The organism is Ornithinicoccus halotolerans (assembly GCF_009602535.1).
GTDB lineage: Bacteria > Actinomycetota > Actinomycetes > Actinomycetales > Dermatophilaceae > Ornithinicoccus > Ornithinicoccus halotolerans.
Window position 1 is genome coordinate 1 of record NZ_WIQI01000001.1, and the last position, 56,768, is coordinate 56,768.

General features: G+C 71.3%; 54 protein-coding genes (1 of these 54 running past the window's edge). 44 read left to right on the top strand and 10 right to left on the bottom strand.

The window, feature by feature from the left end; genetic code table 11:
• The 26 genes from GFJ45_RS00005 to GFJ45_RS00130 form a co-directional block, all read left to right on the top strand.
• A partial coding sequence (locus GFJ45_RS00005; protein ID WP_323368700.1) for a glutamate ligase domain-containing protein occupies positions 1–552 on the top strand: 552 nt, incomplete at its 5' end.
• Complete coding sequence (gene ftsW / locus GFJ45_RS00010; RefSeq protein WP_153392475.1) at positions 549–1,829, top strand: putative lipid II flippase FtsW; 1,281 nt, start codon at positions 549–551, stop codon at positions 1,827–1,829. The genes GFJ45_RS00005 and ftsW, both read left to right, overlap by 4 nt.
• Positions 1,826–2,968, top strand: a complete 1,143-nt coding sequence (locus GFJ45_RS00015; RefSeq protein WP_153392478.1) for a UDP-N-acetylglucosamine--N-acetylmuramyl-(pentapeptide) pyrophosphoryl-undecaprenol N-acetylglucosamine transferase — start codon at positions 1,826–1,828, stop codon at positions 2,966–2,968. Before ftsW ends, GFJ45_RS00015 begins: the two co-directional genes overlap by 4 nt.
• 23 nt (positions 2,969–2,991) lie before the next feature.
• A complete protein-coding gene (murC, locus tag GFJ45_RS00020; RefSeq protein WP_228386238.1) occupies positions 2,992–4,542 on the top strand; it encodes a UDP-N-acetylmuramate--L-alanine ligase in 1,551 nt (516 codons plus the stop codon).
• Positions 4,542–5,393, top strand: a complete 852-nt coding sequence (locus tag GFJ45_RS00025; RefSeq protein ID WP_153392481.1) for a cell division protein FtsQ/DivIB — start codon at positions 4,542–4,544, stop codon at positions 5,391–5,393. The genes murC and GFJ45_RS00025 overlap by 1 nt, the downstream gene beginning before the upstream one ends.
• Positions 5,394–5,563: 170 nt before the next feature.
• A complete protein-coding gene (gene ftsZ, locus GFJ45_RS00030) occupies positions 5,564–6,814 on the top strand; it encodes a cell division protein FtsZ (protein ID WP_153392484.1) in 1,251 nt (416 codons plus the stop codon).
• Between the two features lie 442 nt (positions 6,815–7,256).
• Entirely contained in the window at positions 7,257–7,472 is a 216-nt protein-coding gene (locus GFJ45_RS00035; protein ID WP_153392487.1) for a Flp family type IVb pilin, read from the top strand.
• A gap of 98 nt (positions 7,473–7,570) precedes the next feature.
• Positions 7,571–7,948, top strand: a complete 378-nt coding sequence (locus GFJ45_RS00040) for a TadE/TadG family type IV pilus assembly protein (protein WP_153392491.1) — start codon at positions 7,571–7,573, stop codon at positions 7,946–7,948.
• A complete protein-coding gene (locus GFJ45_RS00045; RefSeq protein ID WP_153392494.1) occupies positions 7,936–8,937 on the top strand; it encodes a pilus assembly protein TadG-related protein in 1,002 nt (333 codons plus the stop codon). Before GFJ45_RS00040 ends, GFJ45_RS00045 begins: the two co-directional genes overlap by 13 nt.
• Before the next feature lie 19 nt (positions 8,938–8,956).
• Positions 8,957–9,781 (top strand): Flp pilus assembly protein CpaB, encoded by an 825-nt coding sequence (cpaB, locus tag GFJ45_RS00050; protein ID WP_153392497.1) that lies wholly within the window; start codon positions 8,957–8,959, stop codon positions 9,779–9,781.
• Positions 9,778–10,974, top strand: a complete 1,197-nt coding sequence (locus GFJ45_RS00055) for an AAA family ATPase (protein ID WP_153392500.1) — start codon at positions 9,778–9,780, stop codon at positions 10,972–10,974. The genes cpaB and GFJ45_RS00055 overlap by 4 nt, the downstream gene beginning before the upstream one ends.
• A 2-nt stretch (positions 10,975–10,976) precedes the next feature.
• Positions 10,977–12,506 carry a CpaF family protein gene (locus GFJ45_RS00060; protein ID WP_153392503.1) on the top strand — a complete coding sequence of 510 codons (1,530 nt, stop codon included), beginning with the start codon at positions 10,977–10,979 and terminating at the stop codon, positions 12,504–12,506.
• Positions 12,503–13,456 (top strand): type II secretion system F family protein, encoded by a 954-nt coding sequence (locus tag GFJ45_RS00065; protein WP_228386239.1) that lies wholly within the window; start codon positions 12,503–12,505, stop codon positions 13,454–13,456. The genes GFJ45_RS00060 and GFJ45_RS00065 overlap by 4 nt, the downstream gene beginning before the upstream one ends.
• A gap of 9 nt (positions 13,457–13,465) precedes the next feature.
• Positions 13,466–14,365: a type II secretion system F family protein gene (locus GFJ45_RS00070; protein WP_228386240.1), complete on the top strand. Its 900-nt coding sequence runs from the start codon at positions 13,466–13,468 to the stop codon at positions 14,363–14,365.
• Between the two features lie 101 nt (positions 14,366–14,466).
• The gene (locus GFJ45_RS00075; RefSeq protein WP_407670365.1) at positions 14,467–15,129 is read left to right on the top strand and encodes a polyphenol oxidase family protein; all 663 of its coding nucleotides are present in this window, start codon (positions 14,467–14,469) and stop codon (positions 15,127–15,129) included.
• Entirely contained in the window at positions 15,126–15,860 is a 735-nt protein-coding gene (locus GFJ45_RS00080) for a YggS family pyridoxal phosphate-dependent enzyme (RefSeq protein WP_153392512.1), read from the top strand. The genes GFJ45_RS00075 and GFJ45_RS00080 overlap by 4 nt, the downstream gene beginning before the upstream one ends.
• A gap of 65 nt (positions 15,861–15,925) precedes the next feature.
• Entirely contained in the window at positions 15,926–16,402 is a 477-nt protein-coding gene (locus GFJ45_RS00085) for a cell division protein SepF (RefSeq protein WP_153392514.1), read from the top strand.
• An 81-nt stretch (positions 16,403–16,483) separates the two neighbouring features.
• Entirely contained in the window at positions 16,484–16,771 is a 288-nt protein-coding gene (locus GFJ45_RS00090; RefSeq protein ID WP_153392516.1) for a YggT family protein, read from the top strand.
• A 182-nt stretch (positions 16,772–16,953) separates the two neighbouring features.
• Complete coding sequence (locus tag GFJ45_RS00095) at positions 16,954–18,138, top strand: DivIVA domain-containing protein (protein WP_153392518.1); 1,185 nt, start codon at positions 16,954–16,956, stop codon at positions 18,136–18,138.
• A 157-nt stretch (positions 18,139–18,295) separates the two neighbouring features.
• Positions 18,296–18,916 (top strand): hypothetical protein, encoded by a 621-nt coding sequence (locus GFJ45_RS00100; RefSeq protein ID WP_153392521.1) that lies wholly within the window; start codon positions 18,296–18,298, stop codon positions 18,914–18,916.
• Positions 18,917–19,062: 146 nt separating this feature from the next.
• On the top strand, positions 19,063–19,545 hold the full coding sequence (locus GFJ45_RS00105) for a TraR/DksA family transcriptional regulator (protein WP_153392524.1): 483 nt from the start codon (positions 19,063–19,065) through the stop codon (positions 19,543–19,545).
• Entirely contained in the window at positions 19,518–20,102 is a 585-nt protein-coding gene (gene lspA / locus GFJ45_RS00110) for a signal peptidase II (RefSeq protein ID WP_153392527.1), read from the top strand. The genes GFJ45_RS00105 and lspA overlap by 28 nt, the downstream gene beginning before the upstream one ends.
• Positions 20,099–21,028: an RluA family pseudouridine synthase gene (locus GFJ45_RS00115; RefSeq protein ID WP_153392530.1), complete on the top strand. Its 930-nt coding sequence runs from the start codon at positions 20,099–20,101 to the stop codon at positions 21,026–21,028. Before lspA ends, GFJ45_RS00115 begins: the two co-directional genes overlap by 4 nt.
• A 218-nt stretch (positions 21,029–21,246) precedes the next feature.
• Positions 21,247–21,753, top strand: a complete 507-nt coding sequence (locus GFJ45_RS00120; protein WP_194288426.1) for a hypothetical protein — start codon at positions 21,247–21,249, stop codon at positions 21,751–21,753.
• Between the two features lie 28 nt (positions 21,754–21,781).
• Positions 21,782–22,099, top strand: a complete 318-nt coding sequence (locus tag GFJ45_RS00125) for a hypothetical protein (RefSeq protein WP_153392537.1) — start codon at positions 21,782–21,784, stop codon at positions 22,097–22,099.
• On the top strand, positions 22,090–22,950 hold the full coding sequence (locus GFJ45_RS00130; RefSeq protein WP_153392540.1) for an HTTM domain-containing protein: 861 nt from the start codon (positions 22,090–22,092) through the stop codon (positions 22,948–22,950). The genes GFJ45_RS00125 and GFJ45_RS00130 overlap by 10 nt, the downstream gene beginning before the upstream one ends.
• A 6-nt stretch (positions 22,951–22,956) precedes the next feature.
• Here the strand turns inward: GFJ45_RS00130 and GFJ45_RS00135 are convergent, their stop codons facing one another.
• Positions 22,957–24,198, bottom strand: a complete 1,242-nt coding sequence (locus GFJ45_RS00135) for an MFS transporter (RefSeq protein ID WP_228386242.1) — start codon at positions 24,196–24,198, stop codon at positions 22,957–22,959.
• 100 nt (positions 24,199–24,298) lie between these two features.
• Between GFJ45_RS00135 and GFJ45_RS16885 the strand changes: the two genes are divergently transcribed.
• From GFJ45_RS16885 to GFJ45_RS00145, 3 genes are read left to right on the top strand one after another with little or no spacing between them, the layout of a single operon-like run.
• Entirely contained in the window at positions 24,299–24,433 is a 135-nt protein-coding gene (locus GFJ45_RS16885; RefSeq protein WP_267128841.1) for a hypothetical protein, read from the top strand.
• The gene (locus GFJ45_RS00140) at positions 24,430–25,329 is read left to right on the top strand and encodes a dihydrodipicolinate synthase family protein (protein WP_228386243.1); all 900 of its coding nucleotides are present in this window, start codon (positions 24,430–24,432) and stop codon (positions 25,327–25,329) included. The genes GFJ45_RS16885 and GFJ45_RS00140 overlap by 4 nt, the downstream gene beginning before the upstream one ends.
• Before the next feature lie 38 nt (positions 25,330–25,367).
• On the top strand, positions 25,368–25,799 hold the full coding sequence (locus GFJ45_RS00145) for a universal stress protein (RefSeq protein WP_228386244.1): 432 nt from the start codon (positions 25,368–25,370) through the stop codon (positions 25,797–25,799).
• 25 nt (positions 25,800–25,824) lie between these two features.
• Here GFJ45_RS00145 and GFJ45_RS00150 read toward each other — a convergent pair whose 3' ends face one another.
• The 5 genes from GFJ45_RS00150 to GFJ45_RS00170 all read right to left on the bottom strand — a co-directional run bounded on the left by GFJ45_RS00150 (position 25,825) and on the right by GFJ45_RS00170 (position 30,353).
• Complete coding sequence (locus tag GFJ45_RS00150) at positions 25,825–26,193, bottom strand: nuclear transport factor 2 family protein (protein ID WP_153392554.1); 369 nt, start codon at positions 26,191–26,193, stop codon at positions 25,825–25,827.
• Between the two features lie 191 nt (positions 26,194–26,384).
• Positions 26,385–27,230, bottom strand: a complete 846-nt coding sequence (locus GFJ45_RS00155) for an ABC transporter ATP-binding protein (protein WP_228386246.1) — start codon at positions 27,228–27,230, stop codon at positions 26,385–26,387.
• A 5-nt stretch (positions 27,231–27,235) separates the two neighbouring features.
• Complete coding sequence (locus tag GFJ45_RS00160) at positions 27,236–28,276, bottom strand: FecCD family ABC transporter permease (RefSeq protein ID WP_153392560.1); 1,041 nt, start codon at positions 28,274–28,276, stop codon at positions 27,236–27,238.
• Positions 28,273–29,325: a FecCD family ABC transporter permease gene (locus GFJ45_RS00165; RefSeq protein WP_153392563.1), complete on the bottom strand. Its 1,053-nt coding sequence runs from the start codon at positions 29,323–29,325 to the stop codon at positions 28,273–28,275. The genes GFJ45_RS00160 and GFJ45_RS00165 overlap by 4 nt, the downstream gene beginning before the upstream one ends.
• Entirely contained in the window at positions 29,322–30,353 is a 1,032-nt protein-coding gene (locus GFJ45_RS00170) for an ABC transporter substrate-binding protein (RefSeq protein WP_153392566.1), read from the bottom strand. Before GFJ45_RS00170 ends, GFJ45_RS00165 begins: the two co-directional genes overlap by 4 nt.
• A gap of 280 nt (positions 30,354–30,633) precedes the next feature.
• On the opposite strand from GFJ45_RS00170, the gene dnaE reads away from it, so the two are divergent.
• From dnaE to GFJ45_RS00185, 3 genes are all read left to right on the top strand, one after another.
• A complete protein-coding gene (gene dnaE, locus GFJ45_RS00175; protein WP_153392569.1) occupies positions 30,634–34,185 on the top strand; it encodes a DNA polymerase III subunit alpha in 3,552 nt (1,183 codons plus the stop codon).
• A gap of 913 nt (positions 34,186–35,098) precedes the next feature.
• On the top strand, positions 35,099–36,064 hold the full coding sequence (locus tag GFJ45_RS00180) for a DUF808 domain-containing protein (protein WP_153392572.1): 966 nt from the start codon (positions 35,099–35,101) through the stop codon (positions 36,062–36,064).
• Positions 36,065–36,265: 201 nt separating this feature from the next.
• Positions 36,266–38,407, top strand: a complete 2,142-nt coding sequence (locus tag GFJ45_RS00185) for a S9 family peptidase (RefSeq protein ID WP_153392575.1) — start codon at positions 36,266–36,268, stop codon at positions 38,405–38,407.
• A 4-nt stretch (positions 38,408–38,411) separates the two neighbouring features.
• On the opposite strand, the gene GFJ45_RS00190 is transcribed toward GFJ45_RS00185, so the two are convergent.
• Both GFJ45_RS00190 and GFJ45_RS00195 read right to left on the bottom strand, forming a co-directional pair.
• Entirely contained in the window at positions 38,412–39,128 is a 717-nt protein-coding gene (locus tag GFJ45_RS00190) for a TetR family transcriptional regulator (RefSeq protein ID WP_194288427.1), read from the bottom strand.
• A gap of 35 nt (positions 39,129–39,163) precedes the next feature.
• On the bottom strand, positions 39,164–39,925 hold the full coding sequence (locus tag GFJ45_RS00195) for a hypothetical protein (protein WP_153392581.1): 762 nt from the start codon (positions 39,923–39,925) through the stop codon (positions 39,164–39,166).
• A gap of 67 nt (positions 39,926–39,992) precedes the next feature.
• Between GFJ45_RS00195 and GFJ45_RS00200 the strand changes: the two genes are divergently transcribed.
• From GFJ45_RS00200 to GFJ45_RS00215, 4 genes are all read left to right on the top strand, one after another.
• Positions 39,993–40,409 carry an HIT family protein gene (locus GFJ45_RS00200; protein ID WP_153392584.1) on the top strand — a complete coding sequence of 139 codons (417 nt, stop codon included), beginning with the start codon at positions 39,993–39,995 and terminating at the stop codon, positions 40,407–40,409.
• Between the two features lie 12 nt (positions 40,410–40,421).
• Positions 40,422–42,443: an ABC1 kinase family protein gene (locus GFJ45_RS00205; protein ID WP_228386248.1), complete on the top strand. Its 2,022-nt coding sequence runs from the start codon at positions 40,422–40,424 to the stop codon at positions 42,441–42,443.
• Between the two features lies 1 nt (position 42,444).
• Entirely contained in the window at positions 42,445–43,422 is a 978-nt protein-coding gene (locus tag GFJ45_RS00210; RefSeq protein WP_228386250.1) for an NAD(P)-dependent oxidoreductase, read from the top strand.
• 108 nt (positions 43,423–43,530) lie between these two features.
• A complete protein-coding gene (locus GFJ45_RS00215; protein WP_153392587.1) occupies positions 43,531–44,670 on the top strand; it encodes a baeRF3 domain-containing protein in 1,140 nt (379 codons plus the stop codon).
• Here GFJ45_RS00215 and GFJ45_RS16890 read toward each other — a convergent pair.
• Positions 44,664–45,383 carry a potassium channel family protein gene (locus GFJ45_RS16890; RefSeq protein WP_153392590.1) on the bottom strand — a complete coding sequence of 240 codons (720 nt, stop codon included), beginning with the start codon at positions 45,381–45,383 and terminating at the stop codon, positions 44,664–44,666. The two genes, GFJ45_RS00215 and GFJ45_RS16890, sit on opposite strands and share 7 nt — an antisense overlap.
• Positions 45,384–45,634: 251 nt before the next feature.
• On the opposite strand from GFJ45_RS16890, the gene GFJ45_RS00225 reads away from it, so the two are divergent.
• The 4 genes from GFJ45_RS00225 (at position 45,635) to GFJ45_RS00240 (ending at position 51,693) form a co-directional block, all read left to right on the top strand.
• A complete protein-coding gene (locus GFJ45_RS00225) occupies positions 45,635–48,463 on the top strand; it encodes an alpha-L-rhamnosidase (protein WP_153392594.1) in 2,829 nt (942 codons plus the stop codon).
• 63 nt (positions 48,464–48,526) lie between these two features.
• Entirely contained in the window at positions 48,527–49,870 is a 1,344-nt protein-coding gene (locus GFJ45_RS00230; RefSeq protein ID WP_153392597.1) for an ABC transporter substrate-binding protein, read from the top strand.
• A gap of 138 nt (positions 49,871–50,008) precedes the next feature.
• Positions 50,009–50,857, top strand: a complete 849-nt coding sequence (locus tag GFJ45_RS00235; protein WP_153392600.1) for a carbohydrate ABC transporter permease — start codon at positions 50,009–50,011, stop codon at positions 50,855–50,857.
• Positions 50,857–51,693 (top strand): carbohydrate ABC transporter permease, encoded by an 837-nt coding sequence (locus GFJ45_RS00240; RefSeq protein WP_153392603.1) that lies wholly within the window; start codon positions 50,857–50,859, stop codon positions 51,691–51,693. Before GFJ45_RS00235 ends, GFJ45_RS00240 begins: the two co-directional genes overlap by 1 nt.
• A gap of 38 nt (positions 51,694–51,731) precedes the next feature.
• On the opposite strand, the gene GFJ45_RS00245 is transcribed toward GFJ45_RS00240, so the two are convergent.
• On the bottom strand, positions 51,732–52,763 hold the full coding sequence (locus GFJ45_RS00245) for a LacI family DNA-binding transcriptional regulator (RefSeq protein ID WP_153392606.1): 1,032 nt from the start codon (positions 52,761–52,763) through the stop codon (positions 51,732–51,734).
• Positions 52,764–52,991: 228 nt separating this feature from the next.
• On the opposite strand from GFJ45_RS00245, the gene GFJ45_RS00250 reads away from it, so the two are divergent.
• The 4 genes in view from GFJ45_RS00250 to GFJ45_RS00265 are tightly spaced (at most 30 nt apart) and all read left to right on the top strand, a layout consistent with a single transcriptional unit that may run on beyond the window.
• A complete protein-coding gene (locus GFJ45_RS00250; RefSeq protein WP_228386256.1) occupies positions 52,992–53,402 on the top strand; it encodes an L-rhamnose mutarotase in 411 nt (136 codons plus the stop codon).
• The gene (gene rhaI, locus GFJ45_RS00255) at positions 53,399–54,565 is read left to right on the top strand and encodes an L-rhamnose isomerase (RefSeq protein WP_153392612.1); all 1,167 of its coding nucleotides are present in this window, start codon (positions 53,399–53,401) and stop codon (positions 54,563–54,565) included. Before GFJ45_RS00250 ends, rhaI begins: the two co-directional genes overlap by 4 nt.
• Positions 54,565–56,622: a bifunctional aldolase/short-chain dehydrogenase gene (locus tag GFJ45_RS00260; protein ID WP_153392615.1), complete on the top strand. Its 2,058-nt coding sequence runs from the start codon at positions 54,565–54,567 to the stop codon at positions 56,620–56,622. The genes rhaI and GFJ45_RS00260 overlap by 1 nt, the downstream gene beginning before the upstream one ends.
• A gap of 30 nt (positions 56,623–56,652) precedes the next feature.
• On the top strand, positions 56,653–56,768 hold the start of the coding sequence (locus tag GFJ45_RS00265; protein ID WP_153392773.1) for a rhamnulokinase. Its footprint extends 1,357 nt past the window's final position; only the first 116 of its 1,473 coding nucleotides appear in the window; it begins with the start codon at positions 56,653–56,655; its stop codon lies beyond the right edge, outside the window.

A 56,768-nucleotide genomic window follows, 5' to 3' on the forward strand; every position in this document is an offset into this window, starting at 1 on the left:
GCCCGCGCCGCCGGCGTCCCGCCGGCCGCGGTCAGGGAGGGGATGCGGGCGTACCGGCCGGAGGAGCACCGCACCACCGACCTCGGCGAGGTGGGCGGGGTCCGCTGCGTCAACGACTCCAAGGCCACCAACCCGCACGCCGCGGCGGCCGCGCTGGCCGCCTACCCGAGCATCGTGTGGGTCGCCGGCGGCCAGCTCAAGGACGCGCAGGTGGAGGAGCTGGTCCGGCAGGCGGCGCCGCGGCTGCGGGCGGCGGTGCTGCTCGGGCAGGACCGCGGTGTCATCGCGGCCGCGCTGGCACGACACGCCCCCCACCTCCCGGTGGAGCAGGTCGCCGCCGGAGACACTGAGGACGTGGACGCCGTCATGGACCGTGTGGTCGGGCGCGCGCTGGAGTTGGCGCGCCCCGGCGACACCGTGCTGCTCGCTCCCGCGGCGGCCAGCCTGGACATGTTCCCCGGCTACGGGGACCGCGGCCGGTCGTTCACCGAGGCGGTGCGCCGCCGGCAGCAGGCACCCCCCGGGGCGCCGGGGAGCGGAGCCGGCGCGTGACCACGCTGACGCGGCCCTCGTCCCCGCCGGCCAGCCCGGGAGGTGAGGCGGGGCAGGCCTCCCTGCTCGCCACCGCCCGGGAGCGGCTGGCCAGCCCGCTGGCCCCCTACTACCTGCTCGTCGGCTGCACCGTGCTGCTGGTCGGCCTCGGCCTGGTGATGGTGCTGTCGGCCTCCAGCGTCAGCTCCTACCAGGACAGCGGCAGCTCCTACACCGTCTTCCTCAACCAGCTCGTCTACGCGGGGATCGGGGTCGCGCTCTGCGTCATCGGGTCCCGGGTGCCGGTCCGGGTTTGGCGACGCACCGCCTACCTGGCGGTCGGGCTCGCGGTGGCGCTGCAGGCGCTGGTGTTCAGCCCGCTCGGCATCACCTTCCAGGGCAACCGCAACTGGGTGGCGCTCGGGCCGTTCACGCTGCAGCCCTCGGAGCTGGCCAAGGTGGCGCTGGTGGTGTTCGGCGCGGCGGTGCTGGCCAACAAGCGCCGGGTGCTCGGGCGCATCGGGCACGTGCTGTTCCCGTTCGTCATCCCGGTCGCGGTCACCCTGGTCGGCCTGGTGGTCGCCGGCCACGACCTGGGGACCGCGCTGATCATGCTGGCCATCGTCGGCGGGATGCTGTTCGCCGCCGGTGTGCAGGCCCGCTGGTTCCTGCTGGTCGGTGCGCTGGCGGCCGGTGGTGCCGCCTACCTGACGCTGGCCAGCGCCAACAGGATGACCCGCATCCAGACCTGGATCGGCGGCACCTGCACCGACCCGCACGTGGCCGGCTGCTTCCAGAAGGTGCACGCCGAGTACGCCCTCGCCGACGGCGGCTGGTGGGGCGTGGGCCTGGGCGCCAGCCGCGAGAAGTGGTCGCTGCTGCCCGAGCCGCACAACGACTTCATCCTGGCGATCATCGGCGAGGAGCTGGGACTGCCGGGCACCTTCTCGGTGCTGCTGCTGTTCCTCGTGATCGGCTACGCCGCCTACCGGATCGTCGCCGGCAGCCCGGACTGGTTCGTGCGGGTCGGCGCCGCCGGGATGATGGTGTGGATCGTCAGCCAGGCGATGCTCAACATCGGCTCGGTCATCGGCATGATGCCGATCATCGGCGTGCCGCTGCCGCTGGTCTCCTCCGGCGGGTCGGCACTGATCGCGGCGCTGCTCGGGATGGGGCTGCTGCTGGCGTTCGCCCGCTCGCTGCCCGGCTGCCGGGAGCGGCTCGCGGCCCGGCCCTCGCTGCTGCGGCGCACCGCGGCGGTGCTGCCGCTGTCCGGCCGGCTGGGGGGCCGCACATGACCCGCTCGCTGTCGGTCCTGCTCGCCGGTGGCGGCTCGGCCGGCCACGTGAACCCGCTGCTGGCCACCGCCGACGCGCTCGCCGAGATGGCCCCGCAGCTGCAGCTGGACATGCGGCAGACGGTGCTGGGCACCGCCGAGGGGCTGGAGGCGCGGCTGGTGCCGGCCGCGGGCTATGAGCTGCGCACCGTGCCGAAGGTGCCGCTGCCGCGCCGGCCCGACTCCACCGTGGTCCGGTTCCCGCGTGCGATGCGGACCGCGCTGGCCGGCGCCCGGCAGGCCGTCCAGGAGGTGGCGGCCGACGTGGTGGTCGGCTTCGGCGGCTACGTCTCGACCCCGGCCTACCTGGCGGCCCGCCGCGCCGGGGTGCCGATCGTGGTCCACGAGCAGAACGCCCGGCCGGGGCTGGCCAACCGGCTCGGTGCCCGGTTCACCCCGCACGTGGCGGTGACCTTCCCTACCACCCGGCTGCCGCACGCCACCGTCATCGGGCTGCCGATGCGCCGGGAGATCAGCGAGCTGGACCGGGGGGCGCTGCGGGAAGAGGCGTGCGTCCACTTCGGCCTCGCGCCGGAGGCGACGACGTTGCTGGTCTTCGGCGGCTCGCTGGGCGCCGCCAGGCTCAACGACGCCTTCGCCGCGGCCGCCGGCGACCTGGTCGGTGCCGGCGTCCAAGTGCTGCACCTGACCGGCGCGGGCAAGCCGGTGCGTCCCGCGCTGCCGGAGGGGTCCGGCCCCGCGGGGGCGCCTCGGGTGCCGTACGTGGCGGTGGAGTACACCGACCGGATGGACCTGGCGCTGTCGGTGGCCGACCTGGCGGTGTGCCGCGCCGGTGCGGGCACCGTCAGCGAGCTGTCCGCGGTCGGGCTCCCGGCGATCTACGTGCCGCTGCCGATCGGCAACGGCGAGCAGCAGCTGAACGCCCTGGACGTGGTCACCGCCGGGGGTGGCCGGCTGGCCAGGGACGAGGAGGTCGACCCCGCCTGGGTCCGTGACCAGGTGCTGCCGCTGGCCCGCGACACCGACGCGCTGCGGGTGATGAGCCGCGCCGCCGCGGCCGTGGGCACCCGCGACGCCGACACCCGGCTCGCGCGGATGGTGCTGGCCGCGGCCGGCGTCGTCACCGACCGGGGAGCCTGAGGGTGGCCCCCGGGAAGGGTCCCGTGCCCGGCGCGGCCCCGGAGACCCCAGTGGCGCGGGCGCAGCCGCGGTTCGACTTCACCGCTGCCGTACCGCCGGCCGAGGAGCTCGACCCCGTCCACTTCATCGCCATCGGGGGCACCGGCGTGTCCGGGGTCGCCCGCCTCTACCTGGCCCGCGGCGCGACCGTCACCGGATCCGACGCCAAGGACTCCGCGGTGCTGCACCAGCTGCGGCACGAGGGCGCGACCGTCCACGTCGGCCACCACCCGGCCCACCTCGGGCAGGCGCGGACCGTGGTGATCTCCGGCGCGGTCCGCGAGTCCAACCCCGAGCTGGCCGAGGCCCGCCGCCGCGGGCTGCCGGTGCTGCACCGTGCCCAGGCCATCGCCGCCCTGCTGTCCGGGCCCGACGGGCAGCCGGCCGCGGCGCCCGGTGGCGGCACCTTGGTGCCGGTCGCGGTGGCCGGAGCCAACGGCAAGACCACCACCAGCGCCATGCTCACTGTCGGGCTCCGGGCCGCCGGGGCCGACCCCAGCTATCTCCTCGGCGCCCCGATCACCGGGCTGGCCAACGCCGGCGCGGGCACCGGCCGGGCGTTCGTGGTGGAGGCCGACGAGAGCGACGGCTCGTTCCTGGCCTACCGCCCGCAGGTGGCGGTGGTCACCAACATCAAGGCCGACCACCTGGACTTCTACGGCGACCTGGCGGCGATCGAGGCGGCGTACGCGCAGTTCGCCGGCACCCTCCGCCCCGGCGGGCTGCTGGTGGCCTGTGCCGACGACGACGGCGCTCGCCGGCTGGCAGCGCAGGTAGCGGCAGCGGACACCCGGGTCCTCACCTACGGCACCGCCCAGGACGCCGACCTGGTGCTGGAGCAGGTGGCGCTGGAGGGCATGACGTCGCGCGCCCGGCTGCGGTGGGGCCGTGACCTGGCCGGCCTCCCGGCGGGCACGACCCGCGAGCTGGTGGTGCCGGTGCCGGGGGAGCACAACCTGCTGGACGCGGCCGCGGCGCTGCTGGCCGCCACCGAGGGTGTCGGCAGCGACGTGGACGTCGCCGTGGAGGCCGTGCTCGCCGGCCTGGCCGGCTACCCGGGCACGCACCGCCGGTTCGAGCCGCAGGGCACCGCGGGCGGCGTGACGGTCGTGGACGACTACGCCCACAACCCGGACAAGGTCGCCGCGGTGGTGCGCGCCGGCCGGGCGGTCGCCGGGGACGGGCGGCTGGTGGTGGCCTTCCAGCCGCACCTCTACTCGCGCACCGCGGCGTTCGCCGCGGAGTTCGCGGCCGCGCTCGCTCCCGCCGACCAGGTGCTGCTGCTCGACGTCTTCGGCGCCCGCGAGGACCCGATGCCGGGGGTGACCGGCGGGATGGTCGCCGACGCGCTGGCGCGCCGGGACGACTTCGAGGGTGAGGTGGGCTTCGAGCCAGAGCGGGCGCAGGCCGCTACCGCGCTGGCGGGGCTGGTGCGCCCGGGGGACCTGGTGCTGACGGTGGGCGCCGGGGACGTGACCGGGGTCGGGCCGGAGCTGCTCGACCTGCTGGGGCAGACCGAGCAGGAGGTGCGCTGATGCTGTGGCAGCGGCGCCGGAGGGGCGCGCTGGGCGGGGCCCACGAGCGGTTCCAGGAGCGGATCGCGCAGGTGCGGGCCCGGCCGTGGAAGGTCACGGCGGTGGTGGCCGGATTCCTGGCCGTCCTGGCGATGACGGTGTGGCTGCTGGGCTTCTCGACGGCGTTCGTGGTGGAGGAGGTCGAGGTGACCGGTGCCGGGAAGACGCTGCGCGAGGACGTCGAGGCCGCGGCCGCGGTGCCGATGGGAGAGCCGATGGCGCGGGTGAGCACCGCGGGTGTTGCCGAGCGGGTGCTGCAAAACCTGCGGGTCGCCGAGGTGAACGTGGGCCGGAGCTGGCCGTCCACGGTCACCATCGAGGTCACTCCCCGGAAGCCGGCGCTGGCGGTCTCGCAGCCGGGTCAGGACCTGCAGTTGGCCGACGCCACGGGGGTGGTCTACCGGACGGTCTCGAGCCGCCCCGACGGCGTGCCGCGGGTCACCGTGCGCCAGGAGGAGACCGAGCCCGAGCAGCTGGTGGGGGTGCTGGATGCCCACGCGGCGCTGCAGGACGTGCTGCCGCGGGGGGCCGCCCGCCAGGTGGGCCGGCTGGAGGTGACCCGCACCGGCGACCTGCAGCTCAGCATCGGCAACCTCGACGTCGTCTGGGGCGACCCGGAGCGGCACCAGCTCAAGGCCACGGTGGTGCGGGCGCTGCTGCGCAACGAGCACATCGGTCCCAACCGGGCCGAGACCGAGACCGACCAGTGGGGCGTGGAGCAGCCCGTCGAGCCGATGGTGATCGATGTGCGCGACCCCGAGACACCGACCGTCACCGGGCTGCCGGCGGCACCCGAGGACGAGGAGTCCTGAGCACGAATCCGGCCTGGTCCGGCTCCCACCAGCAGCTCGCTCCGGTCAACCTCTACCTCAGGTTCAGGCCTGCGGCGCTGCGCAGGTTGCGTTTGTAGAGTGCGGGAGCACGGACAGGGTCCGAGGCATCCAGGACAGCAGCATCCCAGTAGCAGCAAGGAAGGCGCACCGTGTCAGCAGCGCAGAACTACCTGGCCGTCATCAAGGTCGTCGGCATCGGCGGCGGTGGTGTGAACGCCATCAACCGGATGATCGAGGTCGGTCTGAAGGGCGTGGAGTTCATCGCCATCAACACCGATGCCCAGGCCCTGCTGATGAGCGATGCCGACGTCAAGCTCGACGTCGGCCGTGACCTGACCCGCGGCCTCGGCGCCGGCGCGGACCCCGAGGTGGGGCGCAGGGCCGCCGAGGACCACACCGAGGAGATCGAGGAGGCCCTGCGAGGGGCGGACATGGTCTTCGTCACCGCCGGCGAGGGTGGCGGCACCGGCACCGGCGGCGCGCCCGTCGTGGCCAAGATCGCCAAGCAGATCGGCGCGCTGACGATCGGGGTGGTGACCCGGCCGTTCACCTTCGAGGGCCGCCGCCGAGCCAACCAGGCCGAGTCCGGCATCTCGGGGCTGCGCGAGGAGGTCGACACCCTCATCGTCATCCCGAACGACCGGCTGCTGTCGATCAGCGACCGTGCGGTCTCGATGCTGGACGCCTTCAAGAGTGCCGACCAGGTGCTGCTCTCCGGTGTGCAGGGCATCACCGACCTGATCACCACGCCCGGCCTGATCAACCTGGACTTCGCCGACGTCAAGTCGGTCATGCAGGGGGCAGGGTCGGCGCTGATGGGGATCGGCTCGGCCAGGGGAGAAGATCGTGCGGTGCAGGCCGCTGAGCTGGCGATCTCCTCCCCGCTGCTGGAGGCCAGCATCGAAGGGGCGCACGGCGTGCTGCTGTCGGTGCAGGGCGGTAGCGACCTCGGCCTGTTCGAGATCAACGAGGCCGCCCGGCTGGTGCAGGAGGCAGCCCACCCGGAGGCCAACATCATCTTCGGCGCGGTCATCGACGACTCCCTCGGTGACGAGGTGCGGGTCACCGTCATCGCCGCCGGCTTCGACGGTGGTGCCCCCGTCACCCGCCAGGACGACCGTGCGCTCGGCCAGGTGCAGGCCGGGGGTGGCGGGCGTCAGGGCCAGCCGGCGCAGGAGCGGCAGCCCCAGCCCGCCCAGCCGCCTCAGCAGCAGGCCCGGCCCGTGCCGCAGCCGCAGGCACAGCCCGCCCAGCAGGAGCAGCCGCAGCAGGGCAACGGCGTGCCGCCGCAGCCGCAGCCCCAGCGCGGTGAGGGCAACCAGGTGCCCCCGCAGCAGCCGCCAAGGACGGTGACCTTCGAGGAGAGCGACGACCTGGACGTGCCAGACTTCCTCAAGTAAGACCGCGTCGCGCGGCGCAGCTGACCAGCAGAGGGCGGCCACCCACGTGGGTGGCCGCCCTCTGCTGTCGCGTGCCGAGGTCCGCCTGAGCGATGCTCAAGCGGCCTTACTAGCTGTGACCTTGATCACAGTTGTCTCGATCTTGAACGACTCTTTACCGACGTGCCGGTGGACCGCCAAGCGCCTGACCTGCGGTTCCCTCACGATCGGGTCAACGACAGGTATGGAGGTAGTCAAGAAGCGTTATTTAACCGTGACCTTTCAACTATTGAAGCGACGGTCACGAGGTGTCACAGTTCGAACAGGTCCGGAGCATCCCGCAAGGTTCCTCTCCGGGTCTCAAGGCTCCAGGTGCACTTCCTGAGACTCACGGAGCCAGTTCCAAACCCATCCCGTGTCGGCCGCCCATCGGGGGCACCGGCGTCCAACAGAGGAGAACCTCATGCTTGCTGTTGCCTACTACCTGCAGACCATCAAGGACCGCTTCGCCGCTGCCGACAACGAGCGGGGCGCCACCGCGGTCGAGTACGGCCTCATGGTTGCCGCCATCGCGGCCGTCATCGTGGGCATTGTTTTCACCCTCGGCGGCCAGGTCAACACTGCGTTCGAGACGGTCTCCAACGCCATCACCGGCGGGGGCACCACCACCACTAACTGACCGGGGTAGTGACCTGTTGGGCGGGCCGGCCTGTGGTCGGCCCGCCCAACAACATCGCGGCACCTAACGCTTGTGAGCAGGCCAGAGAGGGGGAACTGATGGAACAGCACGCGCAGGAGCGCGGCGCAGCCGCTGTCGAGTTCGCCCTCGTGGTCCTTATGCTGCTCACCCTCGTCTTCGGGGGGCTGGAGTTCGGACGCTTGTGGATGATGCAGTCCTCCCTCTCTCAGGCCGCGCGCGACGCCGCCCGAGAGTTGGCGATCAAGAAGGACAGCGCAGACGTCCAGGCCCGCCTTGACGAAGTCTTCATCTTCGGCAGCCCCACCTACACCCAGACGGCCTGCCCAGCGTCATCCGATCCCACTGTCGTGGACTCAGCCCAGGTCGTCGCCAGTTTTGAGGCCAGCTTCATGACCGGTTTCTTCGGCGACGGTCTCACGCTCACTGGAGAAGGGATCATGCGATGCGGCGGGTAGGCGTACGGGATGACCGAGGAGCTATTGCTGTCATGGCTGCCTTGTTGCTGGTCGTACTGATCGGTGCCACTGGACTGGCTGTCGATGTCGGCGCGAGCTACGCCAAGCGCCAGGAAGCACAGAACGGTGCGGACGCGGCAGCACTCGCTGTCGCCCAGCAGTGCGCCGTGGACAACGACTGCACGACCGCGACACTGAGCGCGGCCAAGCAAGGGATCGCCGATGACTTCGCGACCGGCAATCTGCGCGGCGCGCCGCTGCTGAGCGCCGAGGGCACCGTGGACCCCGACGCGCGCACGGTCACGGTGACCGTACGCAGCGAGAAGCAGAACTACTTCATGCCCGTGCTGGGAGCGGATGCCACCTCGGAGGTGGCCGCCGAGGCCACCGCTCAGTGGGGGGAGCCCGCCGGCGGGACGGCGATGCTGCCGTTCACGTTCTCCGTGTGCGAGCTAAACAAGGCGGGGCCGCCGCCCACGCCAGCAGTCACTCTCTACTTCCCGAAGCACCACCCCGATGGCACGACCTGTACTTGGGGTCCGGACAGCAACGTGATGCCTGCCGGCTTCGCCTTCGTCGGCGACTCCGGAGACTGCTCGGTGTACGTGGACCCCGACAACGCATGGGTCCGTTCCCAGACGGGCAGTGACGTGCCATCGGAGTGCACCGCCGCCTACTTCCAGTCCATGGTCGGTGAGGTGGTGCTGATTCCCGTTTTCGACAGCTGCCGGACGGGCGGGTCGCACTCGCCGGAGTGCCCGCAAGAGCTGTCACTGCCAGCAAACGCGAACGAGTACCACATCTACGGCTTCGCCGCCTTCAAGCTCCACGGCTATTACCTGAACAACACCTACAAGTACAGCGCGCCCTGTGGCTCGCCCCAAAAGTGCCTCCGGGGAGAGTTCGTGAAATGGGTCGACCTTGAGGCTGCCCTCGAATACGGCGAGGCGCCCGACTTGGGCGCATCGACCGTCATCCTGATCGACTAGAAAGAGCCAAGGGGACATCATGGTCCGCCGTATCGTCGCCGCACTCGCGGCCCTCATCCTCGCCGCCGTGGCCATCGTCCTCGTCGTCGCGTACACCAGCAGCGCCGACGAGCGGGCGCTCGCGGGGCAGGAAACCGAAAGCGTCCTGGTCGCCACCGCCGCGATCCCGGAGGGGACATCGGGCGACGCGCTCACCGAGCTCGTTGAGAACCAGCCGGTCCCGCGCAACTACCTGGTTGACGGGGTCGTGAGCGACCTTGCCGACCTGCAGGGGCGCATCTCGACGACACGGATTACGCCGGGGGAGCAGATCGTGGCGTCCCGGTTCGCCACGCCAGAGGAGCTCCGCGCCCGAGATGAGTTCACGTTGCCCGAGGAAGCGGCGGACTTGCACCAGCTCACGATCCCGCTGACCAAGCCGCAAGCGCTTGGCGGCAACATCGCACCGGGCGACCGCGTCGGAGTGTTCGTCGCTATGGAGCCGGAGTACCCGGAGGAGGAGTCCGCGGGTGAGGAGAGCGACGGGGAGGACAGCGAACCCGAGACTTTCAGCATGGCTCACGTGGTCCTGCACAAGGTCCTCGTCGTCCGTGTGGAAGGCGGGTACGTGGAACCGCCGCCAACCCTCGACGAGGAGGTGGAGGCCCAAGAGGCCGAGCCACAGCAGGCGGAGGACACCATCCTGGTGACGCTCGCCATGCCGGCCCCCGACGTGGAAAAGATGGTCTTCGCCAAGGAGTTCGGCCAGGTGCACCTCACCTACGAGCCTGAGGGCGCCGACGAGAACGGCACCGAGCCCGTCGTCGTCACCTTCCCCGAGAATGTCAGGGACCTGTTCGAATGAGCGCCATTATCCTCTCAAGCAGCTCGACGGACTTAGCCCGACGTATCAGGCTGGCGACCGCCAAGGACCTGCTTGTCATCCGGCCAGAGCAACTACCAGCAGTGCCGGCCCAGGTGATGGCCATTGCCAACGGCTCGGGTCCCATGACGACGCTCGTCATTGATCCCGATGAGGGAGGGGAGAAGTACGCCTTCGACCTGGCGCGCCGGTTCGAAAAGGAGCACCCGGACGTGAGCGTGCTCCTGGTGACCGACAGGGCCAAGGAGCTGGGGCTGTCGGCCCTACGCTCGGGTATGCGCGACCTGATCGAGGAGACCGCCAGTGTCGAGGACATCCGACTGACGCTGGATCGTGCGGAGCGCGCCCGGGCCGCCGCCTTCCAGAGCGAGAAGGCAGGTCCCCGGGAGGGCGCCGACTCCGTCCCGGCCCGGGTCGTGACGGTTGCCTCCCCCAAGGGCGGCGTCGGCAAGACGACACTGGCTACCAACATCGCTGTCGGGCTGGCGCAGCAGTCCTCCCAGGAAGTCGTCCTGGTCGACCTTGACATCCAGTTCGGCGACGTCGCGGCTGCGTTGAACCTGGAACCGCAGGCCACGCTTGCCGACGTCGTCCACGGCCCGGCCCTGACCGACTCCATGACTCTCAAGGCCATGTTGACGCGCCACGAGACGGGGCTGCACGTGCTGTGTGGGGCCAAGTCACCGGCGGAAGCCGACGGGATGACACCGGCCCATGTGGGGCAGATCCTGACCCACCTTGCTGCGCAGTTCCGGTACGTCGTCATCGATACGGCCCCGGGGCTTTCGGAACAGACCCTCGCGGCTCTGGACCACACGACCGACCTGGTAGTGGTCACCAGTCAGGACGTCCCGGGAGTGCGGGGCCTGCGCAAGGAGCTTGAGCTGCTCGACGCCCTCGATCTGGCACCGGCTACTCGACACGTGGTGCTCAACTTCTCCGACAAGTCGGGCGGGCTCTCGGTCCGGGATGTGGAGAAGACCATCAAGCGCAAGGTGGACCTCGCCCTGCCCCGCCACAAGAAGGTCGTGCGCTCGACGAACCAAGGAGTCCCCCTGGTGCTGCACGGCGGCCGCGACCGCGTCGTCAAGGAACTGCAGAACTTGGCCAGCTGGTTCGTTCCGGTGACCGTGCGCCACGACGGTGGCCTGGCCCGTCACGGCAAGGAGCGATGACGATGCGGCTCTCGGAAAGACTTCAGGCGACCAGGTCAGCCAAGACAGGCACGTCGTCACCCGCACCGCCGGCGCCTCCCCCGAGCGACGGCCCAGGCCACAACACAGCGTCGGGTCAGCGCCCCACAGTGACCGCCCCATCTGCTCCAGCAACAGCCGGCGAGACGCCGCCTGCTGAGGCGGCGAGCGCGACCCCTGCTGCAGAGGTGCCTGTGTCGGCGCCTGCACCGATGACTGGTGGCGGCAAGTCTGCGGCGCTGATGAAACTGAAGCAGGAAGCCAGCGACAGCCTCTACGAGCGCCTGGGCGCCCGGTTGACCGACAGCTCGCTCGGTGAGGACCAGCTGCATGAGCTGGTGCGCAAGGAGCTGGCCGGGATCGCGAGTTCCTCCTCGATCCCGCTGACTGCCGAGGAGCGTCGCCGCCTGATCCGTGAGGTCACCGACGACGTGCTGGGCTACGGCCCATTGCAAGCACTGCTCGATGACGACACGATCACCGAGATCATGGTGAACGGCCCCCACAAGGTCTACGTGGAGCAGAACGGCCGTCTGAGTCGGACCGACACGGAGTTCACCACCGAAGAGCACCTGCGGCGGGTGATCGAGCGAATCGTCACCCGCATGGGACGACGCATCGACGAGTCCTCGCCTCTGGTCGATGCGCGGCTGGAGGACGGCTCGCGTGTCAACGCCGTAATCCCCCCGCTTGCCTTCAGCGGATCCACGCTCACGATCCGGAAGTTCGGCAAGAAGCCGTTGCTGGTCGAGGATCTCATCGCGAGAGGCAGCATGTCACCGCAGATGGTGGAGCTGCTTCGCGGCTGCGTGCAGGCCAAGCTGAACATCCTCGTGTCCGGAGGGACCGGCACTGGGAAGACGACGCTGCTCAACGTGTTGTCGTCCTTCATCCCTGACGACGAGCGCATCGTCACGGTCGAGGACGCAGTCGAGCTGCAGCTGCAGCAGGACCACGTGGTCCGCCTGGAGAGCCGGCCGCGCAACATCGAGGGCAAGGGCGAGGTCACCATTCGTGACCTGGTGCGCAACTCACTGCGCATGCGGCCGGACCGCATCATCGTCGGCGAGGTTCGCGGAGGAGAGTCCCTCGACATGTTGCAGGCCATGAACACCGGCCACGAGGGCTCCCTGTCGACGCTCCACGCCAACACTCCCCGGGACGCCATCTCCCGTCTTGAGACCATGGTGCTGATGGCTGGTATGGACCTGCCGCTGCGAGCCATCAGGGAGCAGATCGCCTCGGCCGTGGACGTCATCGTCCAACTCACGCGCCTTCGCGACGGGACTCGCCGCGTCACCCAGGTCACCGAGGTCCAAGGCATGGAGGGAGAGATCCTCACCCTCCAGGACGCCTTCACCTTCGACTACTCCGCCGGCGTGGACCCCAACGGGCGATTCCTCGGAACCACGAAGTCGACCGGCGTCCGGCCGCACTTCACCGATCGCTTCCTCGAGCAGGGCGTCCCGATGCCGTTCAACATCTTCGACACGGACTCAGTGGGGCTGCGATGAGCTGGACGATGCCGCAGGTCGACCAGGTGACGGTCGCCCTCTGCCTTCTGGTGACCGCGGCGGTGCTGGGCGTCTGGGCCATCCTGGCTCCGGGCAGCCGACTGGGGCGCGACCGGCGACTTCACGGGATCGAGCAGCAGCAGTCCACGTTGACGCGTGCGACCGACGCCACCACGGCGGCCATCGATGCCTTCATCAAGCAGCGCTCGGACTCGCCCAAGGCTGCGAACGCGCTAGACCGCGCCGGCATTCGGATGCGGGTCGCGGACTACGTCTTGATGAGCATCGCGGTGACACTGGCGACCCTCGCCCTAGGTGCGGTGCTGGCCAATGTCTTCGTGGGCGTCATCATGGGCGGCGTCGCCGCGGCCGGTTGCTACTTCAACGTCATGATCAAGGCCGACCGGCGCAAGGCGGCCTTCGCCGACCAGTTGGACGACATGCTGCAACTCCTGGCCAGCAGCCTGCGCGCGGGCCACAGCCTGCTGCAGAGCCTGGACTCGGTCGCTCAGGAGCTTGACGAGCCCGCCTCCAACGAGATCGCCCGCATCGTCAACCAGGTCCGCGTCGGCCGCGATCTGGGCTTAGCCATGGATGAGGTGGCCGAGCGGATGGACAGCGACGACTTCCGTTGGGTCGCCCAGGCCGTGGCGATCCACCGCACCGTGGGCGGCAACCTCGCCGAGGTGCTGGACACGGTGGCTGAAACCATTCGCGACCGAGGCCAGATCCGCCGCCAGGTGAAGGCACTTGCTGCTGAGGGAAAGTTGAGCGCCGTCATTCTGGTCGCGCTGCCCGTCTGCATGGCCGGCTTCCTGAGCTGGGCGAACCCCGCTTACATGTCTCGGCTGGTCGACAACATGCTGGGTCTCATCATGATCACTGTGGCGGTACTGCTGCTGATCGTCGGCTCTTTGTGGCTCCGCAAGATGGTCACTATCAAGTTCTGAGGTCTCATCGTGACTACATCCCTCTCTCTCTTAGTGCTCGCCGCGGCGGGCTGTCTCGCCCTTGCTGTGCCGCTGCTCGTCTGGTCCTTCACGACCCGCACCGGCGCCGTCCGTCAGCAAACCCTGCAAAACCTGCGCCGCGACCTCACGACGAAGGATGGGGCTGCCGATGAGAGGGGTGCGGGCCTGCTGGGACTGGCGCAGCGACTGACACCGGCGTCCTCCGTAAAGCGCCTGGACCGGCTGCTGGCCCGGGCGGGGCGTCCGGCCGCGTGGCCAGTAGAACGGGTGATGGTAACCAAGCTAGTACTCACTTCGGCCACGTTGGGATTCGTCCTGCTGCTCTCGTTGGGGGAGTTGTCCGGACGGATGTTGTTGTTCGGAGTTGGACTCGTGGTGTTTGCCTGGTTCGTGCCGGAAATTCTGCTCTACAACGCCGCGCAGAAGCGTCAGCAGTCCATCCAGGAGCAGCTCCCCGACACACTCGACCAGCTGACGATCGCCGTGGAGGCTGGTCTCGGTTTTGAGGCCGCGATGGCTCAAGTCGCCCGCAACGGTCGGGGTCCGCTCGGTGAGGAGATCGTGCGCACCCTCCAAGACATCCAGGTTGGTCAGTCCCGACGGGCGGCCTACACCGAGCTCGCACGACGCGCCCAGGTAGACGACCTGCGCCGGTTCATACGATCGATCATCCAGGCAGACGAGCACGGCATTTCCATCGCTCGCGTGCTGGCCACCCAGGCCAAGGAGATGCGACTGCGGCGGCGGCAGCGGGCCGAGGAGAAGGCGATGCAGATCCCGGTCAAGGTGATCTTCCCGCTGATCCTCGTCATCCTTCCGGCGCTCTTCATCGTGATCATGGGGCCGGCCGCGATCAACATCATGGAGGGGTTCGGCGGCAAGATGTGACGTACCGTTGGCCCGTGTTCCGGTGGCGCCAGCGTGAGACAGGGGAGGGATATCGCCACGGCGTCGACTGGGCGGTGACCGACCGATGGGGCGGTGCGAGCGTGGAGCCCTTCGGCGAGCTCAACCTCGGCGGCCGCGTGGGCGACACCGCGGAGGCGGTCGAGACGAATCGCCACCGGCTGGCCCGGGCGCTCGGCTTGCACCTGTCCGACCTGCGCTTCATGCGCCAGGTGCACAGCGCAGCGGTGTCTCTCGCGTCGGAGGAGGAGACCGAACCGGTCGAGTGTGACGGCATCGTCACCGACCGCACCGACGTCGCCCTCGTCGTGCTCGTGGCGGACTGCACGCCGGTGCTGTTGGCTGACCGGACCACCGGCGTCGTCGGCGCAGCCCACGCAGGCCGCGTCGGCATGATGGCCGGCGTCGTGCCGGCGACGGTGCGGCGCATGCGAGCCCTCGGCGCCGAGCAGATCGAGGCGGTGGTCGGTCCCAGCATCTGCGCGCGCTGCTACGAGGTGCCGGCCGAGATGCGCGACGAGGCCGCCGACGTCGTCCCGGTCGCGGCGTCCGTCAGCTGGACGGGGACGCCAGCCATCGACGTGGCCGGCGCGGTCGTCGAGCAGTTGCACGCGGAGGAGGTCAGGGTGCGTTGGCTGCCCGGCTGCTCCCGGGAGAGCCCGGACCTCTACTCCCACCGCCGCGAGGCGCCCACGGGTCGCTACGCGGGTGTCGTGCGGTTGCTGCCCCCGGAGGGGGCCGCGTGAGCCGCCGCGACGAGATCAGGCAGGGCCTGCAGCAGGTGAACGACCGTATCGAGCGGGCTGCCGGGGACGCCGGGCGAGACCCGGCGGAGCTGACCCTGGTGGTCATCACCAAGTACTTCCCCGCCAGCGACGTCGCGCTCCTGGCTGAGCTCGGCGTGGGACACGTCGGGGAGAACAAGGACCAGGAGGCCGCCACTAAGGTGGCCGAGCTGGACCCCGCCGTGAGGGACGCGCTGACGGTTCACTTCGTCGGCCAGCTGCAGACGAACAAGGCCCGCTCGGTGGCCCGGTACGCCGACGTCGTGCACTCGGTGGATCGGCCCCGGCTGGCGCGAGCCCTCGACAAGGCAGTCGCCAACGCGGTGCAGGCGGGGGAGAGAGCCGGCGACCTGAACCTCCTTCTCCAAATCGACCTGGAGCAGAAGGAGCGTGCCGGTCGTGGCGGCGTGCTGCCGGAGGACCTGCCCGCGCTGGTGGAGTCGGTCACCGCGGCCGAGCGGCTACGGCTGCGGGGCGTGATGGCGGTGGCCCCGCCGGCGCTCGACGCGGACGGGACGCGGGCCGCCTTCGACCGGCTGATGGAGTGCTCCCGGCAGGTGCGCGAGGAGGTCCCCGACGCGGGCTGGGTGTCGGCCGGCATGAGCGGTGACCTGGAGCTGGCGGTTGCCGCCGGCGCGACACACCTGCGTGTCGGGAGCGCAATCCTGGGATCGCGACCCACGTCCCGGTAGCGTCGGGAGCGTTCGACAGCAACGCTGCCACGACGGCGGCACCACCGGGATCAAGGAGCTCAGGCATGGCTGGGGCGCTGCGCAAGACGATGGAGTACCTCGGGCTCTCGGAGACCGAGGACCGCTATGACGACTACGACGCCTACGAGGAGCGGGAGAGCGTCCGTGACGACTACCGCGAGGAGCGCGAGCGTCCCGCCGATGTGACCCCGCTGCCGCAGCGCACCCCCGTGGCCCGTGTCGTGGAGGAGCCGGAGATGACCGAGCTCAACCGGATCACCACCATCCACCCCCGGACCTACAACGAGGCCAAGACCATCGGTGAGTCGTTCCGCGGTGGCGTCCCGGTGATCATGAACCTCTCGGACATGGACGACTCCGACGCCAAGCGGCTGGTCGACTTCGCCGCGGGGCTGGCGTTCGGGCTCCACGGCAGCATCGAGCGCGTCACCAGCAAGGTCTTCCTGCTCTCTCCGTCCCACGTCGAGGTGCAGGGCAGCAGCGCGTCGGCCACCAAGCAGGGTGTCTTCAACCAGAGCTGACCCCACCCTTCCGATCCCGGAGAACCCGAGCGCGACCCCGGTGGCGCTCGGGTTCGGTCTGTCGAGGACAATCGAGGCACGATGATCGCCGAACTGCTGAGCTTCCTGCTCTTCCTCTACATGCTGGTGCTGTTGGGGAGGCTCGTCTTCGACTGGGTCCAGGTCTTCTCCCGCGACTGGCGGCCCAAGGGTGTGCTCCTGGTGCTGGCGGAGGGCGTCTACACCCTCACCGACCCGCCGCTGCGCGCGCTGCGCAAGATCATCCCCCCACTGCGGATCGGCGGCATCGCGCTCGACCTGGCGTTCATCGCGCTGTTCTTCCTGGTGAGCATCGCCCGCAGCCTGGTCTTCGTCCTCATCCCGTTCTGATCCTGGGACGTCGGTGCGGGCGCCGTCCGACCGCCACCGAGGGCTCTGACGTGGGCTAAGGTGCGGGGTGCAACCGCATTTGCCCGCCCATCCACACGCCCTGGCACACCGACGAGACCCCTGTCGCGCGCGAGCGTGGCCTGTGCCGGGGCCGTGGGGAGACTCTGGATTCGAGGTGAACCATGGCGTTGACTCCCGAGGACGTCATCAAGAAGAGCTTTAGTGCCACGCACCTGCGGCGTGGCTATGACGAGACCCAGGTCGACGACTTCCTCGACGAGGTCGTCGTCGAGCTGCGTCGGCTCAACGCCGAGAACGAGGAGCTGTCCACCCAGCTGGAGGACTGCCGCGCCAGCAAGGGGCTGGATGTGGACGGCGGAGCGGTAGCAGCTGCTGGCGCCGTCACCACTGACGAGGAGCAGCTGGCCCAGGTGCGGCGGGAGCGCGAGGAGGTCGTCGCCGAGCTGCGCGAGCTCCAGGAGCGCACCGACCGGGCCCGCCAGGAGGCCGAGGCCGCCGAGGCCGAGGCCGCCGAGCGCGTCGAGCGGGCGCACGCCCAGGCGCAGGAGGCCGAGGACGAGGCGCGTGGCCGCCTCGACGGCGAGCTGCGCGAGCTGCAGGAGCGGGTCGACGCCGCCCGCGCCGAGGCGCAGAGCGCCGAGCAGTCGCTCGCCGCGGCCCGCGAGGAGGCCGAGCAGGCCCGCGCAGAGGCCGAACAGGCTCGTGCCGACGCGGAGGCAGCGCGGCAGGAGGCCGACCAGGCCCATTCCGACGCAGAGCAGGTCGGCGCCGCTGCCGGCGCCGTGCCGGACCCGCAGGGCGGGGAGCCGATCACCACCGCTGGTGGTGGGACCGGGGAGGACCCGACCGCGATCATCTCCCTGGCGCAGCGACTGCACGACGAGCACGTCCAGGAGGGCGAGACGACCAAGGCGCGTCTGATCAGCGAGGCCGAGGAGTACCGGGACCGCACCGTGGGCCAGGCCGACACCAAGGCCAAGGAGCTCGTGACGGCCGGACAGGCCCGGCACGAGGAGCTGGTCCGCACCGGTCAGGAGCAGCACGAGGAGCTGGTGCGCACCGGTCAGGAGCAGCACGATGAGCTGGTGCGCACCGGTCAGGAGAGGCACGAGGAGCTGGTCCGGACCGGCCAGCAGCGGCACGACCAGCTCATCGGCGAGGCCGAGGAGCGGCGCGCCAGCGTGCTCTCGGACCTGCAGTCCAGGGAGGAGGAGGTGAACTCCCGGATCGGGGAGCTGGCCTCCTTCGAGCACGACTACCGCACCCGGATGCGCTCATTCATCACCGAGCAGCTGGGCATCCTGGACCGCGACGGAGACGGGGTCCCGGACAGCAGGCAGGAGTGAGCCGCTGCCCGGCGTCGCGAGCGGGAGCCTGGGCGGGCTAAGGGCCCGCCGCGGCGCCGGAGGAGCCGATGGCATAGGACCCCAGGGAGCCCCCTGGGGTCCTCTGCTGTCCCTCGCAGGGGCATCCGACGGCGGCTCGGGCAGGACCGGCGCTAGCGTGCTCGGCGACCTGCGCAAACCCGTGCCAGCGCGCGCGATTCTTTACCCCACCGTGATCATCTCTTGGTCTAGTCTCAAGACCATGCCATCTGCGCCGTGGAACACCTCCTGGTGCCCTTCCTGCGGCGCGATCACCGTGCACGCCTCGGTCAGCACCCTCCCCTGGGAGGACGCCGCCCTCCCCGTGCCGGCCCGCTACCTGTCCTGCCCCCGGTGCGAAGCCGTCACCGTCACGCTTCCGCCCGCGGCTGCCCGGTGGGCCCATGCCTGCCTGTGTCTCATGGTTGAGCGGACCTGGAGCCTGCCGCGGCTCACCGCCCTGCACGGGGCGCTCGGACAGGCCCGCAGCGATCTGAGCAGCTGCCCGGTCCAGAGTCAACGCGGGGTCAGCCACGTCGCGCCGTACCTGGCGGTGGTCCTGGCCGAGGCGCACGCGAAGGACGAGCTCGAGGACTGCCTAGCCGGCTGCAGTCTCGTGCTCAACATGGTGCTCACCGGACGCGCGGCAAAGCCTGCCCGGACGAGCCTGTCCAGTCTGCTCGACCAGCTCTGTCGCGCACTGGAGCCGCTGGCGCAGGTGCCCGCAGCCGGGCCCGGCGCGGACCGTCGCACGGCGTAGCGGCATGCTCTGGACAGGATGCCGCCGCTGATCGCGCGGGGAGCGCCCGATGCGCTGTTTGCTCCGGGGGCGCCGCTCACCTATTCTGCCGCCACCACTCGCACGGTCGGCCCAGGTCGGGCCGACAATCGCCACGAAGGGGTCTCATGACCAAGAAGGCGACCACCGCCTCCGGACGGCAGTCCACGGGGACGGGTACCGCGCGGTCCGGCCGCGCCGCCCCGCAGGCACCAGCCGAGGAGCTGCCGGTCCTGGCCGAGGAGGACCCGTGGACCTCTGAGGAGCTCGCGGAGGTCCGTGTCGAGCTGGAAACCGAGCGCGACCGGCTGCACGCCGAGGTGGACGAGGCCGAGGAGGACCTGGCCAGCCTGATGCGCGACTCCGGGGAGGGTGCCGGGGACGACCAGGCCGACGCCGGAGCCGCTACCTGGGAGCGGGAGCACGAGCTCTCGCTGACGGCCAACGCCCGTGCCTTGCTGGACCAGACCGAGCACGCCCTGGAGCGGATCGAGCACGGTGACTACGGGACGTGTGAGAACTGCGGCAACGCGATCGGCAAGATGCGGCTGCAGGCGTTCCCGCGTGCAACCCTGTGCATGACATGCAAGCAGCAGCAGGAACGCCGCTGAACGCTCAGCAGCACACCAGCGACGACGGGACCGAGGCCACGACCCGGCCCCGTCGTGGCCTGTTCTGGGCGGTGCTGGCCCTGGCGGCCGTGTGGGTGGGGCTGGACCAGCTCGTCAAGGCCTGGGCGGAGGCCACGCTGACGCCGGGGGAACCGGTGCCCGTGGTCGGTGAGCTGTTCCAGCTGCGGCTGGTCTACAACCCGGGTGCAGCCTTCTCGATGGCCACCAACGCCACAGCACTGTTGACGGTGCTGGCCACGGCGGTGTCGGCCTACATCGTGTGGTCGGCCCGCCGGCTCGGCTCGAGAGGCTGGGCGCTGGGTCTGGGGCTGCTCCTGGGTGGCGCCGTCGGCAACCTCGTCGACCGGCTGGTCCGTGCGCCAGGCCCGGGCCGGGGGCACGTGGTGGACCTGTTCGCCCTGCCCAACTTCCCCGTCTTCAACGTCGCCGACATCGGCATCAGCTGCGCTGCCGTCGTCATCGCCCTGTTGGCGCTGCGCGGCATCAGTCCGGACGGGACCCGCGCCGGCCAGCACCGCGAGGACGACTCGTCGTGACCGAGGTCAAGGCGCTCCCGGTGCCGGACGGACTGGAAGGGGAGCGGGTCGACACCGCCATCGCTCGGGTGCTGGGGCTGTCCCGGAGCAAGGCCGCGGACCTGGCGGCCGACGGCCTGGTGACGCTCGACGGCACGGCCGTCGGCAAGTCCGACCGCGTGCACGCCGGCGCCTGGCTGGAGGTGCAGCTACCGGACACCGCGCCGCCGCCGGACCTGCAGGTGCGCGCCGAGCCCGTGGCCGGGATGGAGATCGTCCACGACGACACCGAGATGGTGATCGTCGACAAGCCGGCCTTCGTCGCGGCCCACCCGAGTGTCGGCTGGACGGGCCCCACCGTCGTCGGCGGGCTGGCCGCCGCCGGCTACCGCATCTCCACCTCGGGCGTCCCGGAGCGGCAGGGGATCGTGCAGCGACTCGACGTCGGCACCAGCGGCCTGATGGTCGTGGCCAAGTCCGAGCGCGCCTACACCGTGCTCAAGCAGGCGTTCCGCGACCGGCGTGTCGACAAGACCTACCACGCCCTGGTGCAGGGCCTCCCGGACCCGCACGAGGGCACCATCGACGCCCCGATCGGGCGCCACCCCGGCCACGACTACCGGTTCGCGGTGATGTCATCTGGCCGGCCCAGCATCACCCACTACGAGCTGGTGGAAGCGCACCGCTCCGCCTCGCTGCTGGAGATTCACCTAGAGACCGGCCGCACCCACCAGATCCGGGTGCACTTCGCCGCACTGCACCATCCGTGCTGCGGAGACCTCACCTACGGTGCCGACCCCGTGCTGGCCAAGCGGCTGGGCCTGGAGCGGCAGTGGCTGCACGCCACGAAGCTGGGCTTCGAGCATCCGGGGAGCGGCGAGTACGTCGAGTTCACCAGCGACTACCCGGAAGACCTGCGGCGCGCTCTAGATGTTCTTGCTGCGTGACTTGCGATGTCGGGTCGTCGCTTCAGGCTCTTGCCCCCTCACCGATTGCGAATCGGTAACGAACCTTGCTTTTTTCTCTCGACCACGCCACGCTGAGGTCACGAGGGAGTCAAGAGGTTCGCTCAGAACCCCACGGTGACGCGCTGGCGCCCCACGTGCCCGGTCCGTAGGTGCTGCCGGGTCCTATCGGTCAAGGTGCCGTCAGGCACGGAGGGGACATGAGCCACATGCGTGGGAAGCGGGTTCTTGCACTCGCGATGGGAGCAGGATTCCTGCTCACCGGGTGTGGTGTGGGTGGAGACGAGGGGGTCGTGCAGGCCGAAGCGGCCGACCACGCGGCCCAGTCGGAGCGCTTGGCTGACTATGAAGAGGCAGCGCAGGAGGCGGAGGAGCGGGCCGAGCAAGCGGAGCAGCGCGCACGCCGGGCAGAGAAGAGAGCCGAGAAGGCCGAGGCCAAGGCAAAGGCGGCTGCAGCTCTGGAGGCGGACCATGACCACGATGACGACGCCCTCACTGAGCACATGGCGCAAAACCCGGAGGTCCAGCTGATCGCGCTGGACATGGGTTGGGTCACTGCCACTCGTACCGAGCGGGACGAGGTCTGCGCCGGTTGGATGACGGGTGGTGAGGTGCGCGAGCTGGTCGGGGAGATCATGGTCGAGGTGTCGAAGGGTGCCTTCCAGCGCGGCGTCACCGAGACCTTCCTGGAGAAGAAGTGCTCGTGATCCGATCACCGATCCGGGCGGGGTGTCCATGAGCAGATGGGGCCAACGGGCACTGGCCGGCGTGATCGCGCTGCAGATCGCCGTTCCGGCCGTCGCCCTCACTTTGGAACCGCCGACCCGTTTCGGGTGGCAGATGTACTCGGGGTATGACGGGGAGCTCGTCGTCCTGGGCGCCGACGGAGAGGCGCTCGAGTACGACGTGTCGGCGCTCTTCGCCAAGCACCCCAGACCGGAGCTCGACTGGGAGTCACGCGTCGTGGAAGAGCTGTGCCGGCACGTCGAGGGGGCGTCAAGCGTCGCCGTCACTCAGGGGCGGCAGGACCGGAAGGTCGTGCCATGTGGCTGACGAAGGTCCGGGTCGACGGCCTGCCGATCGCCGTCACCAGGATCATGCTCGCAGTGGCCTTCGCGATCATCGTCGTGGAGTCGAGTGCGGTCCTGCACCAGATCGCAGCAGGCCGCATGACCTACCCGGTGCTGGAGGTTATCCCGGCCCCCACGCCGAGCGCCGTGCTCGTCTACTTCGCGCTGGGGATGTCAGCGGCACTGTTCCTGCTGGTCGGCCTGATGCCCGGCTTCGCGGCCGCGCTGGCTTCGGCCCTCGCAGCGTGGGCGCTGCTGTGGGACCAGCAGACCTACTCCAGTCACCACTTGCTGTGCGCCCTGCTACTCGGATACCTGGCGTTCGCGCGCTCCGGAGCCCGGCTCGCAGCCTCAGCCAAGCTGCGTGGCGGTGTTCGTGGCGACGTGCCGTGGTGGCCGCAGCTGCTGATGCTCACGCAGGTGAGCGTCGTGTACTTCTTCACCGCGCTCTCCAAGATCAATCCCGTCTTCCTGTCGGGAGAGCCCCTCGCGGGATGGACGTGGTTCGCAGGTCCAGGCTGGCTGTTCCAAGGGCTGGCCGTTGTCACCGTCGCGACGGAACTCTTCCTGGCAGTCGGGCTCTGGGTGCCACGTCTACGTGCGCTGGCCGTGGTCGCGGGAGTGGGGCTGCATGCGGGGATCGTGGGCAGTCTTGCCGACCAGAACGTCATCCTCTTCGGTTTCGCACTGCTCACGCTGTCCACCTACTGGCTCTTCCTCCGGCGGCCGCCGTTGCGGCTCGTGCCCTTCAGCCGGCCGGGACGGGCCACGGCGTTCGGAGACAGCCCCAACCGGAAGCAGCCCGATGACGTCACGGCCGCGGTCAGCGGATAGCCAGGGTCAGCGCTCGGCGCGTCGGCGAGTGGTTCGGTTCGCGTGCTCGGAGTAGCGCGGAACCCAGCGCCCCAGTGCCCCGGCCGCCATCGCTCCGACTGCGGCGGAGGCCCAGATCCCGCCGGCCACGGACCCCAGGGCCGCTCCGGCCGCGATGATCAGTGGTCCCGCGGCGTCGCCGGCGTCCGAGAACAGCCGCCAGACGCCCAGGAACGACGACCTGTCGTTGACGGGTGCGACGTCGGCGCCGATGGTCATGATGATGCCCGCCCCGATGCCGTTGCCCAGCCCCAGGAGGCAGGCGACGAGGGCCACGGTCGTCGCCCCGCCGGTCAGTGGCAGCAGGGCCATCGCCACGCCCATGAGCAGCATGGAAGGGATGGCCATCCACAGCCGCCCCCAGTGGTCCATCACCTTCCCGGCGGGGTAGAACAGCAGCATGTCCACGGCGCCGGACAGCCCGAAGAGCAGTGAGATGACCTCCGGATCCAGCCCGAGCGACTCACCCCACAGCGGGAGGACGGTTTGGCGGGCACCGCGGACAGCCCCGACCAGCAGCGTGGCGACGCCCAGGGTCAGGAACAGGCGGCGGTAGTCCACGGCGATCTGCAGGAGCGACCGCTTGGGTGCGCGGTTTCCCGAGGTCGACCTTGCCGTGTCGTCACGGGACATGAGCAGCACGATGAGCATGACCAGGACGCACCCGGTGGCCAGCCAGAACGCCGGACGGAGTGACGTGCTCACGATGACCAGCGCTCCCAGGAACGGGCCCACGAAGTAGCCCAACCGGTGCATCCCGCCCAGGGTCGAGAGCACGCGGGCGCGCTGTCCGACAGGCGTGACCTCAGTCAGGAAGGCGTGCCGGGACAGGTGGAAGACCGCCGTGGCGACACCCAGGGCGAAGATGCTGAGCTGCAGCAGCAGCAGTGACGGGGCGGCCGCCGTCCCCGCGAACGCCAGCAGCGACAGCACTGCGGCGAGGAGCATGGCCCGACGGTCACCGATGCGGGCGGCGACGGCCCCGGCCGGGAGATCGGCTGCGATCTTCCCGATCGGAAGGAGCGCTGCTACGAAGCCAGCCGCGGCGAGGTCGGCACCCAGCCGAGTCGCCGTCGAGGGGATGAGCGGCAGCACGATCCCCACGGCCATGCTGAACAGCAGGGACGGCAGCATCGCCCCGAGCACCACCTCGCGCAGCGGGAAGATCGCCCGCGCGCGCGACGGCGTGGCCTCGCTGACTTCCGACACTCGGCCTCCTCCCATCCGACCACCGCCACCGCGCGATCACCCTACGGGGGGCCATCGGCGAGGATGGCCACGAGCAGACTCCGACGATGCGGGAGGAACGATGACGAGACGAAGGTGCGACACCGCGCAGGTGCTGCGGAACACGCCGTCACCAGCCGCCATCTCCAGCCCCGCGATCGCCGAGCACCTCGTCGGGGAGCTGACCGGCGAACCGGTGACCGGGGAGACGGCGTGACGGCCGGGACTCCGGTGCTGGTGCCGGGTCTGTGGGTGATACTGACGACGCCGTTCACCGCGGAAGGGGCGGTGGACCTGGCTTCGGTGCGGCGGCAGGTCCGCTTCGCGAGGGCCTCGGGTGCCGACGGGTTGGTCGCCCTGGGTGTCTTCGGCGAGGCGGCGAACCTGAGCCTGGCCGAGCAGGCCGAGGTCGTCGCGGCCGTTGCCGGCGAGGCGCCCGACCTGCCGACCGTGCTGGGTCTGGCCGGCCGGAGCACCCCGGTCGCCGTCGAGCAGGCGAGGAGCGCGCTCGCGGTCGCGCCCGCCCGGCCCAGCCTCATGGTGCAGGTCAACTCGCCGGACACGGCCGTGGTCGTGCGCCACCTCAGCGAGATCCACGACGCCACCGGGGCCGGCGTCGTGCTGCAGGACTACCCCCTGGTCAGCGGGGTGAGCATGCCGGCGTCGAGGGTCGCCGAGGTCGTGCAGCAGTGCCCTTTCGTCGTCGCGGTCAAGGCCGAGTCGCCGCCGACACCGCCGGCCGTGGGCGTCCTGACCCGTGAGACCGACGTGCCGGTGTTCGGCGGGCTCGGCGGTGTGGCGCTCGTGGACGAGCTGGCCATGGGCGCAGCTGGCGCGATGACCGGGTTCAGCCACCCCGAGGGACTGCGGGCGGCGATCGACGCCTTCCGCGCGGGCGGGTTCGCCGCCGCGCGGGACGCCTGGGCACCGTGGCTGCCCATCGCCACCTTCGAGCAGCAGCCGGGCATCGCGCTGTCCGTGCGCAAGACCCTGCTCCACCGGCGCGGGGTGATCGACCACCCCGCGGTCCGCCCGCCGGCCCCCACCATGCCCGAGCAGCTGCTGCCCCTCCTGGAGCAGCACCTCGCCGCGGTCCCCGGGACGTCCCGATAGTGTCGGGACAGGCTGCTGCTCACCCCCGTCGAGAGGACATGCCGGTGACGGTCATCGTTGGTTACATCCCTACCGAGGCGGGCCGAGTGGCCCTCGAGCATGGCATCGCCGAGGCACGCCGCCGCGAGACGCGGCTGGTGGTCATGAGCACCCAGGACAAGGAGCAGACCCCCAGCGCGGAGGCGTGGGCACGGCTGAGCCGGGACCTGCAGCGGGTGGGGCGACGGTTGACCGAGGAGGGGGTGGACCACGAGATCGTCAAGCAGGAGCTGCGCGGAACCGCCGCCGAGTCACTCGTGGAAGCGGCAACCGAGATGGACGCCGAGCTGCTCGTCATCGGCCTGCGCCGGCGCAGCATGGTCGGCAAGCTGCTGCTGGGGTCACAGGCCCAGCAGATCATCATGAACGCCCCCTGCCCGGTGCTGTCCGTCCGCGCGGGGGTCCCGGCGGCGCGGCCACGGACCCGCTGATCGATCTCCGCGACCGGGTGGGCGGCTACCGCACCTCGTCCTCGTGCAACGGGATGACCCAGGCGCGACGCTCACAGATCAGCCCCTCCCGCAGCACGAACACCTCCGCCATGGAGAGCCGCTGCACCGACCCGTCCTGCTGCGGGACGAGCCCGACCAGCTCGGCCATGACCGTGTCGCCCTCGGCGACCATGCGCACGACCTGCAGGTCCGGGTCGCCGGCGAACCCCGGGCCCTCGATCGCGGCGTCGTAAGCGGCCTTGCCCTCGAGCCGGAACGCGCCGAAGACCGTCCAGGTGATGTCGTCGGTCAGGCAGGCCAGGATCTGGGCGTGGTCGGTGCGGCGGAAGCCGTCGAGGTACCGCTCGACGGTCTCCCTGTTGCTGCTACTCACTGGCGGGCTCCTCCTGAGGTTGTGATGGGCACACGGGAGGGACTAGCCGCTCGGACGAAACTCATCGGCCCGGTGCAGCCGGCCTCGCCACGGCACTGGTCGTCAGAGACGTGAGAGGCGTGCCGGATCTGGGCGAAGCGTGGCCGGGACCGCTGGCGGTGGCCCTGACGGACCGACGGACCACCGGCCGCTCAGGTCGGGATGATCAGCGGCGTGCCGGTCACCGGGTCGGGCACCGTCATGCAGCGCACCCCGAAGACCTCCTCCACCAGCTCCGGCGTCACGATCTCCCGCGGGGCCCCCTGCGCGACGACCTCGCCCTCGCACATCGCCACCAGGTGGTCGGCGTAGCGGCACGCCTCGTCGAGGTCGTGCAGCACCATCGCGACGGTCACCTGCCGTTCCTCGTTGAGCCGGCGCAGCAGCCGCAGCACCTCGATGCGGTGCGCCAGGTCCAGGTAGGTGGTCGGCTCGTCCAGCAGCAGCACCGGGGTCTGCTGAGCCAGCACCATCGCGATCCAGGCCCGCTGCCGCTGCCCGCCGGAGAGCTCGTCGACCAGCCGGTCGGCCATCTCGTCGGTGCCGGTGGCGGCCAGCGCCACCGCGACCGCCTCCTCGTCCCGGTCCGTCCACCGGCTGAACGCTCCCCGGTGCGGGAACCGGCCGCGCTGCACCAGGTCCCGCACCGTCAGCTGCTCGGGCACGACGTTGGTCTGCGGCAGCAGGCCGAGGGCGCGGGCCACCTGCCGGGTGGGCATCCGGTGCACCGGCTCGCCGTCCAGCAGCACCGCCCCGTCGCTGGGGGAGAGCACCCGACCCACGGCCCGCAGCAGGGTGGACTTGCCGCAGCCGTTCGGGCCCACGATGGCGGTGACGGCGCCGTCGGGCAGTGCCAGGTCGACGTCCTGCAGCACCGGCCGGTCGCCGTAGCCGACGCTCAACCGGTGCGCGAGCACCCGGCCGCCGCCGGTCGTGGGCGCCACCCCCTCGGCCGGTTCCGCGGGCGCCGTGGCGCTGCTGGTCAGGTCGGTGCGCATGCTCGTCATCGTCGTCCCATCCGGTGGAGGAGCCAGAGCAGGTAAGGGGCGCCGAGCGCGGCGGTCACCACGCCGGCGGGCAGGGCGGTCGGCGCCAGCAGCCGCTGGCCGATCAGGTCGGCGGCCAGCACCAGCAGCGCCCCCACGAGGGCGGCGGTCGCCAGCGTGGCCGGGGAGGTGGGGCCGACCAGCCGCCGGGCGATGTGCGGGGCACCGAGCGCCACGAAGCCGATCGGGCCGGCGACCGCGACCGCCACCCCGGCCAGCAGCGCGGAGGCCACCAGCAGCGCGGTCCGGGTCCGGGTCACCGGCACGCCCACGCCGACCGCCAGCTCGTCCCCGAGCTCGAGGGCACCCAGCCGCCGCAGCAGCCAGAACGCCAGCGGCACCGTCACCGCCGCGCCCACCAGCACGGCAGTCACGTGGACCCAGGTGCGGGCGTGCAGGCTGCCGGCCAGCCAGACCTCGGCCGCGCCCAGCCGGTCGACCGGGATCCGCGCGATCACCAGGGTGACGCCGGCGTTGGTGATCGCGTGCAGGCCGATACCCACGAGCACCAGCCGGGCACCGCCGCTCCCGGTGTGGTGGGCCAGCCGGTGCAGCACCGCGGTCGCCAGCAGCGCGCCGGCGCCGGCCGCGACCGGCAGCAGCACCGGCGCGGTCCCCGCGCCGATGGCGACGACCGTGGCCAGGCTGGCGCCGCCGGTGACGCCGACGATGTCGGGGGAGGCCAGCGGGTTGCGCATCAGCCCCTGCAGCAGCAGCCCGGAGGCCCCCAGGCAGCCGCCGACCGCCACGGCGACCAGGATCCGCGGCAGCCGCAGCTCGCGCACCACGAACACGTCTCCGCCCTCGCCCACCCCCAGCGCGGCGGTCAGCGCCCGCCACAACGGGATCTGGCTGGACCCCATCGTCAGTGCCAGCACCATGCCGGCCAGCACCGCCAGCGCGAGCGCCGCCGGCAGCAGCAGCCGCCGGGCCGGCAGCAGCGGGCGCCGGGCGGTCTCCTCCGCCGGGGAGGGCAGGGTGGGGGTGGTGATGCTCACAGCCCCACCTTCTTCCGGCTGGCGATGCGCACCAGCACAGGGGCGCCGATGAGTGCGGTGAGCACCCCGGCCTGCACCTCGGTGGGCGGGGCGACGACCCGGCCGACGACGTCGGCGGTCAGCAGCACCACCGGCCCCAGCAGCGCGGAGGCCAGCAGCACGTCCCGGTGCCGGCTGCCCACCAGGAACCGCGCCAGGTGCGGCACGATCAGCCCCAGGAACGCGATCGGCCCCGCCAGCGCCACCGCGATCGCCGACAGCCCGACGGCGACCGCGCCGGCCAGCAGCCGGACCCGGCCGGGGCGCTGCCCCAAGCCGACGGCGGTCTCGTCGCCGAGGGAGAGCGCGTCCAGCGGACGGGCCAGCAGCACGGCGGCCACCAGCCCGACCAGCAGCAGCGGTAGCAACGGGGGGAGCGCGGCGGCGTCGCGCCCGGCCAGTGACCCGGCGAGCCAGTGGCGTACCTCATCGGAGTGGGTCTCGTTCAGCGACAGGATCGCCCGGGTCCAGGACGAGAGCAGCAGCGAGATGACCGCCCCCGACAGCGCCAGCCGCACCGGCGACATCCCGTCGCGCCCGCTGCCGGCCAGCGCCAGCGCCAGCCCGGCGGCCCCCGCCCCGCCCAGGAACGCGGCCCACACCGCGTAGCTGCTCGGCATGCCCAGCACCGCGACCCCCAGCACGACGGCGAAGCCGCCGCCGGAGGTGATGCCGAGCAGGGTGGGGGAGGCCAGCGGGTTGCGGGTGGCGCCCTGCAGCAGCACGCCGGCCACCGCCAGGCAGCTACCGGCCACCACGCCGGACAGCGTCCGGGGCAGCCGCAGGTCCTGCACGATCAGGTGGGAGTCCAGCTCCCGTGCGCCACCGAGCGCGGCGACCACCTCCCCCAGCGGGAGCGGGACCGAGCCGATGGCGATGCTGGCGGCGAGCGCCGCGACCAGCAGCACGGCGAGCACGACCGGTGTCACCACCGTGCGCAGCGCCCCGGCCCCTGCCGACGGCGCCCGCTCGGGAGCCGTCCGCGTCGGGGGCGGGGCGGTGGTCGTCACCGGCCGCCGTCACCCAGGAAGTGGTCCTCCAGGTCACCGAGCATCTCGTTGGCCGCGAGGATGCCGCCGCCCAGGTTCCAGTGCGCCTCGTCGACCTCGACGACGTTGCCCTTCTGCACCGCGTCCAGCCCCTGCCACAGGTCGGTGCTGGTCCAGCGGTCCATCTGCTCGTCGACGGTCTGGTTGCCCTGCTGGGCGTAGTGCTCGGAGGAGACCATGACGAAGATGACGTCGCCGTCCATCTCGGGGATGCGCTCCTCGCTGATCTCGATCAGCTGCTCGGAGCTCTCCCAGTCCTCGACCTGCTGCGGCTCCGGCCGGCCCAGGCCGGCGTCGCGGACCACCGAGCCCGGGAACCCGGTCAGGTAGATGCGCACCTGGTCGGGCATGAAACGCACGATCGACACCTCGGTGTCGGTCTGGTTGGCGTCGGCGAGCTTGTCGCTGAGGGCCGCGGCGCGCTCCTCGTACGCCGAGAGCACCCGCTCGCCCTCCTCCGGGCGGCACAGCGCCTCCGCCCACAGCGAGACGTTGTCCTTCCAGGCGACACCGATCGTCTCGGAGAACACGGTGGGCGCGATCTCGGAGAGCTGGGAGTAGAACGCCTCGTGGCGCAGCTTGGAGCCCAGGATCAGGTCCGGCTGCAGCGCCGCGATGCGCTCCAGGTCCGGCTCCAGCTCGGTGCCGAGCACCTCCGCCTGCTCGACCTCGTCGGGCAGGTACGGGTACCAGTCGTCGGTCCACGGCTCGACCACGCCGGCGGGGGTCACGCCCATGGCCAGCACGGAGTCGGTCTGGCCCTGGCCCAGGGTGACCACCGTCTGCGGGGTGCACGGCACCTCGGTGCTGCCCATGGCGTGCTCCACGGTGACCGACTCGGTGGACTCGCCGCCCGCGTCCCCCTCGCTCGACCCGTCGGCGGAGTCGGTGGCGCTCCCGCCGCACGCCGCCAGGGTGAGAGCCAGCACCGCTCCCAGGGCGGGCGCGAACAGGCTCGGCGCAGTCGGTCGCAGGCGGGAGAGGTTCATGCACGCTCCGTCGTCGTCGGGGCCGGCCGGTCGCGGCTGGCGCAAGGGCTCGCGGCACCAAGGTAAGGCAATCCTCACCGAATTTGAAACCGAGTGCAGGGCGTAATTCCCGAGTCAGCACCTCGAGCCGGTGGTCGCCAAGGCGGCGAGGCGTGACGCTCCCGTCGACCCTCTGCAACACAGCAGGCGACACGCCGGTGAGCCGCTGGCCTGCGCTCGCGCGGCCGGCTCCCGATGGTCGGCTGCGACGTCAGTGCGGCGGCTTAGGATCGGTGGCGAGATGAGCACCCCCACCCCGCCCCCCGAGAAGAACTTCGTCCACCTGCACAACCACACCGAGTACTCGATGCTCGACGGTGCAGCCCGGATCGAGGACATGTTCGCCACGGCCGCGCAGATGGGGATGCCAGCCATCGCCACGACCGACCACGGCTTCATCTTCGGTGCGCACGAGTTCTGGTCCACCGCCCGCAAGTACGACGTCAAGCCGATCATCGGCCTGGAGGCCTACGTCACGCCGGGCACCCACCGGACCGACAAGACCCGGGTGAAGTTCGGCGACGGCGGCCGCGACGACGTCTCCGGCGGCGGCGCCTACACCCACATGACGATGCTGGCCCGTAACAACAACGGGATGCACAACCTCTTCCGAATGGCGTCCCTGGCCTCCATGGAGGGGTACTACTTCAAGCCCCGCATGGACCGCGAGCTGCTGCAGACCTACGGCGAGGGCATCATCGCCACTACCGGCTGCCCCTCGGGGGAGATCCAGACCCGGCTGCGGCTGGGGCAGTACCAGGAGGCCCGCGAGGCGGCGGCGGAGTTCCGCGACATCTTCGGCGCGGAGAACTACTACTGCGAGCTGATGGACCACGGCAACGAGATCGAGCGCCGCACCCGCGCCGACCTCCTCAAGCTCGCCAAGGACCTCGGGCTGCCGCTGCTGGCCACCAACGACCTGCACTACACCAACCGCGAGGACGCCCAGGCGCACTCCGCCCTGCTGTGCGTGCAGTCCGCCTCGACCCTGCAGGACCCGAACCGCTTCAAGTTCGACGGGGACGGCTACTACCTGAAGTCGGCGCAGGAGATGCGCGAGCTGTTCCGGGAGCTCCCCGAGGCGTGCGACAACACGCTGCTGGTCGCGGAGCGCTGCGAGGTCTCCTTCACCGAGGGTGAGGGCCGCTACATGCCGCGCTTCCCGGTCCCGCAGGGCGAGGATGAGACCAGCTGGTTCATCAAGGAGGTCGAGCGCGGGCTGCACCGTCGCTACCCCGAGGGGGTGCCCGAGTACGCCCGCTCGCAGGCCGAGTACGAGCAGGAAGTCATCATCGGCAAGGGCTACGCGTCCTACTTCCTGGTCGTCGCCGACTTCATCAACTGGGCCAAGGACAACGGCATCAAGGTCGGCCCGGGGCGTGGCTCCGGTGCGGGGTCGATGTGCGCCTACGCGATGGGGATCACCGACCTGGACCCCATCCCGCACGGGCTGATCTTCGAGCGGTTCCTCAACCCGGAGCGCAAGTCGATGCCCGACTTCGACGTCGACTTCGACGACCGGCGCCGCTCGGAGGTCATCCGCTACGTCTCCGACAAGTACGGTGACGACCGGGTCGCGATGATCGTCACCTACGGCACCCTGAAGGCGAAGGCGGCGCTGAAGGACTCCGCGCGGGTGATGGGCCACCCGTTCTCGATGGGGGAGCGGCTCACCAAGGCGATGCCTCCGGCGGTGATGGGCAAGGACATCCCGCTGACGGGGGTTCTCGACCCCGACCACCCCCGCTACCCCGAGGCGGCGGAGTTCCGCGAGCTGCTGCAGACCGACCCGCAGGCCAAGGAGGTCTTCGAGACCGCCCAGGGGCTGGAGGGGCTGAAGCGGCAGTGGGGCGTGCACGCCGCCGGCGTCATCATGTCCAGCGAACCGCTCATCGACATCATCCCGCTGATGAAGCGGGAGGCCGACGGGGCGATCATCACGCAGTTCGACTACCCGACGTGCGAGACGCTCGGGCTGGTCAAGATGGACTTCCTGGGGCTGCGCAACCTGACCATCCTGGACGACGCGATCGCCAACGTACGGATGAACCGCGGCCAGGAGGTCGTGCTGGAGGAGCTGTCCAAGGACCTCACCGACAGCAAGACCTACGAGCTGCTCTCCAGCGGCGACACCCTCGGCGTCTTCCAGCTGGACGGCGGCGGCATGCGCCAGCTGCTCCGGCTGATGCAGCCGGACAACTTCGAGGACATCTCCGCGGCGCTCGCGCTGTACCGGCCCGGCCCGATGGGTGCCAACGCCCACACCAACTTCGCGCTACGCAAGAACGGCAAGCAGCCGGTCGACTACATCCATCCCGAGCTCGCGGAGGCGCTCACGCCGATCCTGGGCACCACGCACGGCCTGATCATCTACCAGGAACAGGTGATGGAGATCGCCCAGAAGCTTGCCGGCTACACGCTCGGCAACGCTGACCTGCTCCGGCGGGCGATGGGCAAGAAGAAGAAGGAGGTGCTGGACGCCGAGTTCGTCAACTTCGAGCAGGGGATGCTCAACAACGGCTACTCCAAGCAGGCCATCGACAAGCTGTGGAGCATCCTGCTGCCGTTCTCGGACTACGCGTTCAACAAGGCCCACACCGCCGCCTACGGGCTGGTCGCGTACTGGACCGCCTACTTCAAGGCGCACTACCCGGCCGAGTACATGGCCGCGCTGCTCACCAGCGTCCGCGACGACAAGGACAAGACCGCCCTCTACCTCAACGAGTGCCGGCGGATGCGGATCTCGGTGCTGCCGCCGGACGTCAACGAGTCGGTCGCCAACTTCGCCGCCGTGGGGGAGGACATCCGCTTCGGGCTGGCCGCGGTCCGCAACGTGGGGCGCAACGTCGTCGAGGCGGTCTGTCAGGCCCGGGAGGAGAAGGGTGCCTTCACCTCCTTCGAGGACTTCCTGCGCAAGTGCCCCGCGGTGGTCTGCAACAAGCGCACCGTGGAGTCGCTGGTCAAGGCTGGCGCCTTCGACTCCCTCGGCCACACCCGGCAGGGTCTGGCCACCGTGCACGAGCGCTACGTCGACGCGCTCGCGGACGAGAAGAAGCACGAGGCCATCGGGCAGGACAGCCTGTTCGGCGGGCTGCCCACCGGCGAGGATGAGGGCGTGCAGCTGGTCGCGCTGCCGCCGATCCCTGAGCTGGAGTGGGAGAAGCAGATCCTGCTGGCGTTCGAGCGCGAGATGCTCGGGCTCTACGTCTCGGACCACCCGCTCAACGGCATCGAGCACATTCTCTCCCAGCACGCGGACAGCTCGATCGCCTCGCTGGTCAACGAGGAGGGCCGCAGCGACGGGGAGTACGTCACCATCGCCGGGCTGATCACGAGCCTGCAGCACAAGCGCACCAAGAACGGTGACGCCTACGCCCGCGCCACCGTCGAGGACATGGACGGCTCCATCGAGTGCGTGTTCTTCCCGAAGACGTACATGACGGTCTCGACGATGCTGGCCCCCGACACCGTCTGCGTGGTCAAGGGGCGGCTGAAGAAGAGCGAGGACGTCACCGAGATCCTGGCCCAGGACCTCACCCTGCCCGAGATCAAGGAGGGCCCGCGCGGCCCCGTCGTCGTCTCGCTGCCGCTGGTGCGAGTCACCGACGGGCTGGCCTCCCAGCTCCGGAGCGTGCTGGCCACCCACCCCGGTGCCACCGAGGTGCACATGAAGCTCACCCAGCCGGGCCGCTCGGTGCTGATGCGGCTGGACGACTCGCTGCGGGTGACCGCCTCCCCGGAGCTGTTCGGGGACCTCAAGGCGCTGCTGGGGCCGGCCGCGGTCAGCAACTGAGCTGTCACCCGGCTCCGGAGCGGCCGGGCGCAGGCTCGAGCGGCACCTCCCAGCCGCGAACCCGGTGGACGCGCGCCGTCTTCGGGTACCCTCGAGTGCCGAGGGCGGGCCGATCTCGAACAGGTCGACCATGAGCAGCAGCGGGTAACAGGGCGCCTGCGGCAGGCGGCGGACCACCTGGCCGGCGCACCCGATCACGGTGCCGTCCGGCCCCCAGACGGCCGTCCAGGTATGCGGCTCGGAGGCGGTCACCGGGACGACCACCTCCGCCATGTCGGTCTCGAGCCGGTCGTCCCGGTGCGCCTTCACCCCGCAGCGAGCCCGGGTTCGCCCGTGCGCCACCGCGTCGGCGTCGATCTCGAACACGCACACCTCACCGCTCTCCCGGTGCGAGCGGTGCTCCGTTCCGACCAGCCAGACCGCCAGCATGCAGCCCTCGTCACCGCTGGCCGAGACCGTCACCTCCACGCGGCCGGCCGACGGTGCCCACAGCAGCCGCGGTGGCGTCTCGGTGCGGACCAGCAGGCCCGCTCGGTGCGGGTGGGTGCCCCGGTCCGACCCCACCGGCCCGGAGAACACCCCGGTCTGCAGGTTGGACACCCGCAACGGGGCGTCCTCGTCCCTCCAGTCGGGCTGGTCGGCGTCGATCCGCAGCCGCAGCCCGCCCTGGCCCAGGTCATAGCGAGCGCGGGACCGCTCCGGTGTGGTCCAGTGCGGCAGGTAGTGGTCCACCCACCGGTCGGCCCGCAGCGCGGCGCCGGTGAAGTCCTCCTCGAGGTCGGGCGGGCGCGACGGGCGCGGCGGCAGCGGCTCGGTCGCGGGCACCATGACGACATCCTGCCGCTCCTCGGCGTGCGGCGGCAGGATGCGCGGCTACTGTTCTCCGCGTGAGCACCTACCAGAGGATCCAGCGGTGAGCGGCGGGCTGGTCGCACTCCTGGACGACGTCGCCGCGCTGGCCCGGCTGGCGGCCGCCTCGGTCGACGACGTCGGCGCGGCCGCGGGCCGCGCCAGCGCCAAGGCCGCCGGTGTCGTCGTCGACGACACCGCGGTCACCCCCCGCTACGTGCACGGCTTCGCCGCCAAGCGCGAGCTGCCGATCATCAAGCGGATCGCGGTCGGCTCGCTGCGCAACAAGCTGCTCGTCATCCTCCCGATGCTCCTCCTGCTCAGCCAGTTCCTGCCGTGGCTGCTCACGCCCATCCTCATGCTCGGCGGGACCTACCTGTGCTTCGAGGGCGCCGAGAAGGTCTACGAGCTGATCACCGGCCACCACAAGGAGGAGACCGCCGAGCCGGCCGCGGCCCGCGGCAAGGAGCACGAGGACGCGATGGTGCGCGGGGCGATCCGCACCGACTTCATCCTCTCGGCCGAGATCATGGTCATCTCACTCAACGAGGTGGCGACCGAGACCTTCGTGTCGCGCGCGATCATCCTCGTCGTGGTGGCGATCGGCATCACCCTGCTCGTCTACGGGGTGGTCGCGCTCATCGTGAAGATGGACGACATCGGCCTGCACCTGGCCGAGAGCTCCACCGGGTTCGCCGGCCGGGTGGGGACCGCCCTGGTGGCGACCATGCCGAAGCTGCTGACTGCGCTCTCGCTGGTCGGGATCGTGGCCATGCTCTGGGTGGGCGGACACATCCTGCTGGTGGGCATCGACGAGCTGGGCTGGCACACCCTCTACGAGCTGGTCCACCACGCCGAGGAGGCGGTCGCCCACGCCCTGCCCGCCGTCGGCGGTGCGATGGCGTGGCTGGTGAACACCGCCGCCTCGGCGGTGCTCGGCCTGCTCATCGGGGCCGTCGTCGTCGCGCTCGTCCACCTGGTCCAGCGGCTGCGCGGCGGCCACGACGAGGACCGGCACGCGACCGCCTGAGCCGGCAGCGGCCGCTACCCGAAGGCGGGTGGGTGTGGGGTTGTTGACGCCGTCGCCACCGCCGTGTGAACGAGGCGGGTGAGTGTGGCGTTGTTGACGCCGTCGCGGCCGCTGCGCGTGACCAAGGCGGGCGAGTGCGGAGTTGTCCACGCCACCGGTCCGGGCGGAGCCGCCCGGGACCTCGCCAGGTACCGTGAGCCGGTGAACGAGCAGAACACCCCGACGCCGCCCGTCGCCGCGCGCCGCGACCACGCGCGCACCCACCACGGCGAGACCGTGACCGACCCCTATGAGTGGCTGCGCGACAAGGAGGCCCCCGAGGTCATCGCCCACCTGGAGGCGGAGAACGCCTACACCGAGGCGATGACCGGCCACCTGGCGCCCCTCGTCGACCGGGTCTTCGGCGAGATCAAGGCGCGGGTGCAGGAGACCGACCTGTCGGTGCCGGTCCGGCACAAGGACTGGTGGTACTACTCGCGCACTGTCGAGGGCCAGCAGTACGCCATCCACGCCCGGGTGCCGGTCGAGGTTAGCCCGCAGCGTCCTCAGCTGGAGGGCGGGGGCGTGCCCGCCGGTGAGGAGGTGCTGCTCGACGGCAACGCCGAGGCGGAGGGTCAGGAGTTCTTCGCCCTGGGCGCCTTCGACGTCAGCCCCGCCGGTGACCGTCTCGCACACGCCGTCGACCTGACCGGCGACGAGCGGTTCGACCTGGTCGTGACCAACCTGACCACCGGCGAGCGGATCGACGAGGCGGTGCGCGGCATCGGCTACGGCACCGCGTGGTCCGCCGACGGCGAGCACCTGTTCTACACCCGTGTCGACGAGGCCTGGCGGCCCTACCAGGTGTGGCGCCACCAGGTCGGCGCGCCGGCCGAGCAGGACGTGCTCCTCTACCAGGAGGACGACGCCCGGTTCGGGGTGGGCGTGGACACCTCCCGCGACGAGTGCTGGGTCGTCATCGGCGCCGGCTCCACCAACACCACCGAGTTCCGGACGCTCCCGGCCGACGACCCCACCGGCGAGTTCCGGGTCGTCGCGCCGCGGGAGGAGGGGCTGGACTACGACATCGAGCCGGCCGGCGACACGCTGTGGGTCGTCCACAACCGCCACCACCGCGACTACGAGCTGGCCCGCGCGCCGCTGACGGCCACCAGTGCCGAGGAGTGGGAGCCGGTGCTGCCCGGCCGCGACGGGGTCCGGATCCAGGGCGTGGACGCCTTCGCCGGTCACCTGGCGGTGTCGCTGCGACGCGACGGGCTCGCCCAGGTGCAGGTGCTGCCGCTGGAGCCCGGTAGCGGCCCGGGCGTCGGCGAGGGCTACGACGTGCCGGTCGAGGAGGAGGTCTACACCGTCCGCACCGGCGCGAACCCGGAGTTCGAGACCGCCACCCTGCAGGTGGTGATCGGCTCGCTGGTCACGCCGCGCACCGTCTACGACATGGACCTGGCGACCGGGGAGAAGACGCTGCTGAAGCAGCAGCCGGTGCTCGGCGGCTACGACCCCCAGGACTACGTGCAGCACCGGCTGTGGGCCACCGCCGGGGACGGCACCCGCATCCCGATCTCGCTGGTCGCGCGCAACGACGTGCGCGCGGACGGGACCGCGCCCGGACTGCTCTACGGCTACGGCTCCTATGAGATGTCGATCGACCCGGCGTTCTCGGTGCCGCGGCTGTCCTACCTCGACCGCGGCGTCGTCTGGGCGGTCGCCCACGTGCGCGGCGGCGGCGAGCTGGGCCGCAGCTGGTACGAGCAGGGCCGGATGGAGCACAAGGCGAACTCCTTCACCGACTTCGTCGCCTGTGCCGAGCACCTGGTCGAGACCGGCTGGGTGGCCCCCGACCGGCTGGCCGCCGAGGGCCGCTCGGCCGGCGGGCTGCTCATGGGCGCGGTCGTCAACCTGGCGCCGGAACGGTTCCGCGTCGTGCACGCCGGGGTGCCGTTCGTGGACGCGCTCACCACGATCCTGGACCCCAACCTGCCGCTGACGGTGGGGGAGTGGGAGGAGTGGGGCAACCCGCTGGAGTCCGAGCAGATCTACCGGCTGATGCGCTCCTACAGTCCCTACGAGAACGTCCGGGCCACCGAGTACCCGGCCATCCTGGCCACCACCGGGCTCAACGACACCCGCGTCTACTACGTGGAGCCGGCCAAGTGGGTGGCCCGGCTGCGCGAGACGGTGAGCAACGACCCGGCCAAGCGCCCGATCCTGCTCAAGACCGAGATGGTGGCCGGCCACGGCGGACGCACCGGCCGTTACGACGCCTGGCGCGAAGCGGCGTTCGAGACCGCGTTCGTGCTCGACCAGCTCGGGGTCGGCAGCGCCTCCGGAGAGCGGCTGTAGCGGCTCAGCCGGCCTTCTCGTCCTCGGCTCGGTCGGCGGGCGCGGCGGCGGGCTTCGGCTCGGCCGCCGCCCCGCCGTCCGCCCCGCTCATCCCGGGCACGTGGGCGGCCTCGGTGAGCAGGCCCCGGGTGTGGACCTGGATGCCGGCGTCGCTGTAGCGCTCCAGCACGTGCGGGGCGAACATGTTGCTCTCGCCGTCGCCGAGCAGCCGGGCGACGTCGGGGGCGATCAGCAGCGCACCGAGCGACCAGGCGGTGACGGTCACCGCGACGCCCTCGACGTCGGGGACCGGGCGCACCGTGCCCGCCTCGATCCCGACCCGGAGCATGTGCTCGGTGCGGGCACACATCTGCTCGAACAGCCGGGAGGCGATCTCGCCGCCGTCGACCATCGTCCGGCGCAGGTAGGCCATCACCTCCACCGTCTCCGGGTGGTCGGCGATGTACTGCGCCGCCGTCTGCAGGTTGTCCGAGGCGAGCATCGACTCCTTCTCGTCGGCGAACTCCATCAGCCGCTCGTCGCAGGCCCGGCGCAGTCCGTCCTTGGAGCCGTAGTGGTGCAGCACCAGGGCGGGGGAGACCTCGGCCGCGGCGGCGATCGCGCGCACGCTCGCGCCGCGGAAGCCGTGCTCGGCGAACTGCTCCAGCCCCGCGCGCAGGATGCGGTCGCGTGCCGGGTCGGGCGTCGCGGCCTCGTTCTCCGCACCGGGGGCTGAACGCATGTTCAGCATTGTAGGCGGAAACCGCGCGGGCGTCGCTACGCGCGGGACGCCTGCCAGGCGCGGTAGCCGACCACCAGGTCCACCAGCCCGATCGCCAGCGCCAGCCAGGCGAAGAACCCGGATCCGCTCAGCACCAGCCACAGCCCCAGCGGCGCCACGACCGCCCCGACCAGCAGGTAGCGGCGTGCTCGCCGGCGCTGCGCCTCCGCCTCCCGCGCCGCAGCCGCGGCCTCCACCCGGCCCGGCCACTCGCCGGTCAGCCCGGCCAGCGGCTCGCGGGGGTCCGGCACCGGGACGGCCGGCGCCGCCAGGTCCTGGTCGGGGGCCAGCTCCGCGCCGGGGACGGGCACGCGCCCGTCGAAGCCGTCCCCGGTCTGGGGGTCGAAGACCGCCCAGCCGGTCTCCTGCGCCACCGCCGCCACGACCTGCCGCGCCAGTGCCGCGAACGTCTGCGGGTCCTCCTGCTGCTCCTCCAGCGGGATCGACAGCGTGGCGGAGGTCTCGTACATGCACAGCACCAGCCCGGTGTCCGGGTCGTGCGCCTCCCCGTAGAAGGACGGCAGCCCGTCGCGCTCGTCGACGCGGGCGGGACTGTCGTCGTCGGCGTCGTCGTCGGTGCCCGCCAGCACCTCGCCGAGCAGGTCCCGCAGCCGGGCGATGACCCGCTCGAACTGCTCGGTGCGCTGTGCCCGCTGCACCGGGTCCAGCCCCTGGCCGTCCCCGGCGCGCGCGGCGGCGACCGCCTCGTCCCAGGGCTGGCCGGGGGAGCGCGGCACCAGCAGCAGGTCGAAGGTCACCCGGCCACCCTGCCCCTCCCGCCTCGGCCGGGCAAGCGCCGGGCGGGCCGTGGCAGAGTGTGGCGGCATGGATCGCTGCCGGTTCTGCCGCATCGTCGCGGGCGACGACGACGGCGAGGTGGTGCTGCGCACCGAGCAGGTCGCCGCCTTCCTGGACCACCGGCCGGTCTTCAAGGGCCACCTGCTGCTGGTGCCGGTGCGGCACGTGGTGACGCTGCCCGAGCTGCCCGACGAGCTGGTCGAGCCGGTGTTCGGTGCCGCGCGGGTGCTCGCGGCCGCGGTCAAGGAGGCCTACGGCGCGCAGGGCAGCTTCGTGGCGATGAACAACACCGTCAGCCAGTCGGTGGCGCACCTGCACGTGCACGTGGTGCCGCGCACCCGCGGTGACGGGCTGCGTGGGTTCTTCTGGCCGCGGACCCGCTACGCCGAGGGGGAGATGAGCCGCTACGCCGAACAGCTGCGCACCGTGCTGAACACCGGCTGACAGGATGACGGCGTGGACCTGGTGATCTTCGCCCTCGCCTCGCTGGTCACCGTGGCGGTCTTCGCCGCCGTGGTGCAGCGGCTGCTCGGCGTCCGGCTCAGCCTGTGGCGGACGATGCTGGCCGCGCTGGTCGCGCTCGGCGTGGGCCGGCCGGTGCTCGAGGCCATGGTCGGCCAGGAGCTGCAGCTGCTGGAGTCCGGCGCCGAGCAGGTGCCGCAGCCGACGTTCCTGGTCTATGCGGGGCTGACCGTCGCCATCAGCAGCGTGCTGGCGATGCTGCTGCTGGTCATCGCCGAGATCCTGGTGCCCAGCGGGACCGTCCCCGGACCGCTCGAGCTCACCCGCGGCTGGCGGCAGCGCTGGGACCGCAGCCGCCGCTACGTGCAGATCCTGCGCATCGCCGGGCGCCACGGGCTGGCGCGGTTCATGCAGGCCGGTGCGGCCAGCAAGGTCGCCGGGCCCGCTGACCGCCGCGCCCTGGCGGTCTCGCTGCGGCAGGCGCTGAGCGAGGCGGGCGTGACCTACGTCAAGCTGGGCCAGCAGCTGTCCACCAGGCGGGAGCTGGTCGGGCCGGAGATCGCCGCCGAGCTGGCGACGCTGCAGGACCGCGCCGCGCCGGTGCCGTGGGAGCTGGTGCGCCGGCAGCTCGAGGAGGACCTGGGGGAGCCGTTGGAGCAGGTGTTCACGGCCGTGGAGCCGGAGCCGCTCGCGGCCGCCTCGATCGCGCAGGTGCACGCCGCCGTCCTGCGCAGCGGCGAGCCGGTCGTGTTGAAGGTCCGCCGTCCCGGGATCGTCCAGACCGTCGAGCGGGACCTGGACATCCTCAACCGGCTGGCCCGGACGCTGGAGCGGCGCACCCGGTGGGCCCGCGCGGTGCGGGCGCGCTCGCTGGCCGAGGGGTTCGGGGCGGCGTTGCAGGAGGAGCTGGACTTCACCATCGAGTGCGAGAACACCCGCACCGTCGCCGCCGACCTGGCCGCATCCGGACGGCCCGCGGTGCGCGAGCTGCTCCGGGTGCCCGAACCGGTGACCGGCAGGTGTACCCCGCGGCTGCTGGTCATGGAGCGGATGGCCGGCACCCCGCTCGGCCAGGCCGGCGCGGTGCTGACCGGGCTCACCCCGGAGCGGCGCACCGAGATGGCCTCGGCGCTGCTGGACGCGGTGCTCGACCAGATCCTGCTCACCGGCGTCTTCCACGTCGACCTGCACCCCGGCAACGTGCTGGTGGACCACGACGGCCGGATGGGGCTGCTGGACATGGGCTCGGTCGGCCGGCTGGACCGCAGCACCCGTGACGGCATCAGCCAGCTGCTGAACGCCCTGGGCCGGGGCGACTCCCGCGCCGCCGCGCACGCCCTCCTCGAGCTCGTCGAGCGCCCCGACGTCGTCGACGAGCGGGAGCTGGAGCGCGCCCTCGGCTCGCTGATCCTGCGGTACACCTCCGCCGGCTCGAGCTCTGGCATCGCGGCGTTCTCGGCGATGTTCCGGCTGGTCACCGCCCACCGGCTGGGCGTCCCTCCGGAGGTAGCGGCGGTGTTCCGCTCGCTGGCCACGCTCGAGGGCACGCTGACCGTCATCGCCCCCGACTACAACCTGGCCCAGCGGGCCCGTGAGGTCGGCCAGGAGCGGCTGCGCGAGCAGGTCGACCCACGCCGGGTCAAGACGGTCATCGAGGATGAGGTGAGCACGCTGGTGCCGCTGATCCGGCGGCTGCCGCGTCGGGTGGACCGACTCGCCGACACCATCGAGCACGGCCGGCTCTCGGTCAACGTCCGGCTGCTGAACGACCCGGGCGAGCGCGAGATCGTCACCGGCCTGCTGCACCAGGTGCTGCTGACCGTCCTCGCCGCCGCGTCCGGACTGATGGCGGCGCTGCTGCTCCGGAGCCAGGGCGGTCCGCTGGTGACCGAGACGGTGAGCCTGCACGACCTGATCGGCTACGGTCTGCTCATCGCCTCCGTCGTCCTCAGCCTCCGGGTGCTCATCCTGGTGCTGCGGCGTGACCCGGAGGCCTCGCACCGGGAGGTGGACTGACGTGACCGACCACACCGCCGCAGCCACAGCGGCACAGCCGGAGGAGCGGCAGCGGCCGCGGGTCGCCTTCCTCGGCCTGGGGCGGATGGGCGCGCCGATGGCCGCCCATGCCCAGCGCGCCGGGCTCGTGGTGACCGGGTTCAACCGGAGCCCCGGCAAGGCGGGTCCGCTGCTGGAGGCCGGTGGCCGCGAGGTGCGCTCGGTGCCCGAGGCGGTCGCCGACGCCGACCTGGTGGCGGTCATGGTCTCCGACGCCCCGGACGTGCGGGCGCTGCTGACGGGGGACGCGGGGGAGGCCGGCGTCCCGGCCGAGATGCTCGGTGACGGTGTGCTCGGCCACGCCCGGTCCGGCGTCGTCGTGGTCGACTTCTCCTCGATCGCCCCGGAGGCGGCCAGGGAGCACCACGCCCTCGGGGCCGAGCGCGGCATCGGGTTCGTGGACGCGCCGGTCTCCGGCGGTGAGCTCGGGGCGCGGGAGGCGCGGCTGTCGGTCATGGCGGGCGGGGAGCCCGAGCACGTGGCCCGGGCCCGGCCGCTGCTGGAGGCAGTGGGGCGAACGGTCATCCCGGTGGGCCCTCCCGGGGCCGGCCAGACCGTCAAGTGCGCCAACCAGCTGGTGGTCGCGGGCCATCTGGGGCTGCTGGCCGAGGCGATCGTCTTCCTGCGCGCCCACGGGGTCGACGAGGACGCTGCCGTGGCGGTGCTCGGCGGCGGGCTGGCCGGCTCGGAGGTGCTCCGGCAGAAGGCCGACCACATGCTGGCCCGGTCGTTCGAGCCGGGCGGCCGGATCGCGCTGCACCACAAGGACCTGGGCAACGCGCTGCGCGCCGCCCGGGACGCGGACGTAGTCACCCCGCTGGGAGCCGTCGCCGCGGACCTGGTGGCCTCCGCGGTGGCCCGCGGCTGGGGCGAGGAGGACCACTCGGTGCTCTACCGGGTGGTCGAGGAGCTGGCCGGGGGCGCCCCCGAGGAACCGTGACCGCAGACCGCGGATCCCGGTCCCGTCCGCGGACCCACCGCGCAGAGCGGGGCGGGAGATCCTAGGCTCGGGGCAGACCACTTCGTCACCGCCGTCGAGGAGGATGCGATGGACGACCTGCTGACCCGGACCGATCTCGAGCAGCTGGCGAGCGACGGCCCGGGACGACACGTCTCGATGTACCTGCCCACACACCGGGCGGGACGGGAGACCGAGGGCGACCGGCTGCGGCTGAAGAGCCTGCTCAACGCCCTCGAGCACACGCTCGTCGAGCAGGGCGTCGGCAACGACGAGGTGCACCACCTGCTGGCTCCCGCCTGGGAGCTGCACGGGGACGGGATGTTCTGGCGGTACAACGCCGAGGGGCTCGCGCTGTTCCTGCGTGAGGGGGAGGCGGTGCGCACGGCGCGGCTGCCCTTCCCCGTGCCCGAGCTGGTCACGGTGGGGGAGCGGTACGTCATCTCGCCGGCGCTGCCGGCGCTGGGCGACGAGCACTTCCTGACGCTGACGCTGAGCCACAAGCGCACCCGGCTGCTGCGCGGCAACCAGGCCGGGCTGGAGCAGCTGGAGGCCCCGAACATGCCGGGCCGGTTCGAGGACGTCTTCGACCAGGACCATCCGCGTTCAGACGCGATCGGGCGTCCCGTCTCCGCCGGCCGGGCCGGTCCCTCGGTCTACTACGGCACCGGTGGGCCGGACGGCACCGAGAAGAAGCAGGAGATGGCCGAGTTCTTCCGGGAGGTCGACAACGGCGCCTTCGAGGTGCTGCGCGCGCGGCACGAGCCGCTGGTGCTGGCGGGCCTGCCGGAGTGGGTCGCGGCCTACCGGGAGGTGAGCCGCTACCCCCACATCGCGCGGCTGGCGCTGGAGCGCAACCCCGACGAGCTGGACGAGCAGGGGCTGCACGAGCTGCTGTGGCCCCTGGTGCGCGAGCGGGTCGCCCGCGACGACGAGCAGCAGGTCGAGCGGCTCCGGGAGCGGCTCGGCACCGGTCGCGGCAGCACCGATCTGCCCGAGGTGCTGCGGGCCGCGCGGGAGGGACGGGTCGACACCCTGCTGGTGGCCCGCGAGGCCTGCTGGTCCGGGCACGGCGAGGGCAACAGCGAGCCGGTCGTGCTGCTGGACGGCAGCGACCCGTGCGAGCAGGTCGAGGAGGCCGTGAGCGGGACGCTCGTCACCAGCGGCCAGGTCCGGGTGATCGACCAGCTCCCGGACGAGGCGCTGGTCGCGGCCGTGCTGCGCTACTGACCTCCGGCGGCACGCTGCCGGGCCAGCTCCTCCCGCAGCGCGGCGACCTCGCGCTGCAGCTGCCGGACATCGGCCCGAGTCGCCTGCTGCTGGTCCTCACCGACGTCACCGACCTTCTCGACCAGCCAGGACGCCAGCGTGGCGGTGACGATGCCGAGCAGCGCGATGCCGCACAGCATCAGCCCGGTCGCGTAGAGCCGCCCCTCACCGGTCACGGGCGCGAGGTCGCCGTAGCCCACCGTGGTGATGGTCACGAAGGCCCACCACAGCGCCTCCGGGAACGAGGTGATGGTGGCCCCGTCGACGTCGCGCTCCACGTTGAGCACGGACAGCGCCGAGATCAGCAGCACCAGGGCAGTGGCGACGGTGACGAACTGGGTGACGTGCCCGCGCAGCCGCGGGCCGGCCTGCCGGTTGACCAGCACCAGCGCGGCGACGAGACGTAGCGGCCGCAGCGCCGGCAGCAGCACCGCCAGCAGGTCCAGCGGTCTGGTGCGCACGAACCGCCATCGGTGCTCGGCGAGCAGGAGCCGGACCGCGTAGTCGGCCGCGAAGATCACCCACACCGCGTCCTGGACCCGCATCAGCCCATGCCGGAACGCCCGGGGCGCCTCCGGCTGGACGATCGGCCACGCGTACGCCACCAGGAACAGGACCGCCAGGGCCATCATCACCGGGCCGGTCCGTCGCTCCCACCGTTCCACTCGCTGCATGGCACCGCATGGTGCCACCGCTGGCGTCACCGCCGGTGAGGCGTCGGTGCGGCACCCTCACGGACGTGGCATGACTGAATTGATTCACCTAGTGGTGACCTGAGCAGCCGGGTAAGCGCTTGCCCACGCTGACATGCGGGATCTGCCTGCTTCGTGTGGATTTCAAGTTCACCGAGGGTCTTGACGCGGCCGCGGCGGCGGGCACACGATATGAAACGATTTTATCGCGTCGACGCAAGGGAGCTCGCACGATGACGGGACCGTCCGGCCACTTGGCCCCCGCCGCTCCGCAGGCCCTTCGGGTCGAGCACCACCCGGCGTCCGGCCTGGTGCTCGGGGTGGAGACGCCGTCGCCCCGGTTGTCGTGGGTGGTACCCGAGGCGCCGGACGGCTACCGGCAGGCCGCCTACCAGGTGGAGGTCGAGCGCGGCGGAGACGCCCGACGCCTCGAGGAGCAGTCGGCCGAGCAGGTGCTGGTGCCGTGGCCGGACGAGCCGCTGGCCTCTCGGGAGGCCGCCACCCTCCGAGTCCGGGTACGCGGCGAGGAGGGGGGCTGGAGCGGCTGGAGCGATCCGGTCACCGTCGAGGCCGGCCTGCTGGCGGCTGAGGACTGGACCGCGCGGTTCATCAGCTCCACCGGCCACGGGGTCGAGGAGGCGGCGCCGGTGCTGGTGACCCAGGTGGAGGTCCCCGAGGGGGTGGTCGCCGCCCGCGCCTACGCCACGGCGCACGGCCTCTACGCCACCCACATCGACGGGCAGCGAGTCGGTGACGAGCAGCTCGCCCCCGGGTGGACCAGCTACGCGAAGCGGCTGCGCTACCGCACCCACGACGTGACCGACCTGCTCACCCCCGGACGCCACGAGGTCGCCGTGCTGCTGGGGGAGGGCTGGTACTGCGGGCGGCTCGGCTTCCATGGCGAGCGCGGCCTCTACGGCGAGCGCCCGGCGCTGCTGCTGCAGCTGGAGCTGTGGCTGGCGGACGGAACCCGCCAGGTTGTGGCCAGCGACGCCAGCTGGCAGGCCCGCTCGAGCAACGTGCTGGCCAACGACCTGTACGACGGCCAGTCGACCGACCTGCGGCTCCCCGCGCTGGGCACCGGCCAGGACGAGCACGTTCCGGTCCGAGTGCTGGACGAGGCCGAGGCGCCGCTGGAGCGCCTGGTGGGCCCGGACGGACCGCCGGTGCGCATCGTCGACACGCTTCCCGCGGTGTCGGTGTCGCCGGCCGGGAAGGACCGCCTCCTGGTCGACTTCGGCCAAAACGTCGTCGGCTGGGTGCGGCTGCGGGTGCGCGGCCGGTCCGCGGGCGAGGAGGTCGTCATCCAGCACGCGGAGGTGCTCGAGCACGGCGAGCTGGGGGTCCGGCCGCTGCGGTCCGCCAAGGCGACCGACAGCTACCTGTGCTCCGGTGCGGCCGAGGAGATCCTGGAGCCCTCGCTCACCTTCCACGGGTTCCGCTACGCCGAGGTCAGGGGTGCCGGTGAGCTCGAGGCCTCCGACCTGGAGGCGGTCGTGCTCAGCAGCGACCTGGTCCGGACCGGGTGGTTCGACAGCTCTCACGCGCTGCTCAACCGGTTCCACGAGAACGTCGTCTGGGGCATGCGGGGCAACTTCCTCGACGTGCCGACGGACTGCCCGCAGCGCGACGAGCGACTGGGGTGGACCGGCGACATCCAGATCTTCGCGCCCACCGCCTCGTTCCTGTTCGACTGCGCGGGGTTCCTCAGCTCGTGGCTGGCGGACCTGGCCCTGGACCAGAAACCGAACGGGGCGGTGCCCTACGTCATCCCCGACATCCTGGCCAACCAGGACCCGACCGGTGCGGCGTGGGGTGACGCCGCCACGGTGGTGCCGTCCGTGCTGCACCAGCGCTTCGGCGACGCAGAGGTGCTGCGTCGCCAGCTGCCGAGCATGCGCGCCTGGGTGGACCGGATCCGGGCGCTGGCCGGCGAGGACCTGATCTGGAGCGGAGGCTTCCAGTTCGGTGACTGGCTCGACCCGACGGCCCCGCCGGACAACCCGTTCGCGGCCAAGGCCGACCCGGACGTGGTCGCGACCGCGCACCTGGTGCGGTCCGCCGAGCTGGTGGCGCGGGCCGCAGCGATCGTCGGCGAGCAGCAGCTGGCCGACGAGTACGGGCAGCTGGCGGCCGATGCCCGCACCGCCTTCCAGGCGGCCTTCGTCACGCCCGCGGGCCGGATCCTCTCCGACGCCCCCACGGTCTACGCGCTCGGGATCGTCTGGGACCTGCTCCCGGACGCCGCGACGCGGACGACGGCCGGTGAGCGACTCGCAGACCTGGTGCGAGGTGCCGGCTACCGCATCGCGACCGGCTTCGTGGGGACACCGCTGATCATGGACGCGTTGACCGACACCGGGCACGTGGAGGTGGCCCACCGGCTGCTGCTGCAGACCGAGTGCCCCTCCTGGCTGTACTCGGTCGCGATGGGTGCGACGACCGTCTGGGAGCGCTGGGACAGCATGCTCCCCGACGGGACGATCAACCCCGGCCAGATGACCTCCTTCAACCACTACGCCCTCGGTGCCATGGCCGACTGGCTCCACCGGAGGGTGGCCGGGCTGGCCCCGGCCGAGCCCGGCTACCGGAGCCTGCTCGTGGACCCGTTGCCGACCGCATGGCTCGAGCACGCGGAGGCGGCGCACGTCACCCCCTACGGGGAGGCCCGGGTCGCGTGGCGGCGGGCGGACGGAAGCCTCCACCTGGAGGTGTCCGTGCCCGTCGGTGCCACCGCCGAGGTGCGTGTCCCCGGCAGCACCCAGCCCGAGGTCGTGGGCCACGGTCGGCACCGGTGGGACGTCCCCGACCCCGTGCCCTCGGTCGATGGCCGTCCGACACCCGTCACTGTCCGGGAGGTGCTTGCAGACCCGCAGCGGTGGCAGGCCCTCACCGAGGTGCTCGTCGACGAGCAGCTCACGCAGACCCCTGGCCAGGCGGCCGAACGGCTCGCCCGGTGGCTGGACCACCCGGCCGACTGCATCCCGGAGGTCATGAACCGCCGTATTGGTGAGGCCAGTCCAGCGGCCCTGCAGCAGCGAGTCCGAGAGGCCATCGCCTGACCCCTGACCACGGCCCCGCCGTCGGGCCAGTCCCACTCCGGGACACACACCCTAGGAGGACCAATGACGCTCCGTCCCACCACCGGCCACCGGCTCCTCGCCGTCGCGGCCCTGACCCCACTCGTCGTCCTCGCCGGGTGCGGCGGCGACTCCGACCCAGAGGGCGCCGGCTCCGGTGAGGAGGTGACCGAGGAGGTCGACGTCAGCTTCCTCGTGAGCAACAGCGAGAGCGAGGTGCAGACCGCCGAGGCCCTGGCCGAGGCGTTCAACGAGGAGCACCCCAACATCACGGTGACGATCGAGACCCGTCCCGGCGGGAGCGAGGGCGACAACATCGTCAAGACCCGGCTCGCCACCGGCGACATGACCGACATCTTCCTGTACAACTCCGGGTCGCTGCTGCAGGCGCTCAACCCGGAGCAGACGTTGACGCCGTTGGGCGACCAGGAGTTCGCCGGCCGCCTGGACGACGCGTTCGTGCAGTCGGCCAGCTCCGGCGACAACCTCTACGGCGTGCCGTGGCGCACCGCCATGGGCGGCGGGATCCTCTACCACATTCCCACCTACGAGGAGCTGGGCCTGGAGATCCCCCTCACCTGGGAGGAGTTCATGGAGAACAACCGGGTGATCGCCGAGGAGACCGACAAGGCGCCGGTCATCCAGACCTACGAGGAGACCTGGACCTCGCAGCTGTTCGTGCTGGCCGACTTCCACAACGTGCTGGCCGAGGAGCCCGACTTCGCCGAGCAGTACACGGCCAACGAGGCCAAGTACGCGACGTCCGACGCCGCCATCCGCGGCTTCGAGCACCTGGAGCAGGTCCACGAGGAGGGTCTTCAGAACGAGGACTTCGCCTCCGCCGGCTACGCGGACGGCGTGCGGATGGTGGCGACCGGTGAGGGCGTCCACTACCCGATGATCACCCAGGCCATCGGGGAGATCACGGCCAACCACCCCGAGCAGGCCAATGACGTCGGCTTCTTCGCCCAGCCCGGTGACGATCCCGACAGCAACGGCCTGACCGTCTGGTCGCCGCACGCGGTCTACCTCCCGCAGTCCACGGAGGGGGCAGACCGCGACGCCGCGCTGATGTTCATGGACTTCGTCGCCAGCCCAGCCGGCTGCGAGGCGCAGACCGAGGCCCTGGGTCAGCCGTCCGGCCCGTTCGCCGTCGAGGGGTGCACCCTCCCCGACGACGTGCCGCAGGCGGTCAAGGACATGCAGATCTACTTCGACGAGGGCCGCACCAGCCCGGCGCTCGAGTTCCTGTCGCCCGTCAAGGGCCCGGCCCTGGAGCAGATCACCGTCGAGGTCGGCTCCGGCATCCGCAGCGCCGAGGACGGCGCGGCGCTCTACGACGAGGACGTCCGCAAGCAGGCACAGCAGCTGGGCCTCGAGGGCTGGTGACCGCTGGTGACCTCGTTGGAGGCCCCTCTCGCCCGTGACGGCACGGGCGGGGCCGCCGGCTCCGGGGAGGGCGCGCCAGGGCGCCCTCCCCGGGGGTGGTGGCGCCGTCGCCGCCGGGACCGGAGCAACTACGCCGCGATGGCGTATCCCGCCTGGTTCTACCTGCCCGCGGCGGTCGTCTACGGGGTGCTGTTCATCGCCCCGACCTTTGCGTCGTTCTACTTCAGCCTCACTCGATGGTCGCTGTTCGACCAGGAGTTCATCGGCTTCGGCAACTTCGTCCAGTTCTTCCAGGAGCCGGCCCTCGTCACCGGGCTGACCAACACCCTGATCTACGGGCCGATCACCTCGGTCGCCAAGGTCGTGCTGGGTCTGCTGCTGGCGCTGCTGCTGACCTCGCAGATCCAGGGCCGGGGCTGGCTGCGCTCGGTCGTGTTCTTCCCGGTTCTGGTCAGCACCATCGGCGTCGGGATCATGTTCCAGGCGTTGATGGACCCCCGTGACGGGGCGATCAACCGGATGCTGGGAGTGGTGGGCATCAACGGGCCAGGCTGGCTGACCAACCCGGACCTGGCGCTGTACTCGGTAGCCCTGGTGGACGTCTGGAAGGGGGTCGGGCTGGCCACGGTGATCTACATCGCCGGACTGGTCTCGATCCCGCGGGAGTACATCGAGGCCGCTGCCGTCGACGGCGCCTCGGCGTGGCAGCGGTTCTGGCACGTCACGGTGCCGTTGGTCAGGCCGGCCACCAACACCGTCATCATCCTGTCCCTCATCGGCGGGCTGCGGACGTTCGACCTCATCTGGGCGATGACCCGAGGCGGTCCGGGGTTCACCTCCGACGTCATCGCCTCCGTCATCTACAAGCAGTACCAGGCGGGGTTCTACGGTCTGTCGACCGCCGGCAACGTCGTGCTCTTCGTCATCGTGTCGGCCATCGTGGTGCCGCTCGCCTGGTGGCTGAACCGTAGGCAGGTGGAGTACTGATGGTCACCGGAAGCCCGATGCGGCGCTACCTGCTGAGCGCGCTGACGCTGGTCGTCTTCACCGCGATCTTCGTGCTGCCCTTCGTGTTCGTGCTGCTGCAGGCGATGAAGACCCGGCAGGAGGCCGCGCTGCTGCAGTTCTCGCTGCCGACCGAGGTCGTGCTCTGGGACAACATCGTCCAGGTGTTCCAGGCGCGGGACTACATGCTGGTGACCGCCTTCATCAACAGCACCATCCTGACGGTGGCCAGCGTCACGCTGATGGTCGTGTTCGCGGCCATGGTGGGCTACGTGCTGCAGCGGCGGCTGACGCGGTGGACCGGCTTCATCAACTTCCTGGTGCTGGCGGGGCTGATCATCCCGCCGGCGGTGGTGCCCACCATCTGGGTGCTGCAGGGACTCGGCCTGTTCCGGACCCTCACCGGCCTGATCTTCATCGAGGTGGCCTTCGGTCTGTCGTTCAGCGTGCTGCTGTTCCGGGCGTTCATGTCGACGATCCCGCGGCAGCTGGACGAGGCGGCGGTCATCGATGGGGCGGGACCGATCCGCACCTTCTTCCAGGTGGTCTTCCCGTTGATGCGATCGGTGGCGGTCACGGTGATCGTGGTGCAGTCGGTGCAGGTCTTCAACGACTTCGTGCACCCGCTGTACTTCCTGCCCGGGGACGAGAACGCCACCGTGCAGCTGACGCTGTACAACTTTCAGTCGCAGTTCGAGGCGCAGTACAACCTGCTGTTCGCCGACATCCTGCTGATCACCATCCCGCCGCTGCTGATGTTCATCTTCTTCAACAAGAAGATCGTCGCGGGCATGACGGCGGGCGCCGTCAAGGGATGAGCCGTGAGGTCCGTGCTGTGGGCCCTCGGGGCGCTCGGCTAGCTGTGGGACGTCGACGCGCGGGCGACGAGCTCGGGCACGAAGGTGACCTGGTCGTGCACGTGGTCCGGGTTGGTGGCCTCGTCCAGCAGCAGCTGGGTGGCGCGCCGGCCGAGCTCCCGCCGCGGCTGCCGCACCGACGTCAGCGGCACGGCGGCCGCGGCGGCGAAGTCGATGTCGTCGTAGCCGACGATGGCCAGGTCGCCGGGCACCGAGACGCCCAGCGCCACGCACTGCTGCAGCAGGCCCAGCGCCACGAGGTCGTTCGCGCAGAACGCGGCCGTCGGTCGGGAGTCACCGGACAGGCCGGCGATCCGCGACCCCGCCTCGATCCCCTCGGCGACGGTCAGCGACTCGGTCGCCAGCTCCACCAGCGAGTCGGGGGGCAGGCCGGCCTGCTCCAGCGCCAGCCGGGCACCGGTACGGCGGTCCCGGATCTGGCCGATGCGCTCGGGCCCGCCGATGTAGGCGATGCGGCGGTGCCCCCGCTCCAGCAGGTGCTCGACGGCGATCCTGCCGCCCCGGACGTCGTCGACCGCGACGGAGCAGAGCCGCCCCGGGGCGCTGACCCGGTCCACCACCACGACGGGCGTGCCGCGCTCGGACAGCTCGACCAGGGCGGCGGAGTCGGGGTCCACGGGCGTCACCAGCACTCCCTGGACCCGCTGCTGCGCCAGCCGGTCCAGGTAGGTCCGTTCCCGCAGCGCGTCCTGGTCGGAGTGGCAGCTGAAGACCACCAGGTCCTCGGGCTCGGCCACGTCCTCCACCCCGCGGGCGACGTCGTGGAAGAACGGGTTGCTCGCGTCCAGCATCACGTACGCCAGCACCCGGCTCTTGCCGGCCCGCAGCTGCCGAGCCGACTCGTTGCGCACGAAGCCGAGCTCGGACATCACTCGGGCGACCCTGGTGCGGGTGCTCTCGGCGACCTTCTCGGGGCGGTTGAGCACGTTGGAGACGGTGCCCAGCGAGACCCCCGCAGCGGCGGCGACGTCCTTGACGCTCACCGGGCGCGTCGGCGGTGTGGTGCCCATGTCACCGCCTCCTTCCGACGCAGTTCGCTGAAACGTACCAACACCATGGTCGCGCTGGATTCTATCCCGAACCCGGGCCGTGCTGGCTATGGCAGCGGGCGCCCCGGCTGCCGAAGGGACCGCCGAGACCGGCGGCAAAGACCTCAGGTCGACACGGCTCACCTGCGCGGGGGCCGCGCAGGGCTCTCCACCTTGACGGACGCTGAGGGCGAAAGTAGCGTGCGCGTTGTGAAACCTTTCACCTCGTCCCGCGACAGCGGCCCCGGAGAGGGCTCCCCGAGAGAGCGGGTGTGCTTCCAGCTGCAGGTCAGGCCCGACCGCATCGAGGAGTACAAGGAGCGGCACCGCCAGGTGTGGCCGGAGATGCAGCAGGCCCTCCGGGAGACCGGGTGGCACAACTACTCGCTGTTCCTGCGTGAGGACGGTCTGCTCATCGGCTACTTCGAGACTCCCTCGCTCCCGGACGCGGTGGCGGGGATGGCCGCGCGCGAGGTCAACGCGCGCTGGCAGGCCGAGATGGCAGCGTTCTTCGAGGACCTCGACGGGGCGACGCCCGACACCGGCTTCCTTCGGCTCGAGGAGGTCTTCCACCTCGATGAGCCGGCCACGATGATGGACGAGAAGAGGACCGACTCATGACACGACCGTTCGCGGAGATCAGCGAGGACCTGGCGCGGCTGGAGATCGAGGTGCCGAGCTGGGCCTACGGCAACTCCGGTACCCGGTTCAAGGTGTTCAGCACCCCCGGGACCCCCCGCACCGTGCACGAGAAGATCAGCGACGCCGCCACTGTGCACCGCTACACCGGGCTGGCGCCCGTTGTCGCGCTGCACATCCCCTGGGACAGGGTGGACGACTTCGGGGAGCTGCGCCGCTACGCGCAGGAGCAGGGCGTCGGGCTGGGCACCATCAACAGCAACACCTTCCAGGACGAGGACTACAAGCTCGGCAGCCTGGCCCACCCCGACCCGGGCGTGCGGCGCAAGGCGATCGACCACAACCTGGAGTGCATCGAGGTGATGAACCAGACCGGGTCGCGGGACCTGAAGATCTGGCTCGCCGACGGCACCAACTACCCGGGGCAGGACGACATGCGGGCCCGGCAGGACCGGCTCGCCGAGTCGCTCGCCGAGATCTATGCCCGGCTGGCCGGTGACCAGCGGCTGGTGCTGGAGTACAAGTTCTTCGAGCCGGCCTTCTACCACACCGACGTGCCCGACTGGGGCACGGCGTTGGCCCACGTCACCGCGCTCGGCGACCGGGCGGTCGTCTGCCTGGACACCGGCCACCACGCCCCGGGCACCAACGTGGAGTTCATCGTGGCCCAGCTGCTGCGGCTGGGCCGGCTCGGGTCATTCGACTTCAACAGCCGCTTCTACGCCGACGACGACCTCATCGTCGGGGCGGCCGACCCGTTCCAGCTGTTCCGCATCCTGGTCGAGGTGCTCCGCGGTGGTGGCTACGACCCAGGGAGCGGCGTGGCGCTGATGCTTGACCAGTGCCACAACATCGAGGCCAAGGTGCCCGGGCAGATCCGCTCGGTGCTGAACGTGCAGGAGATGCTGGCCCGCGCGCTGCTGCTGGACACCCAGGCGCTGGACCAGGCCCGCCGCGAGGGTGACGTGCTGACGGCCAACGAGATCTTCATGGACGCCTTCTACACCGACGTCCGGCCCGACCTGGCCGGCTGGCGGGAGCAGCGGGGGCTGCCGGCGGACCCGATGCGGGCCTACCGGGAGAGCGGCTACCAGCAGCGGATCGAGAACGACCGGGTCGGTGGCACCCAGGCAGGATGGAACTGATGGCCGAGCAGACCACGAGCACGGCAGCGGAGACGGTCCAGGCCCTCATCGCCCGCTCCAACCGGCTGGGAGCCGACCCGCGCAACACCAACTACGCCGGGGGCAACACCTCCGCCAAGGGCACCGACACCGATCCGGTGACCGGGACGCCGGTCGAGCTGCTGTGGGTGAAGGGCTCCGGTGGCGACCTGGGCACGCTGCGGCCGGAGGGGCTGGCCACGCTCCGGCTGGACCGGCTGCGCGCGCTGGTGGACGTCTACCCCGGAGTGGAGCGCGAGGACGAGATGGTCGCCGCGTTCGACTACTGCCTGCACGGCAAGGGTGGTGCGGCCCCCTCGATCGACACCGCGATGCACGGGCTGGTCGAGTCCCCGCACGTGGACCACCTGCACCCCGACTCCGGTATTGCGCTGGCGACCGCCGCGGACGGTGAGGCGCTGACCAAGGAGTGCTTCGGCGACACCGTGGTGTGGGTGCCGTGGCGCCGGCCCGGCTTCCAGCTGGGCCTGGACATCGCCGAGGTCAAGGCGGCCAACCCGCAGGCCGTCGGTGTCGTGCTGGGCGGCCACGGGATCACCGCCTGGGGGGAGACCGCCGAGGAGTGCGAGCGCAACAGCCTGCACCTCGTCCGCACCGCTGAGGCGTTCCTGGCCCAGAAGGGCCGGGCCGAGCCGTTCGGGCCGGTCAAGCCCGGCTACGAGGCGCTGCCGGAAGCCGAGCGGCGGGCGCGGGCGGCCCGGCTGGCGCCGGTCATCCGCGGGCTGGCCTCGACCGACCAGCGGCAGGTGGGCCACTACACCGACGCTGAGGTGGTGCTGGACTTCCTGTCCCGGGAGAAGCTGGAGGAGCTGGCCGCCCGCGGCACCTCCTGCCCTGACCACTTCCTGCGCACCAAGGTGCGGCCGCTGGTGCTGGACCTGCCGGCGGCCGCGCCGGTGGAGCAGGTGGTCGAGCGGCTGCAGGAGCTGCACGCGGCCTACCGGGCCGACTACGCGAGCTACTACCAGCGGCACGCCACCGAGGACAGCCCGCCGATGCGCGGCGCCGACCCGGCGGTCGTGCTGGTGCCGGGCGTCGGAATGTTCTCCTTCGGCAAGGACAAGCAGACCGCCCGGGTCGCCGGTGAGTTCTACGTCAACGCGATCAACGTGATGCGCGGGGCCGAGGCGGTCTCGACGTACACGCCGATCGAGGAGAGCGAGAAGTTCCGCATCGAGTACTGGGCGTTGGAGGAGGCCAAGCTGCAGCGGATGCCGCAGCCCAAGCCGCTGGCCGGGCGCATCGCGCTGGTCACCGGTGGCGGTTCCGGCATCGGCCGCGCGACCGCCGAGCGACTGGCTGCCGAGGGCGCCTGCCTGGTCGTGGCCGACCGTGACCTGGCGGCCGGGCAGGAGGTGGCCGAGGCCATCGGCACCACCGACCGGGCGGTCGCGGTCGAGGCCGACGTGACCGACCCGGCGGCGGTGGCGGCAGCGGTGGACGCGGCGGTGCTGGCCTTCGGCGGGGTGGACCTGGTGGTCAACAACGCCGGGCTGTCCATCTCCAAGCCGCTGCTGGAGACCAGCGAGGCCGACTGGGACCTGCAGCACGACGTGATGGCCAAGGGCTCGTTCCTGGTCAGCCAGGCCGCCGCCCGGGTGTTGATCGACCAGAAGCTGGGCGGGGACATCGTCTACATCTCCTCCAAGAACTCCGTCTTCGCCGGCCCCAACAACGTCGCCTACGGCGCCGCCAAGGCCGACCAGGCCCACCAGGTGCGGCTGCTGGCCGCCGAGCTCGGCGAGCACGGCATCCGGGTCAACGGTGTCAACCCCGACGGGGTGGTGCGCGGCTCGGGCATCTTCGCCGGCGGCTGGGGCGCCCAGCGGGCCAAGGTCTACGGCGTGCCCGAGGAGGAGCTGGGGCAGTTCTACGCCCAGCGCACCCTGCTCAAGAAGGAGGTGCTGCCCGAGCACGTCGCCGCCGCGGTGTTCGCCCTGGCCGGCGGCGAGCTGAGCCAGACCACCGGGCTGCACGTGCCGGTCGACGCGGGCGTGGCCGCCGCGTTCCTGCGCTGAGCCGTGACAGCCTGCAGCGGAGCCCGCGAGGTGGGCGACCCGGTCCGCGTCGTCGGCGTCGACCTCGGCGCCGGTAGCGGCCGGGTCGTGGTCGCCGAGGTGACCGCGGCCGGTGACGAGCTCGCCGTGGAGGAGGTGCACCGGTT

What these genes read in the sequence shown, in the direction of transcription:
- GFJ45_RS00015 (WP_153392478.1), top strand. Translation starts at nt 1,826, where the DNA reads ATGACCCGCTCGCTGTCGGTCCTGCTCGCCGGTGGCGGCTCGGCCGGC.
- GFJ45_RS00025 (WP_153392481.1), top strand. Translation starts at nt 4,542, where the DNA reads ATGCTGTGGCAGCGGCGCCGGAGGGGCGCGCTGGGCGGGGCCCACGAG.
- GFJ45_RS00035 (WP_153392487.1), top strand. Translation starts at nt 7,257, where the DNA reads ATGCTTGCTGTTGCCTACTACCTGCAGACCATCAAGGACCGCTTCGCC.
- GFJ45_RS00040 (WP_153392491.1), top strand. Translation starts at nt 7,571, where the DNA reads ATGGAACAGCACGCGCAGGAGCGCGGCGCAGCCGCTGTCGAGTTCGCC.
- GFJ45_RS00045 (WP_153392494.1), top strand. Translation starts at nt 7,936, where the DNA reads ATGCGGCGGGTAGGCGTACGGGATGACCGAGGAGCTATTGCTGTCATG.
- cpaB (WP_153392497.1), top strand. Translation starts at nt 8,957, where the DNA reads ATGGTCCGCCGTATCGTCGCCGCACTCGCGGCCCTCATCCTCGCCGCC.
- GFJ45_RS00055 (WP_153392500.1), top strand. Translation starts at nt 9,778, where the DNA reads ATGAGCGCCATTATCCTCTCAAGCAGCTCGACGGACTTAGCCCGACGT.
- GFJ45_RS00060 (WP_153392503.1), top strand. Translation starts at nt 10,977, where the DNA reads ATGCGGCTCTCGGAAAGACTTCAGGCGACCAGGTCAGCCAAGACAGGC.
- GFJ45_RS00065 (WP_228386239.1), top strand. Translation starts at nt 12,503, where the DNA reads ATGAGCTGGACGATGCCGCAGGTCGACCAGGTGACGGTCGCCCTCTGC.
- GFJ45_RS00085 (WP_153392514.1), top strand. Translation starts at nt 15,926, where the DNA reads ATGGCTGGGGCGCTGCGCAAGACGATGGAGTACCTCGGGCTCTCGGAG.
- GFJ45_RS00090 (WP_153392516.1), top strand. Translation starts at nt 16,484, where the DNA reads ATGATCGCCGAACTGCTGAGCTTCCTGCTCTTCCTCTACATGCTGGTG.
- GFJ45_RS00095 (WP_153392518.1), top strand. Translation starts at nt 16,954, where the DNA reads ATGGCGTTGACTCCCGAGGACGTCATCAAGAAGAGCTTTAGTGCCACG.
- GFJ45_RS00105 (WP_153392524.1), top strand. Translation starts at nt 19,063, where the DNA reads ATGACCAAGAAGGCGACCACCGCCTCCGGACGGCAGTCCACGGGGACG.
- lspA (WP_153392527.1), top strand. Translation starts at nt 19,518, where the DNA reads ATGCAAGCAGCAGCAGGAACGCCGCTGAACGCTCAGCAGCACACCAGC.
- GFJ45_RS00120 (WP_194288426.1), top strand. Translation starts at nt 21,247, where the DNA reads ATGAGCCACATGCGTGGGAAGCGGGTTCTTGCACTCGCGATGGGAGCA.
- GFJ45_RS00125 (WP_153392537.1), top strand. Translation starts at nt 21,782, where the DNA reads ATGAGCAGATGGGGCCAACGGGCACTGGCCGGCGTGATCGCGCTGCAG.
- GFJ45_RS00130 (WP_153392540.1), top strand. Translation starts at nt 22,090, where the DNA reads ATGTGGCTGACGAAGGTCCGGGTCGACGGCCTGCCGATCGCCGTCACC.
- GFJ45_RS16885 (WP_267128841.1), top strand. Translation starts at nt 24,299, where the DNA reads ATGACGAGACGAAGGTGCGACACCGCGCAGGTGCTGCGGAACACGCCG.
- GFJ45_RS00145 (WP_228386244.1), top strand. Translation starts at nt 25,368, where the DNA reads ATGCCGGTGACGGTCATCGTTGGTTACATCCCTACCGAGGCGGGCCGA.
- GFJ45_RS00155 (WP_228386246.1), bottom strand. Translation starts at nt 27,230, where the DNA reads ATGCGCACCGACCTGACCAGCAGCGCCACGGCGCCCGCGGAACCGGCC.
- GFJ45_RS00170 (WP_153392566.1), bottom strand. Translation starts at nt 30,353, where the DNA reads ATGAACCTCTCCCGCCTGCGACCGACTGCGCCGAGCCTGTTCGCGCCC.
- dnaE (WP_153392569.1), top strand. Translation starts at nt 30,634, where the DNA reads ATGAGCACCCCCACCCCGCCCCCCGAGAAGAACTTCGTCCACCTGCAC.
- GFJ45_RS00190 (WP_194288427.1), bottom strand. Translation starts at nt 39,128, where the DNA reads ATGCGTTCAGCCCCCGGTGCGGAGAACGAGGCCGCGACGCCCGACCCG.
- GFJ45_RS00200 (WP_153392584.1), top strand. Translation starts at nt 39,993, where the DNA reads ATGGATCGCTGCCGGTTCTGCCGCATCGTCGCGGGCGACGACGACGGC.
- GFJ45_RS00215 (WP_153392587.1), top strand. Translation starts at nt 43,531, where the DNA reads ATGGACGACCTGCTGACCCGGACCGATCTCGAGCAGCTGGCGAGCGAC.
- GFJ45_RS16890 (WP_153392590.1), bottom strand. Translation starts at nt 45,383, where the DNA reads ATGCAGCGAGTGGAACGGTGGGAGCGACGGACCGGCCCGGTGATGATG.
- GFJ45_RS00225 (WP_153392594.1), top strand. Translation starts at nt 45,635, where the DNA reads ATGACGGGACCGTCCGGCCACTTGGCCCCCGCCGCTCCGCAGGCCCTT.
- GFJ45_RS00230 (WP_153392597.1), top strand. Translation starts at nt 48,527, where the DNA reads ATGACGCTCCGTCCCACCACCGGCCACCGGCTCCTCGCCGTCGCGGCC.
- GFJ45_RS00235 (WP_153392600.1), top strand. Translation starts at nt 50,009, where the DNA reads ATGGCGTATCCCGCCTGGTTCTACCTGCCCGCGGCGGTCGTCTACGGG.
- GFJ45_RS00240 (WP_153392603.1), top strand. Translation starts at nt 50,857, where the DNA reads ATGGTCACCGGAAGCCCGATGCGGCGCTACCTGCTGAGCGCGCTGACG.
- GFJ45_RS00245 (WP_153392606.1), bottom strand. Translation starts at nt 52,763, where the DNA reads ATGGGCACCACACCGCCGACGCGCCCGGTGAGCGTCAAGGACGTCGCC.
- rhaI (WP_153392612.1), top strand. Translation starts at nt 53,399, where the DNA reads ATGACACGACCGTTCGCGGAGATCAGCGAGGACCTGGCGCGGCTGGAG.
- GFJ45_RS00260 (WP_153392615.1), top strand. Translation starts at nt 54,565, where the DNA reads ATGGCCGAGCAGACCACGAGCACGGCAGCGGAGACGGTCCAGGCCCTC.